The 49,104-nt window shown below is 36.4% G+C and carries 51 protein-coding genes (1 of these 51 only partly in view); 41 read left to right on the top strand and 10 right to left on the bottom strand.

Features of this window, described 5'->3' with window-relative positions; translation table 11 throughout:
• Positions 1-180: 180 nt before the first annotated feature.
• From rpmH to T479_RS22620, 11 genes are all read left to right on the top strand, one after another.
• Positions 181-315, top strand: a complete 135-nt coding sequence (rpmH, locus tag T479_RS22670; RefSeq protein ID WP_004233310.1) for a 50S ribosomal protein L34 — start codon at positions 181-183, stop codon at positions 313-315.
• A 94-nt stretch (positions 316-409) separates the two neighbouring features.
• Complete coding sequence (rnpA, locus tag T479_RS22665) at positions 410-754, top strand: ribonuclease P protein component (protein WP_024364629.1); 345 nt, start codon at positions 410-412, stop codon at positions 752-754.
• A gap of 239 nt (positions 755-993) precedes the next feature.
• Positions 994-1,764 carry a membrane protein insertase YidC gene (gene yidC, locus T479_RS22660; RefSeq protein ID WP_024364630.1) on the top strand — a complete coding sequence of 257 codons (771 nt, stop codon included), beginning with the start codon at positions 994-996 and terminating at the stop codon, positions 1,762-1,764.
• Positions 1,761-2,570 (top strand): RNA-binding cell elongation regulator Jag/EloR, encoded by an 810-nt coding sequence (jag, locus tag T479_RS22655; RefSeq protein WP_024364631.1) that lies wholly within the window; start codon positions 1,761-1,763, stop codon positions 2,568-2,570. The genes yidC and jag overlap by 4 nt, the downstream gene beginning before the upstream one ends.
• Positions 2,571-2,874: 304 nt before the next feature.
• A complete protein-coding gene (mnmE, locus tag T479_RS22650) occupies positions 2,875-4,260 on the top strand; it encodes a tRNA uridine-5-carboxymethylaminomethyl(34) synthesis GTPase MnmE (RefSeq protein WP_024364632.1) in 1,386 nt (461 codons plus the stop codon).
• Positions 4,261-4,287: 27 nt separating this feature from the next.
• Positions 4,288-6,183, top strand: coding sequence for a tRNA uridine-5-carboxymethylaminomethyl(34) synthesis enzyme MnmG (gene mnmG, locus T479_RS22645; protein WP_024364633.1), 1,896 nt, complete (start codon positions 4,288-4,290; stop codon positions 6,181-6,183).
• Between the two features lie 135 nt (positions 6,184-6,318).
• Positions 6,319-7,035: a 16S rRNA (guanine(527)-N(7))-methyltransferase RsmG gene (gene rsmG, locus T479_RS22640; protein ID WP_024364634.1), complete on the top strand. Its 717-nt coding sequence runs from the start codon at positions 6,319-6,321 to the stop codon at positions 7,033-7,035.
• Between the two features lie 180 nt (positions 7,036-7,215).
• A complete protein-coding gene (noc, locus tag T479_RS22635; protein ID WP_024364635.1) occupies positions 7,216-8,115 on the top strand; it encodes a nucleoid occlusion protein in 900 nt (299 codons plus the stop codon).
• A 231-nt stretch (positions 8,116-8,346) separates the two neighbouring features.
• Positions 8,347-9,108 (top strand): ParA family protein, encoded by a 762-nt coding sequence (locus tag T479_RS22630; protein WP_024364636.1) that lies wholly within the window; start codon positions 8,347-8,349, stop codon positions 9,106-9,108.
• Positions 9,101-9,955 (top strand): ParB/RepB/Spo0J family partition protein, encoded by an 855-nt coding sequence (locus T479_RS22625; RefSeq protein ID WP_024364637.1) that lies wholly within the window; start codon positions 9,101-9,103, stop codon positions 9,953-9,955. Before T479_RS22630 ends, T479_RS22625 begins: the two co-directional genes overlap by 8 nt.
• A gap of 71 nt (positions 9,956-10,026) precedes the next feature.
• Complete coding sequence (locus tag T479_RS22620; RefSeq protein ID WP_024364638.1) at positions 10,027-10,743, top strand: DUF554 domain-containing protein; 717 nt, start codon at positions 10,027-10,029, stop codon at positions 10,741-10,743.
• On the opposite strand, the gene yyaC is transcribed toward T479_RS22620, so the two are convergent.
• Positions 10,660-11,292, bottom strand: coding sequence for a spore protease YyaC (yyaC, locus tag T479_RS22615; protein WP_025220908.1), 633 nt, complete (start codon positions 11,290-11,292; stop codon positions 10,660-10,662). The two genes, T479_RS22620 and yyaC, sit on opposite strands and share 84 nt — an antisense overlap.
• A gap of 93 nt (positions 11,293-11,385) precedes the next feature.
• On the opposite strand from yyaC, the gene T479_RS22610 reads away from it, so the two are divergent.
• From T479_RS22610 to T479_RS22595, 4 genes are all read left to right on the top strand, one after another.
• Complete coding sequence (locus T479_RS22610; RefSeq protein ID WP_025220907.1) at positions 11,386-12,267, top strand: mechanosensitive ion channel family protein; 882 nt, start codon at positions 11,386-11,388, stop codon at positions 12,265-12,267.
• A gap of 1 nt (position 12,268) precedes the next feature.
• A complete protein-coding gene (locus T479_RS22605) occupies positions 12,269-12,469 on the top strand; it encodes a DUF951 domain-containing protein (RefSeq protein ID WP_024364640.1) in 201 nt (66 codons plus the stop codon).
• Between the two features lie 355 nt (positions 12,470-12,824).
• The gene (gene ychF, locus T479_RS22600) at positions 12,825-13,925 is read left to right on the top strand and encodes a redox-regulated ATPase YchF (protein WP_024364641.1); all 1,101 of its coding nucleotides are present in this window, start codon (positions 12,825-12,827) and stop codon (positions 13,923-13,925) included.
• 169 nt (positions 13,926-14,094) lie between these two features.
• Positions 14,095-15,135 carry an acyl-CoA dehydrogenase family protein gene (locus T479_RS22595; RefSeq protein WP_025220906.1) on the top strand — a complete coding sequence of 347 codons (1,041 nt, stop codon included), beginning with the start codon at positions 14,095-14,097 and terminating at the stop codon, positions 15,133-15,135.
• 26 nt (positions 15,136-15,161) lie between these two features.
• Here T479_RS22595 and T479_RS22590 read toward each other — a convergent pair whose 3' ends face one another.
• Entirely contained in the window at positions 15,162-15,725 is a 564-nt protein-coding gene (locus T479_RS22590) for a DUF3267 domain-containing protein (RefSeq protein ID WP_024364643.1), read from the bottom strand.
• A 173-nt stretch (positions 15,726-15,898) separates the two neighbouring features.
• On the opposite strand from T479_RS22590, the gene rpsF reads away from it, so the two are divergent.
• From rpsF to T479_RS22535, 11 genes are all read left to right on the top strand, one after another.
• On the top strand, positions 15,899-16,189 hold the full coding sequence (rpsF, locus tag T479_RS22585) for a 30S ribosomal protein S6 (protein WP_024364644.1): 291 nt from the start codon (positions 15,899-15,901) through the stop codon (positions 16,187-16,189).
• 36 nt (positions 16,190-16,225) lie between these two features.
• Positions 16,226-16,798, top strand: a complete 573-nt coding sequence (gene ssb / locus T479_RS22580; protein ID WP_024364645.1) for a single-stranded DNA-binding protein — start codon at positions 16,226-16,228, stop codon at positions 16,796-16,798.
• A 47-nt stretch (positions 16,799-16,845) separates the two neighbouring features.
• Positions 16,846-17,082: a 30S ribosomal protein S18 gene (rpsR, locus tag T479_RS22575; RefSeq protein ID WP_024364646.1), complete on the top strand. Its 237-nt coding sequence runs from the start codon at positions 16,846-16,848 to the stop codon at positions 17,080-17,082.
• Between the two features lie 318 nt (positions 17,083-17,400).
• Entirely contained in the window at positions 17,401-18,333 is a 933-nt protein-coding gene (locus tag T479_RS22570; RefSeq protein ID WP_137036921.1) for a hypothetical protein, read from the top strand.
• A complete protein-coding gene (locus T479_RS22565; RefSeq protein WP_025220904.1) occupies positions 18,330-19,616 on the top strand; it encodes a hypothetical protein in 1,287 nt (428 codons plus the stop codon). Before T479_RS22570 ends, T479_RS22565 begins: the two co-directional genes overlap by 4 nt.
• Complete coding sequence (locus tag T479_RS22560; RefSeq protein ID WP_081769939.1) at positions 19,609-20,274, top strand: ABC transporter ATP-binding protein; 666 nt, start codon at positions 19,609-19,611, stop codon at positions 20,272-20,274. The genes T479_RS22565 and T479_RS22560 overlap by 8 nt, the downstream gene beginning before the upstream one ends.
• Positions 20,275-20,560: 286 nt before the next feature.
• Positions 20,561-21,502, top strand: coding sequence for a YybS family protein (locus T479_RS22555; RefSeq protein ID WP_025220902.1), 942 nt, complete (start codon positions 20,561-20,563; stop codon positions 21,500-21,502).
• A gap of 14 nt (positions 21,503-21,516) precedes the next feature.
• On the top strand, positions 21,517-23,490 hold the full coding sequence (locus T479_RS22550) for a DHH family phosphoesterase (RefSeq protein WP_025220901.1): 1,974 nt from the start codon (positions 21,517-21,519) through the stop codon (positions 23,488-23,490).
• Positions 23,487-23,933 carry a 50S ribosomal protein L9 gene (gene rplI, locus T479_RS22545; RefSeq protein ID WP_025220900.1) on the top strand — a complete coding sequence of 149 codons (447 nt, stop codon included), beginning with the start codon at positions 23,487-23,489 and terminating at the stop codon, positions 23,931-23,933. The genes T479_RS22550 and rplI overlap by 4 nt, the downstream gene beginning before the upstream one ends.
• Positions 23,934-23,946: 13 nt before the next feature.
• The gene (dnaB, locus tag T479_RS22540) at positions 23,947-25,308 is read left to right on the top strand and encodes a replicative DNA helicase (protein ID WP_024364653.1); all 1,362 of its coding nucleotides are present in this window, start codon (positions 23,947-23,949) and stop codon (positions 25,306-25,308) included.
• Positions 25,309-25,497: 189 nt separating this feature from the next.
• A complete protein-coding gene (locus T479_RS22535; protein WP_024364654.1) occupies positions 25,498-26,787 on the top strand; it encodes an adenylosuccinate synthase in 1,290 nt (429 codons plus the stop codon).
• A 282-nt stretch (positions 26,788-27,069) separates the two neighbouring features.
• Here T479_RS22535 and T479_RS22530 read toward each other — a convergent pair whose 3' ends face one another.
• Positions 27,070-27,882, bottom strand: a complete 813-nt coding sequence (locus T479_RS22530; protein ID WP_167397278.1) for a YitT family protein — start codon at positions 27,880-27,882, stop codon at positions 27,070-27,072.
• A gap of 401 nt (positions 27,883-28,283) precedes the next feature.
• Here T479_RS22530 and T479_RS22525 point away from each other — a divergent pair, with 401 nt between their 5' ends.
• The 14 genes from T479_RS22525 (at position 28,284) to T479_RS22460 (ending at position 44,068) form a co-directional block, all read left to right on the top strand.
• Complete coding sequence (locus T479_RS22525; protein ID WP_025220899.1) at positions 28,284-29,750, top strand: M23 family metallopeptidase; 1,467 nt, start codon at positions 28,284-28,286, stop codon at positions 29,748-29,750.
• A 202-nt stretch (positions 29,751-29,952) separates the two neighbouring features.
• On the top strand, positions 29,953-30,666 hold the full coding sequence (gene yycF, locus T479_RS22520; protein ID WP_024364334.1) for a cell wall metabolism response regulator VicR: 714 nt from the start codon (positions 29,953-29,955) through the stop codon (positions 30,664-30,666).
• Between the two features lie 5 nt (positions 30,667-30,671).
• Positions 30,672-32,537 (top strand): cell wall metabolism sensor histidine kinase WalK, encoded by a 1,866-nt coding sequence (gene walK / locus T479_RS22515; RefSeq protein WP_024364333.1) that lies wholly within the window; start codon positions 30,672-30,674, stop codon positions 32,535-32,537.
• On the top strand, positions 32,534-33,850 hold the full coding sequence (locus T479_RS22510) for a YycH family regulatory protein (protein WP_025220898.1): 1,317 nt from the start codon (positions 32,534-32,536) through the stop codon (positions 33,848-33,850). Before walK ends, T479_RS22510 begins: the two co-directional genes overlap by 4 nt.
• A complete protein-coding gene (locus T479_RS22505) occupies positions 33,837-34,670 on the top strand; it encodes a two-component system regulatory protein YycI (protein ID WP_025220897.1) in 834 nt (277 codons plus the stop codon). The genes T479_RS22510 and T479_RS22505 overlap by 14 nt, the downstream gene beginning before the upstream one ends.
• Before the next feature lie 2 nt (positions 34,671-34,672).
• A complete protein-coding gene (locus T479_RS22500) occupies positions 34,673-35,461 on the top strand; it encodes an MBL fold metallo-hydrolase (protein ID WP_024364330.1) in 789 nt (262 codons plus the stop codon).
• A gap of 182 nt (positions 35,462-35,643) precedes the next feature.
• Complete coding sequence (locus T479_RS22495; RefSeq protein WP_025220896.1) at positions 35,644-36,939, top strand: S1C family serine protease; 1,296 nt, start codon at positions 35,644-35,646, stop codon at positions 36,937-36,939.
• A gap of 262 nt (positions 36,940-37,201) precedes the next feature.
• Positions 37,202-37,366, top strand: coding sequence for a CxxH/CxxC protein (locus T479_RS23430; protein WP_036205521.1), 165 nt, complete (start codon positions 37,202-37,204; stop codon positions 37,364-37,366).
• A 90-nt stretch (positions 37,367-37,456) separates the two neighbouring features.
• Positions 37,457-37,936, top strand: a complete 480-nt coding sequence (gene rlmH, locus T479_RS22485) for a 23S rRNA (pseudouridine(1915)-N(3))-methyltransferase RlmH (RefSeq protein ID WP_025220895.1) — start codon at positions 37,457-37,459, stop codon at positions 37,934-37,936.
• A gap of 396 nt (positions 37,937-38,332) precedes the next feature.
• Positions 38,333-39,280, top strand: coding sequence for an ATP-binding protein (locus T479_RS22480; RefSeq protein WP_025220894.1), 948 nt, complete (start codon positions 38,333-38,335; stop codon positions 39,278-39,280).
• A 12-nt stretch (positions 39,281-39,292) separates the two neighbouring features.
• Positions 39,293-40,165, top strand: coding sequence for a tetratricopeptide repeat protein (locus tag T479_RS22475; protein ID WP_025220893.1), 873 nt, complete (start codon positions 39,293-39,295; stop codon positions 40,163-40,165).
• A 991-nt stretch (positions 40,166-41,156) separates the two neighbouring features.
• Positions 41,157-41,897: a MerR family transcriptional regulator gene (locus T479_RS22470; RefSeq protein WP_025220892.1), complete on the top strand. Its 741-nt coding sequence runs from the start codon at positions 41,157-41,159 to the stop codon at positions 41,895-41,897.
• Positions 41,890-43,599 carry an ABC transporter ATP-binding protein gene (locus T479_RS22465; protein WP_038510056.1) on the top strand — a complete coding sequence of 570 codons (1,710 nt, stop codon included), beginning with the start codon at positions 41,890-41,892 and terminating at the stop codon, positions 43,597-43,599. The genes T479_RS22470 and T479_RS22465 overlap by 8 nt, the downstream gene beginning before the upstream one ends.
• A 259-nt stretch (positions 43,600-43,858) precedes the next feature.
• Positions 43,859-44,068, top strand: a complete 210-nt coding sequence (locus T479_RS22460; RefSeq protein WP_024364324.1) for a TM2 domain-containing protein — start codon at positions 43,859-43,861, stop codon at positions 44,066-44,068.
• Positions 44,069-44,219: 151 nt separating this feature from the next.
• On the opposite strand, the gene T479_RS22455 is transcribed toward T479_RS22460, so the two are convergent.
• From T479_RS22455 to T479_RS22425, 7 genes are all read right to left on the bottom strand, one after another.
• Positions 44,220-44,546 (bottom strand): zinc-ribbon domain-containing protein, encoded by a 327-nt coding sequence (locus T479_RS22455; protein ID WP_024364323.1) that lies wholly within the window; start codon positions 44,544-44,546, stop codon positions 44,220-44,222.
• An 18-nt stretch (positions 44,547-44,564) separates the two neighbouring features.
• A complete protein-coding gene (locus T479_RS22450; RefSeq protein WP_025220891.1) occupies positions 44,565-44,984 on the bottom strand; it encodes a zinc ribbon domain-containing protein in 420 nt (139 codons plus the stop codon).
• 15 nt (positions 44,985-44,999) lie between these two features.
• Positions 45,000-45,281 (bottom strand): zinc-ribbon domain-containing protein, encoded by a 282-nt coding sequence (locus T479_RS22445; protein WP_024364321.1) that lies wholly within the window; start codon positions 45,279-45,281, stop codon positions 45,000-45,002.
• 18 nt (positions 45,282-45,299) lie between these two features.
• The gene (locus T479_RS22440; protein ID WP_024364320.1) at positions 45,300-45,665 is read right to left on the bottom strand and encodes a DUF2085 domain-containing protein; all 366 of its coding nucleotides are present in this window, start codon (positions 45,663-45,665) and stop codon (positions 45,300-45,302) included.
• A 407-nt stretch (positions 45,666-46,072) separates the two neighbouring features.
• Positions 46,073-46,390 carry an MGMT family protein gene (locus T479_RS22435; protein ID WP_024364319.1) on the bottom strand — a complete coding sequence of 106 codons (318 nt, stop codon included), beginning with the start codon at positions 46,388-46,390 and terminating at the stop codon, positions 46,073-46,075.
• A 152-nt stretch (positions 46,391-46,542) separates the two neighbouring features.
• Positions 46,543-47,277 carry a glucose 1-dehydrogenase gene (locus tag T479_RS22430; RefSeq protein ID WP_024364318.1) on the bottom strand — a complete coding sequence of 245 codons (735 nt, stop codon included), beginning with the start codon at positions 47,275-47,277 and terminating at the stop codon, positions 46,543-46,545.
• 108 nt (positions 47,278-47,385) lie between these two features.
• Positions 47,386-48,018 (bottom strand): TetR/AcrR family transcriptional regulator, encoded by a 633-nt coding sequence (locus tag T479_RS22425; protein ID WP_025220890.1) that lies wholly within the window; start codon positions 48,016-48,018, stop codon positions 47,386-47,388.
• A gap of 471 nt (positions 48,019-48,489) precedes the next feature.
• Between T479_RS22425 and helD the strand changes: the two genes are divergently transcribed.
• Positions 48,490-49,104: the 5' portion of an RNA polymerase recycling motor HelD gene (helD, locus tag T479_RS22420; RefSeq protein ID WP_025220889.1), read on the top strand. The gene runs 1,710 nt beyond the window's last position; only the first 615 of its 2,325 coding nucleotides appear in the window; the start codon lies at positions 48,490-48,492; its stop codon lies off the right edge, out of view.

Raw genomic sequence — 49,104 nt, 5'->3', positions numbered from 1 at the left:
AGTCTGTGTAAAAAAAACAAGTATTCTGTGGATAATTTAAAAGAGAGAAAAGGGAAACATAGAATTGGCGATTTGAAAGAAATTTATAAAATACATTGACAAAATAGCTAATTACTTTATATAATATGCAGGTCTGTATGTTGAAAAATTCAACTATCATTCAGGAGGTGTCTATATACAATGAAACGTACTTACCAACCAAAGAAACGTAAGCACAGCAAAGTTCACGGTTTCCGCGCACGTATGAGCACGAAAAACGGTCGCAAAGTTCTTGCTGCTCGTCGTCGTAAAGGAAGAAAAGTTTTATCAGCATAAAATAAGTCCACTGAGCCACATCAGTGGTCTTTTTTTTCTTTATTTTTTGAAGCCGTTAAGGATCAAAAGAATAATTCAGTAGCAGGTGAAAGTAATGAAAAAACGCCAACGAGTGAAAAAGAATGAGGATTTTCAAAAGGTGTTTAAAAAGGGGAAATCTTTCGCGAATCGTCAGTTTGTCGTTTATTTTTTGCCGAAAGAGGGACAAACAGAATTTCGTGTAGGGTTATCTGTTAGTAAGAAGCTTGGGAATGCGGTAACACGCAACCAAATTAAACGTTATATTCGACAAAGTATTCATGAGTTAAAAGATGAATTAAAGACGAATATGGACTATGTTATTATCGCCAGACATCCGGCGGCCACTATGGATTTTCATGAAGTGAAACAAAGTTTGCAGCATGTACTACGAATTGCTAGAGTATTGAAGAAATCGTAAGACATTCAGCAACCAAAGTGGCGATAAAGTACACTTTTAAAAGGTTCTACAATAACTTATGTAAATGTAGATAGTCCCTTTACTGCATGAGCACATTTTAATTGGCATATTTAGTAGAGTGAAAGCTAATTTGCATGATAAAATAACTGATAACTTTATTCAGTTGAAAAAATAAAATTGAATAGAGACAATGCATATAGATTTTAGAAAAGTGAATAGTATTTGTAGGGGGAAGACGGTTGAAAAAACAACTTTGGGTAATTTTGTCGCTAGTATCAGTAGCATTACTACTATCTGGGTGTACAGAATTTAACGATCCAATATCCAAAGATAGCCAAGGCTTCTGGAATGAATTCATTGTTTGGCCGTTAGTATCAGCGATAAAATATTTTGCTGATTTACTTGGTACGTATGCATGGGGGATTATTGCAGTAACAATTATTATTCGTTTAGCAATTCTTCCATTGATGATTAAACAAACAAAGAGCTCGAAAAAAATGCAAGAAATTCAGCCAAAATTGAAGGAATTGCAGAAGAAGTATGCTTCTAAGGATGCACAAACACAGAAACAGTATCAGCAAGAAATGATGAAGCTGATGAGTGAGTCTGGTGTAAACCCAGTTGCTGGATGTTTACCAGTAATCATTCAAATGCCAATTTTAATTGGTTTTTATCACGCAATTAGTCGAATGAACGCTACAGCTGCTTTTGATTTAGGAAATTTCTTTATCTTCCCATTAGCAGATCCTGCGCCAGCTTTAGCAATTATCGCTGGTATTATGCAATTTTTCGTATTACGTACGGGCCCAGCAATGGACAACCCTCAGATGAAAATTATGATTTACATTATGCCATTCATGATTATCGGTTTTGGTATGGCATTACCAGCTGCATTATCACTTTATTGGGTAATCGGGAACATTATCTCGATTCTTCAAAACCTGTATATTTATAAACCTTGGCAAAACAACAAAACACAACCTGCTCAAAATGGAGGGGCTAAAAAGTGAAACAACTTACGCAAATAGGCGCAACAACACAAGAAGCGATCTCATTGGCGTTACAGAAACTTGGCAAAACCCGTGAACAAGTAGATGTTGAAGTTTTACAAGAAGGTAAAAAAGGATTTTTAGGTTTTGGAGCACGTTCTGCAGAAGTACGTGTGACTGTAAAAGAAATACAAGCTCGTCCAACTACAGAAATAGTAAAAGTAGCTGAGCAAGACGAAACGGCTAAAGAACAATTGAACGAACAAAAAGTAGTGGATGACGTTGCAAAATTAAGTTCACAAGTTTCGGAACAACCAATGGACATCGAAGCTGTTCAACAAGCCATTAAAGAGGAAGAAGATAACACTGTAAATCCAATTGAAGAAGCAAAAGCTTATATAGTAAGTATAGCGGAGCAATTGGGAATTCAAGATCTTGACATTGAAACGGCCCGTGAAGGTAAATATGTGCTGTTTCAATTGAAAAGTGAGAAGGCTGCATTACTTATAGGGAAACGCGGTCAAACGTTAAATTCTTTACAACAATTAACACAACTCGTTTTAAATAAAACCGCTAAACAATTCTTAATGGTGAAATTAGACGTAGAAAACTATCGTGAACGTCGACAACAAGCCTTAGAGCAACTGGCGGATCGTATGGCTGACAAGGCACTTCGGTTAAATCAACGTGTGGCATTTGAACCGATGCAATCATACGAAAGAAAAATTATTCATAATCAATTAGCGAATCGTCTGGATATAGAAACATATTCAGAAGGCACAGAACCAAACCGCTATTTAGTTATTGAACCAGTAAAGAACGCTTAGACTTTCTTTACGTAAAGGCATACAGACATATGCTAAAAAGACCGGTCATTTTATCGTTATGATAAAGTGACCGTTTTTTACTGTCTGAAAAACAGGAAGATTATGAAGCAATGTGACAAGTCGTAAAATGTCGGATATTGAACGTTTAAAGCGAAAATGATGAAGGGTAAGTAAATTTTTATTTATCCACAAATGGAAATGATCCTTACTTTAGATTTTATCGAAAATATGTTAGTCTAAGATGTTAGAAAGTGTTGATCGGTTTTATTTATCCACATGTGGATAACGTTAAGGAGGTAATAAAATGGAGTTCGATACAATTGCTGCGATATCCACACCGATGGGTGAAGGCGCTATTGCCATAGTTCGCTTAAGTGGTGATGAAGCAGTAGCTATTGCAGATAAGATTTTTAAATCGCCTGGTGGAAAAAGTTTAAAGAAGCAGGCTTCACATACAATTCATTATGGACACTTAGTCGATCCTAAAACAAATGAGGTAGTAGAAGAAGTAATGCTATCGTTAATGCGAGGACCAAAAACGTTCACGCGTGAGGATGTAATAGAGATCAACTGCCATGGAGGACTCGTTTCAGTTAATCGCGTATTAAAATTAGTATTAACAAATGGGGCAAGATTGGCAGAGCCAGGTGAATTTACAAAACGTGCGTTTTTAAATGGGCGTATTGATTTATCACAGGCCGAAGCAGTAATGGATTTAATTCGAGCGAAGACAGATCGTGCGATGAATGTCGCACTTGGTCAAATGGATGGGAAATTATCTCGCCTTATTGGAGATTTGCGCCAAGCATTGCTAGAGACTTTAGCGCAAGTAGAGGTTAATATAGATTATCCAGAGTATGATGATGTAGAAGAAATGACAGTGCCCGTATTACTTGAAAAATGTACATGGGTACGTAATGAAATCATTAAACTTTTACAAACATCCTCTCAGGGCAAAATTTTACGTGAAGGCTTATCGACGGTTATTTTAGGACGACCAAATGTAGGGAAATCTTCACTTTTAAATAGTTTAGTGCAAGAAAATAAAGCAATTGTGACAGATATTGCAGGTACAACTCGTGATATTATAGAAGAGTACGTAAATGTACGTGGGGTACCACTTCGTTTAGTCGATACAGCCGGCATTCGTGAAACAGAAGATATTGTGGAGCGAATTGGCGTTGAACGTTCTCGTGAGGCGTTACGTAGCGCAGACTTAATTTTATTCGTACTAAATTATGCGGATGAATTAACGATTGAGGATGAACGTCTATTCGAAACAATTGAGGCGATGGATTATATCGTCATTGTCAATAAAACCGATTTACCGCAAAAAATTGATTTAGCCCGTGTAAAAGCATTAGCAGGTAGTCATCGTATTGTGACAACTTCTCTTTTACAAGAAGAGGGAATAGCAGAGTTAGAGGAAGCAATAGCTGCATTATTCTTCGAGGGTCAAATTGAAGCGGGCGATTTAACATATGTATCGAATGCACGTCATATTGCATTACTCCACCAAGCGCAAGCGACGGTAGAGGACGCACTAGCTGCAGCGCAGGCTGGTGTACCTGTTGATATGGTGCAAATAGATGTAACAAGAACGTGGGAGATACTTGGTGAAATTATTGGAGATACGGTGCAAGAAAGCCTTATCAATCAACTATTTTCACAGTTCTGTTTAGGGAAATAATTCTACTAGAGAAGGGAAGATACGAGCATGCCAACACAATATGAGGCAGGCACGTTTGATGTGATTGTTATAGGGGCAGGACATGCAGGTTCAGAAGCGGCCTATGCTGCTGCTAAAATGGGTGCCAACACACTCATGCTAACAATCAACTTAGATATGATTGCATTTATGCCATGTAACCCATCAATCGGTGGCCCTGCAAAAGGGATTGTCGTTCGTGAAATTGACGCACTAGGTGGGTTAATGGGGAAAGTTATAGATAAAACGCATATTCAAATGCGTATGTTAAATACAGGGAAAGGTCCAGCTGTACGTGCACTACGCGCCCAAGCGGACAAAGTACTCTACCAACACGAAATGAAACGTGAGTTAGAAGAAAATGAAAATTTAACAATTCATCAAGCAATGGTAGAAGAGCTTATTATAGAAGATGGTGAAGTAAAAGGCGTTATTACACAAATTGGCGCAATTTATCGTGCCAAAGCAGTAGTTGTAACAACGGGTACATTCCTTCGTGGTGAAATTATTATCGGAGACATGAAATATTCAAGCGGTCCAAATAACCAACAACCATCCATTCGCTTAGCGGACAATTTAAAAGAATTAGGTTTTGACCTTGTACGCTTTAAAACAGGTACACCACCTCGTGTCAATAGCCGTACAATTGATTATTCAAAAACAGAAATACAACCAGGCGATGATGTACCACGCGCATTTAGCTTTGAAACAACTGAATTTATCATGGACCAACTGCCATGTTGGCTAACATATACAAGCCCTCAAACACATGAAATTATTGAGGCAAATTTACATCTTTCACCGATGTACTCCGGTATGATTAAAGGAACAGGCCCGCGCTATTGTCCTTCAATCGAAGATAAAGTCGTACGATTTAATGATAAGCCACGCCACCAAATTTTCTTAGAACCAGAAGGTCGCAATACAAGAGAAGTGTACGTCCAAGGTTTATCGACAAGCTTACCTGAACATGTGCAACATCGTTTGTTAAAATCCATTCCAGGATTAGAACAAGCTGAAATGATGCGTGCTGGTTACGCAATCGAATACGATGCTATCGTTCCAACACAATTATGGCCAACATTGGAAACAAAACGCATTAAAGGTTTATATACAGCCGGTCAAATTAACGGAACATCTGGTTATGAAGAAGCAGCTGCTCAAGGTTTGATGGCGGGGATGAACGCTGCTGCCAATGTTCTTGGTAAAGAAGAACTGATTTTAAGTCGTTCAGAAGCTTACATCGGTGTATTAATCGACGATTTAGTAACAAAAGGTACAAATGAGCCATATCGTCTCCTAACATCTCGTGCTGAATATCGTTTACTACTTCGCCATGACAATGCCGATTTACGTTTAGTTGAACGTGCATATAAAATGGGCATGATATCACAGCAACGTTATGAACAATTCATGGAGAAAAAAGCGTTAATTGAAAATGAAATTGCACGCCTTCGTGAAGTAATCATTAAACCAAATGAAACAACACAAGCTGCCATTCGCTCTGTAGGTGGTAGTGAACTGAAAGATGGTATACGTGGCGCCGATTTATTAAAACGTACGGAAATGCATTATGATTTAGTGTCTTCGTTAATACCAGCTGAAATTGAATTTTCTGATGAAGTAAAAGAACAAATCGAAATTCAGCTAAAATATGAAGGTTATATTGAAAAAGCATTGCAACAAGTTGAAAAGCTTCATAAAATGGAAAATAAAAAAATTCCAGAGAACATTGATTATGATGCCATTTCAGGTCTTGCAACAGAAGCACGACAAAAATTAAAACAAGTAATTCCGCTTTCCATTGCACAGGCGTCTCGAATTTCAGGGGTAAATCCTGCAGATATTTCGATTCTACTTGTTTACATTGAACAAGGGAAAATCGCACGTGTAAGTGGTGAATAATAGCGCAACAACAAAGTGAATAAGAGGCGGGCATACCATTGTGCCCGCTTCCTATTTTTAAGGCTATGTTATCCTTCAACGTTTTGTTATGTGCGACCAAACAAATATTGAGCCATTTTTTAAAGGAGACCTTACATGAACGAACAACAATTTATTGAGGCATTGAAGGACAAGGGGATAGAACTTTCTGACAAGCAACTAGCACAGTTCAAAAAGTATTTTGAACTGCTTGTCGAGTGGAATGAAAAGATGAACCTAACAGCAATCACAGATTTTGAAGGTGTCTATTTAAAACATTTCTATGATTCTATTAGTGCCTCATTTTATTTTGATTTTACACAGGTAACAACAGTTTGTGATGTAGGAGCTGGAGCTGGTTTCCCTAGTATTCCAATTAAAATCTGCTTCCCTCATTTACAAGTAACAATTGTAGATTCTTTAAATAAACGCATTACCTTTTTAAATCATTTAAGTGAAGAATTACAGTTAGATCATATGCATTTTGTCCATGCCCGTGCAGAAGAATTTGGTCAAAATATTAAATATCGTGAACAATTTGATGTTGTAACAGCCCGTGCAGTAGCTCGCTTGTCTGTACTATCAGAATTATGTGTACCACTAGCAAAACAGGGCGGTTACTTTGTTGCGTTAAAGGCTGCGGCAGGTCCAGAAGAATTAAAAGATGCAAAAAAAGCATTGGTCACTTTAGGTGTGACATTAAAAGAAGAATTTTCTTTTACTTTACCTGTTGAAGAAAGTGAACGTACTTTATATGTTTTTGATAAAATAAAAGGAACGCCAAAAAAATATCCGCGTAAGCCTGGTGTACCAAATAAAACACCTATTCAATAATTAGTGTTTCATGTGAAACTTCTCAAACTGGAAAAATATTTTCTCTAGTTTGAGCATACATACTAGTTATGGATGGTTCACGCAAATGACATCTATGAACTATATACATTTTAGGAAATATAATAAATAATAATAGAATGAGACAGAGCAAGATAGTTACTTAAAGGTGGTGCCACTTGGATGAAAAGTCCTTTTTCACGTTTTTTTGGAGGCGGAAATAAAGCAGAGCCTATTGTGGAAAATGAAGTAGAACAAGCAGAGGCGGTTCGTGCAACAGAAGAGGTCATTAAGCTTCCAATCGATCAAATCGTACCAAACCGTTTTCAGCCACGTACTATTTTTGATGACGAAAAAATTGAAGAATTATCTAGAACCATTCATACCCATGGTGTGATTCAACCAATTGTTGTACGTAGCACAGCAAACAATCAATATGAAATCATCGCCGGTGAGCGTCGTTACCGCGCAATGAAAAAGCTGCAATGGACAGAAGTTCCTGCGATTGTACGGAATTTAACGGATAAGGAAACAGCATCAATTGCATTAATTGAAAACCTTCAACGTGAAGAGTTAACGGCAATTGAAGAGGCAGTGGCCTACCAAAAATTATTAGAGCTTCATGAGCTAACACAAGAAGCTCTTGCCCAACGACTAGGAAAAGGACAATCCACGGTAGCCAATAAATTACGTCTATTAAAGCTTCCTGAAGAAGTGCAGCAAGCTATATTAAAGCGTCAAATTTCTGAAAGACATGCACGTGCACTAATTGCTATTAAAGATCAAACATTACAATTAGAAGTTTTGCATCAAGCGATTGAGCATGATTGGAATGTTCGCCAATTAGAAGAGCACATCCATGCATTATTACATCCAGAAGCGGTGGATCAAGAAGAAGCCATTCCTAAAAAAGTGAAGCCGAAAAGAAAAGCAATAAGTAAGGATGTCCGCATAGCCCTAAATACGATTAAACAATCACTATCAATGGTGACAAAAAGTGGTATAACGGTTAAGACAGAAGAAGAAGATACAGAAGAATACTATCAAATTACAGTAAAAATACCTAAAAAGAAGAAATCTTAATTTATTTAATTATATTAAAAAAGTAATTTGTGCGGTTTTATATGTGGAATACAGGGGAGGATCTTAGAAATAAATCTAAGATGCCTCCTTTTTTGTATATATTCTTAATATTTTATACAACTCTGTTGAGTTTTTTTGATAGAATGATAAGTAAGATAACGGTATTGAACAATGATTTTACAAATGGATTTGTCAAAGCAAACTTTGATAGATGAAAGCAGGTGCTTTTAAATGGGTAGAATTATAGCAATCGCCAATCAAAAGGGTGGCGTAGGTAAAACAACAACATCGGTCAATTTAAGCGCTTGTCTAGCATATTTAGGAAAAAAAGTGCTATTGATTGATACAGATCCACAGGGCAATACAACAAGTGGACTGGGCATTAATAAAGGGGAAATACAAAGTTGTATTTATGATGTACTAATCGATGACGAAAACGTTGAAAATGTCGTCCAACAAACAAATGTTGAAAATCTATATATCGTCCCTGCGACCATTTCTTTAGCGGGAGCAGAGATTGAACTAGTTTCAACGATTTCTCGTGAAGTACGCTTAAAGCATGCACTTCAAGACATTAAAGAAGACTATGACTATATTATTATTGATTGCCCACCCTCATTAGGGCTACTAACAATTAATGCGTTAACCGCGTCTGATGCACTGATAATTCCTGTGCAATGTGAATATTATGCATTAGAAGGGTTAAGTCAATTATTATCGACTGTGCGTTTAGTGCAAAAGCATTTGAATCAGCAGTTATATATTGATGGCGTATTATTAACAATGCTTGATGCAAGAACCAATTTAGGGTTACAAGTAATTGATGAAGTGAAAAAATATTTTCAAGATAAAGTATATAAAACGATTATTCCTCGTAATGTACGATTAAGTGAGGCTCCAAGTCATGGACAGCCTATTATTATTTATGATGCAAAATCAAGAGGTGCTGAAGTTTATTTAGAGATGGCGAGGGAAGTGATAAAAAATGGCTAAAGGTTTAGGAAAAGGTATTGGTGCTCTATTTCCAGGAGAATCGTTAGAACAAAGTGAAAAAGTAGAAGAACTACAACTAAAGCTAATAGTCGCAAATCCATTTCAGCCTCGTAAAATATTCGATGAAGAAACATTACAAGAATTAGCTGATTCAATTCAGGAACACGGTATTTTACAACCAATTGCTGTACGGAAAAAAGGACAAAAATATGAAATTGTAGCAGGAGAACGTCGTTATAGAGCGGCACAGTTAGCAGGCCTAGAATTACTGCCAGCGATTGTTAAAGAACTGACGGACTCACAAATGATGGAGCTTGCTATTTTAGAAAATTTACAACGTGAAGATTTAACAGTTATTGAAGAGGCAGAAGCATACCAAAGTCTAATGGAAAACTTACATCTAACACAGGAGGAGTTATCTAAACGCTTAGGTAAGAGTAGACCGCATATTGCGAATCACGTTCGTTTATTAGCTTTGCCAGAGGAAATTCGCGCGTTGATGAATGAAGGTATATTATCAATGGGACAAGGACGTGCCTTACTTGGATTAAAAAATAAAAGAAGAATCCCAGAAGTTGCACGCAAGATTATTAAACAAGGCTTGAATGTGCGTCAGGTAGAAATTTTGGTGCAAAGTTTAAATGAAGAAGTTTCACGTGAAACATCGCAACCGAAGAAGAAGGATATTTTTGTTGTAGCGAAAGAATCGCAATTACGGGATTATTTTGGTACAAACGTTCAAATTAAAAAGACAAATAACAAAGGTAAAATTGAAATTGAATTTTACTCAGAAGATGATTTGGAACGTATTTTGGAAATATTAAACATTCAAGAAGATGATTTATAGTCCACTAATGTAATTAGAGCGCCAATATACTAGGCGCTCTCTATTTTTCTAGAGAGAAGGAAGGCCTTTTTGTGGTAATTTTAGGAGCATTAATTAATGCACTGTTGATTATAGTCGGTGCATTGGTGGGGCGCATTTTTAAAAATATTCCTGAGTCGATGAAAGCTTCTGTATTATCGATTATTGGCTTATCCGTTGCACTTTTAGGAATCAAAATGGGCTTCGAGAGTAATAATTTTATTATATTAGTGGTAAGTTTAGTAGTAGGAACTGTGATTGGAGAATGGCTAGATTTAGATAAGCAAATGAATCGACTTGGTCAGTGGATTGAATCACTTTTTAGTAAAAGACGTACGAATGACAATCAAATTAATATTGCAGAAGGCTTTGTAACTGCATCATTAATATTTGTTGTTGGCTCCATGGCGATTATAGGCGCACTTGATAGCGGGCTACGACAGGATCATAATGTCCTAATAACAAAAGGTATTATTGATGGTTTTACATCGATTATTTTAGCTTCTACTTTAGGTATTGGCGTATTATTATCAGCCGTTCCAGTATTTGTATACCAAGCGGTAATTGCCATTTTTGCAGGCGTCATCAGTGTATATATCCCAGATGACGCCCTACAGATGTTCATTACAGAAATGACATCAGTAGGTGGTGTTATGATTTTAGCGATAGGGTTAAATATAGCAGGCCTAACAAAGATCAAGGCTGCTAACTTGTTGCCGGGTATTGTCGTTGTCGGCATCATGGTTGCCATCATCTATCCTTTTCAATGAGTAGCGATGTGCAGCAAGCAGTAAAGCTCTTGAAAGCTTTTCAGCCATAGCATAAGAGATATGCAGTCGCGTATTTTGTAACACGAGCATTTCCATAAAGCCTCCAATATTGACGATTCCTTTAACGGAAATGTCACCAATTGGGGGCAATTCTTTTTTTACTGCTTTCCCAGGCAATATTGGCCCGTTCTGCACTGCAATATGTCCAACGTTTTGTTCACTACCTAGACATGCATCAATCGCAATAATAAAAGGTTTCGTAGTATGATGGTGTAACTGCTGTATGGTTGAATCTAAGTTGAGGGCATGCAATGGATTTTCTAAAGTTCCTACAACTTCATAAGGGAAACTAACAGACTTTTTCAAAAAACTACCTGTTAATGGCCCTAATGTATCCCCAGTACAACGATCACTTCCGATACAACAAAAAATAAGACGTTCATGATGAAAAGGAATATACTCTAAAAATAATGTACTCAATTGCCAAACAGCATTTTTACTTTCGTGATGAAGAGAATAGGGCAGTACTAAATTTGGAATAGTATTCATAAAAAAACTCACTTTCATTTTTATTTGTAAGAAGTGCTCAATTTTTATGCAGTATACGCAAATTTTTAACAAGTTATTCAAGAGGTGGTAATAATGGAATTTAACACAAGAGTAATGCAGAAAAAATGGGATCAACTGACGTCGGAGGCCTTTTGGGATCAGGTTATCGATGCAACGATTGAAATTACATTAATCCTTATTGCATCGTGGTTAGCTGTTCGATTAGGTAAAAAATTTATTAAAAAAGTATTTTTACTACGTATGCGCTCACCATTAAATCATTCGGAGCGCCGACAACGAACAATTGCAAGATTATTACAAAGTGTTATTTCGTATGTTGTCTATTTTTCGGCAATTATAGCTATTCTTTCTTCACTGAACATTAAGGTAGCTGGCTTACTTGCGGGGGCTGGAATCGTCGGTTTAGCTATCGGGTTTGGTGCGCAAAGTTTAGTAAAGGACGTGATTACAGGGTTCTTTATTATTTTTGAAGACCAGTTCGGTGTAGGGGATTATATTAAAATAAACGCAGCGGAAGGAACGGTTGTAGAAATAGGATTACGTACAACAAAGATTAATGGTGCTACTGGGGAGCAATTTATTATTCCAAATGGTGCAATTGGCGAGGTTATTAACTACTCTATCAATAACTCGAAAATTTTTATAGATTTACAAATGACAACCGATGCAAATTTCGAAAAAGCAGAAGGGCTTATTAAAAAGTATTTAGAAACACTACCTGATATGCATAAAGAGCTTGTGGCAGTACCTACCTTTTTAGGTGTCCAAAATGTAAAGGGAACAGAAGTAACGATTCGCATTGCCGCTGAAACATTACCACAACAACAATATGGCGTAGCTCGAACAATTCGCCGTGATGTGACGCAATTATTTGAGGAACATGATATTCCTATGGCGTATCCTAAAATGATGTTATATGGTGGAAGTGGAAAAGATGATGGGAGAAGTGAATAATATGGAAGCAAAAAAATTTGATCTAAATGATATTGTCGAAATGAAAAAACAACATCCATGTGGTACAAATGAGTGGAAAATTATTCGAATGGGTGCAGATGTGCGCATTAAATGCGAAGGGTGTCAGCACAGTGTGATGATTCCGCGTCGAGAATTTGAGAAAAAAATGAAGAAAATCATAAAGCGTGCAAGTGAAGTCTAGCTTTTTGTGTATTAGACTTTTTATGGGCGAATCAATATAATAGATAGGGTTATAAAGAAAACTTTAACTTGCTTCAACAGAAGTTCCCTGCCCTTAGGTGGGGAATACCAACTATGCACTTAAATTCATGGGGGATTTCAATCCCGATTGCTTCAAGTGAATTGCCCCAGCGAATGGACAGATTTATAGAGAAACTTTTTGACAAGGAAGCTCGAAAGAAAAATCTGGACAAAATGACGTAGGGTGTAATTGCTTGTGTCGGTCTCCTTCATTACGGATTAGGCGTTAGAGTGTCATAATACTGTGGTTTAACAGAAACAAAATTGAACTGATTATAGAAAGGTTGTGTCCATTTATGGCATTAACAGCTGGAATCGTTGGTTTACCTAACGTTGGAAAATCAACATTATTTAACGCAATTACAAAAGCGGGCGCTTTGGCTGCCAACTATCCATTCGCAACAATCGATCCAAACGTAGGTATTGTTGAAGTACCTGATGCACGTTTAGACAAACTAACAGAGTTAGTAATACCAAAAAAGACTGTGCCAACAGCATTTGAATTTACTGATATTGCAGGTATCGTAAAAGGTGCTTCTAAAGGAGAAGGCTTAGGAAACAAATTCCTTGCACATATTCGTGAAGTAGATGCAATCTGCCAAGTAGTACGTTGCTTTGTAGATGAAAATATTACACACGTGTCAGGTGCGGTAGATCCAATTGATGACATTGAAGTAATTAATTTAGAGCTAGCACTTGCTGATTTAGAATCAGTGGATAAACGTTTACAACGCGTAAGCAAAATGGCAAAACAAAAAGATAAAGAAGCGATGGTGGAAGAACCGATTCTTCTAAAAATCAAAGCTGAATTAGAAAACGGACGACCTGCTCGTGCTGCTGAACTTTCAGAGGACGAACTAAAAGTGATTAAAGGTCTTCACCTATTAACGATTAAACCAATGCTTTATGTTGCCAATGTTTCAGAAGACGAAGTGGCAGATGCAGATAATAATGAATATGTTCAAAAGGTACGTGAATATGCATCAGCTGAAGGTGCACAAGTCATTACAATTTGTGCAAAAATTGAAGAAGAAATTTCTGAGCTTGACGATGAAGAAAAAGCGATGTTCTTAGAAGAACTAGGCATTAAAGAATCAGGTTTAGACCAACTAATCCGTACTTCATATGATTTATTAGGTCTTGCCACATACTTCACAGCTGGAGTCCAAGAAGTACGTGCATGGACATTCCGTAAAGGCATGAAAGCACCACAATGTGCTGGTATTATTCATACAGACTTTGAGCGTGGATTTATTCGTGCAGAAACAGTTGCTTTCGATGATTTAGTAGAAGCAGGCTCACAAGCTGCTGCGAAAGAAGCGGGGAAAGTACGTCTTGAAGGTAAAGAATATATTGTACAAGACGGCGATATCATGTTATTCCGCTTTAACGTGTAATTTAAAATTGCCATTATGAATGTAAGCAATTCTCATGAAATACAAACAGAATTTAGTTTATATTCATAAAAACATAATAGGCTATCTCCTAGCGAATCTTTTCATGTTTGGGATAGCCTATTTTTGGTTATATAGATATCAGAATTTTCAATTTCTAAAGGGGGATATTATGAACATAGTAGAAATAAAAAAGCGGGCTTTAGAAATCGAACAGTCAGGAAAGTTACCACAAGATATATTAGAAATTATTTATGAGCAACGATTGTTTAAATTATTTATTGCAAAAGAGTTAGGTGGTAAAGATTTAGACTTACTTGAAGGAATAAAAGTATTTCAGCGCATGTCTGCTATCGATGGAAACTTTGGCTGGCTTGTGACAATAGGAACAGGCGGTAATATGTTTGTGCCAACGTTTAAGCAAGAAATAGCTGAAGAGATTTTTTCACCAAGCGATGCAGTAATAGCAGGGAGCGGCTACCCTACAGGTACAGCCGTAAAAATGGACAGCGGTTATTCGGTAACAGGGCAGTGGAAGTATTGTAGTGGTGCTGACTATGCAACAACATTTACCATGAATTGCTTTATTAAAGAAGATGGTATGCTGACAGATAAAATCATTAGTTGCGCGGTGAACCGGGAGCAAGTAGAAATTATCAATGATTGGCAAGCAATGGGCCTAAAAGCAACAGCAAGCCATACAATTCGAGTACAAGATGTATGCATACCATTCGATCAAACATTCCAATTAGGTATTTGTAAAAATAATTATGATAATGCAGTCTATCGTTTTCCGTTCGGCACTTTTGCAGAGGCTTCTTTTTTAAGTGTTTGTCTGGGCATTACGGAGAATTTCTTAGAGGAGGCTGCAACTGTCATTGAACGAAAAAATAAAGAATCCCATCGCACAGAACGTATTGGCGCATTGCAGTTTCTTTATATGCAACAACTAAAGCGTTTTAGACAGATTGAAGAACATTTTTACGCTATGTTGACAATCTATTGGCAAAAACATAAACAGGGAATTGAACTGACAGAGCAAGAATACCAACAGTTTACGGAAATGAGCAAAGAAAGTGCAGCTGACTGTGTGGACATTGCTAATAGTATTATTCGCAGTCTCGGAATGGACGCTATTATTGAAACAGCAACGATTAACCGCATTTGGCGAAATTTATGTACAGCTGCACAACATGGATTTTTAACACCATAATAACTTATGCTCCTAGAAGATAGCCATTACTTATCCGTTTTCTGTGGAGGATAAACATACAGCTTTGGTAACTGAGGATCGTCCTCTACAAGAGCATGTTTAGGATATTTGCGTAATTCCTTATACATGGCGAAATCTCCGACTGCTCCGCCAATTAAAAAGGCACCTGCAAGTAGTAAGATGGTACTGTTAAAGTAAAAGCCAGCAATGGTTGGAACAATACCAGTTGTCCAAAATGGCAATAACAACGCCTTTTTCATTGCATAATTAGGGAGAGGTTTGTCGGTCGTTGCATAGGCTACCCCAAGCTCTAAGTTAATACCGTATTTTAGCGATTTAAAAGGCACGCCACCAAAGAGCATAAAGCCAATTAAATGAAAGGCTTCATGCAATATGATAAGCACGATATAAAGTACGACAAAAAGGATAAATCCACTTAGCATTTGCCAAACCGAAATTTGAAACTCCTTCATACATATGAATTGTATGGCAATAAATAAAATAGCGAGGCCACTAGTAATAACAACACTATCCATCATTAGTTTCTTAATATCTAATTCAATTACTTCGGGTTTTTGATCGGGTAACATAGAAGTCCTCCTTCATGAAATTAGTAATCTTCATTATATCGAATGAATTATTTGATTGCGACTTGAAAGACAGATGCCAATGTGTTACAATTCATTGATGTGAGTAATATTTATTACTTACTCCTTGCTCCCTGCAAACAGGAGAGCCTGAGTCCATAAGGAGGTGTAAACAGATGAGAAAATACGAATTAATGTACATCGTACGTCCAAACATTGAAGACGAAGCGAAGAAAGCTTTAGTTGAACGTTTCAACGAAATCTTAACTTCTAACGGTGCTGAAGTCATCGAAGCAAAAGAGTGGGGCAAACGCCGCTTAGCTTACGAGATCCAAGACTTCCGCGAAGGTTACTACCAAATCGTGAAAGTAAACGCTCCTTCAGAAGCAATCAACGAATACACACGTCTTGCTAACATCAGCGAAGATATCATTCGTCACATTGCAGTTCGTGAAGAAGCAAAATAATTTTAAACAAAATGCTGAAAAGGAGGTTGCATTCTGATGATAAATCGTGTCGTATTAGTTGGAAGACTAACAAAAGACCCTGAGCTGCGCTACACACCGAATGGTATTGCGTCTACTCGATTTACAGTAGCTGTGAATCGTACATTCTCAAACCAACAAGGTGAAAAAGAAGCAGATTTCATTAGCTGCGTTGCTTGGCGTAAACAGGCTGAAAACTTAGCGAACTTCATGAAAAAAGGAAGTTTGATTGGAGTAGAAGGTCGTATCCAAACAGGTAGCTATGAAGGACAAGATGGTAAGCGTGTATATACAACTGATGTTGTGGCAGATAGCGTACAGTTTTTAGAGCCTCGTAGTGGTGGAGGTGCTCCTGCATCGAACCAATACGGCGGACAATCTTACGCTAATAGCCAGCCGTCATATGGCGGTGGACAACCACAACAACAGTATGGTGGCGCGATGCCTCAGCAAGGTTCATTTGGCGGCGGTGCTTCTTATCAGCAAAATCAACCACCAATGAATCAGCCGAACTATACACGAGTAGACGAAGATCCATTTGCGAATAGCAAGGGACCGATTGAAGTATCAGAAGACGATCTTCCATTCTAATTCTTCGAGCTACAAAAACTATAAACTTATAAGGAGGAGACATCACTATGGCACCACGTCGCGGAGGCCGCAAACGCCGTAAAGTTTGCTATTTTACATCTAATAACATTACGCATATCGACTATAAAGATGTGGATTTATTAAAAAAATTCATCTCTGAACGCGGTAAAATTTTACCACGTCGCGTAACTGGCACTAGCGCTAAGTACCAACGTAAATTAACTTCAGCTATCAAAGTTTCTCGTATTATGGGATTACTTCCATTCGTATCTGAAGATAAATAAGATGATTGAGCACAACAAGGTTTAATGCCTTGTTGTGCTTTTTTATTTCCTTGAAAATCGATACAGAACAAACCCCCAAAAATGGAGGCAGATTTACATAGATGTCTAAATAAACATCACTATTAAAACTATCAATTTTTATTAAATTTAGAATATTGACAGATAATTATATTTTAAATTATTATAATATTGAAAATTTTAAAATTTATTTTGTAATTCAAGGGGTGTTAAATTTGAAAACTACAAAATGGATGCTGGTAGGTGCACTTTTAGATCTCTTTTGTCCCATCCTCTTTCTTACAATGAAGGTAAAACAAAGTGAAAAACTGTTTAGTATCTAGTAGGTTTTTGTTACTAACGTTGCTATTGTTTACTAGCGCCACTTCCTTGCTTTATATACTGGACTCTGTTAGCTATACCAATATGATTAACAACGGCTATATCAGTAAAAATGCTGTTGAATTCATTATTAAAACCGAAGAGCCTTCTCTAGACATTGACTTAGAAGAACCATATTTGTTAATGCAATATAAACTAGACAATCCACAATTAAAATATATTTATATTCATCCATCCGTAAAGTTGCCACCTATAAACTATCAAAAACAACCACGCTCAACAGACTATATAATTACAGGCAATGTTTTTCCTGAAGAGGTACTGTCAAGAAATATGAAAAGCCTCGTTATTGGACAATTTGACACACCATCCTCTTACTTAAATAGAGAGGCATGGTATATAGTCATGTCTCAACAAATCAACTTGAAAAATGGAACGAAGTTTATTCTCAATGTGGAAAGTGGCAATCCACATCAATTAATTGAAAAAATATTTCCTAATACGAGTTATCAGCTACTTGAAAACGAGGGTAGAGGAACTGCCATATTAACTTCCAATATTTTATTGAAAGGATTCTTAATCATTTCTTTACTATTTGTCATTATTGCACAAGCTGTTTCAGTCGTTTATGCCATTCAAAGTAAAAAATCTATTGTTCAAATATTGTATTTTGCTGGAGGGAAATGGCAACTTATATTTCTTAAAGTGTTTAAATTAGAATTCATTGCGCTCATTATGATCATGTTATTGGCATTTTTATCATTAATAGCGTTTAACCATTTCTATTCGATTTGGGGGAATCAGTGGTACTACGTATCTGTTTTCTATATATTAGTAACATTTATAGTGTATTTTTTAGCCTGTCTGCTCATGACAAAGTCCTTGATTAAAAAAGGAGTAAAATCGTTTTGAATACAGCTAGACTTCTACTGAAAAATAAAAAATGGTTTACGTTGTTTATAGGGTTACTTTCATTTCTATTTTCTGTCGTTTTATTTGTACTGTTAGTAAATATAAATATTTCAAAAATAGAAATACGTTCAGCAAGTAAATTTCATCACTACAATATCTATCAGATTACGGATGATTTAATCGGTAAAAGAGAAATTGAATTTTTTAAAGATGTAAAAAACTATGATATACTCAATGATTTTAATAACCGGGTATTTGAAAATAGTAAATTGATCTTTTATAATGCCGTATCGCAACCAATAGGCTTAAAACAATATCCCCCTGATAAGAAGTTCTCCACCAACTATGAATTTGGTTCCAATAATGATGTATACGAGTACGATGGGCAGTTTTATCAATCCACTAAATCGATTCAAATTACTAAATCCGTTTTTGATTATAATGTCGTTGAACTGGTGGAAGGACAGCCATTTGATGATTCTGCTTATGTCTACGTAGCAGGAAAAAATGAAATACCGGTCATTCTTGGCTCTGACTATCGTCAATACTATAAGTTAAATGACCAATTAGAGCTTCATTATTACTATGAAAAATTTGTCGGGCGAGTAGTCGGTTTTGCAAAGGAAAATTCATTTATTTTCACTAACCTTGAACCGCAGCAAGTGCTCAATCGCTACATCCTACTGCCTTCCATGTCGCTTTCTGAACAACCTTCTATGTTGTTACAAAAAACAGAGGTAGATGAAATATTCTTTCGCGCACTTCTATTAAGTAACATGGGTGGTTATTTAATGACCAACTTAAACGCGCTTGAGGTAAGAAAGGAAGTTGCAGACATAGGAAAAGTTACGAATTTCACTAATTATCAAATTATTGGTGCGAATTCGCTATCAGTGAATCTTTTATACAAAATGGTTGATGCCAATCAAACACTTATTTTTACAATATCGGGTGTTGTATTTATTTTCATATTGTGTGCTTTCTATTTGTTCGTTAAGAGTTTCATAAAAAGACAATTCGATACGTATTTAGTGTTCATTATGAGTGGGGTTACAAATAATAAAATTAAAAAAACTATACAATTCCAATTTTCAACCCTCAATGGTATGAGTATAGGACTGGCATTGTTGTGCACCGTTCTATTTATGCAAGACATTACGCTACTATCTATTTTATTAATTGCTGGGTTCTTGGTTTGGTTGTTATTCTATGTCGTAGTTTATATATTAGTGAATCAATTATTAGCAACGACGAATATCATTGAAAAGTTAAAGGGTGATTAAAATCATAAGCTTTATTTCTTTAGATAACATCGTAAAAGCGTATAATGACAAAATAATATTACATCACATTAATTTAGAAATTGTTAACAATCAATTCATTTCTATAAAAGGACCTAGTGGCGTTGGAAAAAGCACACTTTTAAATATATTGGCTGGACTTGAAAAAGCGGATAGTGGTAAATATATTTTGGATCGTATAGAAATGCATGCCCAAAATCTTAATGAGCTTTCGGAAATAAGAGGCAGTCGAATCGGATACATATCACAATACAATCCAATGATTCGCAACCTTACAGTTCGGGAAAATATCGTAGTACCTTTATTATTAGGCAACTATAATCAAAAGCAAATCACGGCATATCTCGATGAACTAAGTGCCTGTTTAAAAATTAATCATTTACTTGATAAGAAAATTGACAAGTTATCTGGTGGAGAAAGACAACGAGTAGGAGTCATCAGAGCACTGATTAAAAAGCCTATATTGTTGATAGCTGATGAGCCGACTGGGTCATTGGATGACGATACGACAATTTTAGTGTTTCACCTTTTTAAAAGGCTGTCTGAAAGTGGAACGACTATCGTTATGGCTACTCATAGTCATTTAAGTTCTCAATATGCTGATAAAGAATATAGGATGAGTTCGGCGGGGATTTTTTAAAACGCTCAAACCGTGGGTGATATGTAGCTATTATTCGGTGAATTTTGGTATTTTGAGTTCGGTATTGTACCGGACTCATTTTTTATTTTCTCCTTTATCTGTGGTGATTTTTTTGCCCCAAAATAGTAAAATTCCATACCATTATCCTATTTTGATAAGGAAACTTCACTTTTGTCATTATTTCATCAAAAAGCCTTTAGACGTTCTTAGCGTTTTTTGTTCAATAAGGTGAAAAAATGGTACAATAAAGTTTAGTAAGTTTGACTGATAAAAAGGAAGGTTTTCAATGCCGAATAATCAAACAAAGGCGCTTGTACAAGGCTCGATGATGGTTGCAATGTTTACAATCTTAATGATTGCTTCAGCATATGTACCAATTATTTCTTTAGTAGCCTTACTATTTACTCCATTACCAATTGCTTGGTATAGCGCAAATTACAAGCGTTCCTCATCAATACTCGTCGCAGTTGTAGGTTGTATATTAACTGTGCTAACGAGTGGACTGTTTATGCTACCATTCGCCTTTATTATGGCGTTACTTGGGGTAATCATAGGTAATGCAATTCAATTAAAGAAGAGCAAACTTTATTTATTCATGTCATCCGGTATCGCGGTACTTTTATCGTCAGCACTTGTCTATTTAGCCTATGTGCAATTAGCGGGAATTAACGTGATTGAAATGAGCTTGGACATTGCCCGAGATAGTTATGAGCAATCCAACGAGCTTGCTAAAAGTATGACAGGTCAAATCGCTATTCAACCTGAACAAATGGAGGCTATGCTTAACACAATTGAGCTAACAATACCTTCGACAGTAACAATCTTTGCATTTTTAATAGCATTTATTATCATTACATTGAATTTACCTATTTTAAAACGATTAGGTTTAGCAGTACCAAAATTTCCAGCATATGAAAATATGCGACTTCCACGCTCTATTTTATGGTACTACATGATTATTTTGTGTATTAATCTATTTATACGTCCAGAAGCGGGCTCTATGCTAGATATTATTGTATTAAATGTGTCTTATATTTTGTGGCTTTTATTAATTCTTCAAGGAATATCATTTATTCATTATTTCATTGCGACGAAAGGAATGCCGAGTGTTGTCAAATGGATAGCTACCATTTTAGCTATTCCACTATCATCATTCATTATCTTACTCGGTATTATAGATTTAGGTTTCGACGTGCGTTCACTTGTGAAAGGGAAGACTAAGGAATAAGGGGCTGATGAGTAATGGGGACTTTTAGAAAACGACCAATCCGCTATCCGCTTTTTGTTCTTTCCATTTTTGGCATTGTGACGTTCGCGCTTCTTTGTATTTGGAATATCGCGATTGGTATTGGCTATGGAGTAGGCTTTGCGTTGTTAATGGCCTACACATGGAAAATTGAAAAAGCTACTTTTGAAGAGACCGAAAAGCATATAGAATCCATTTCCTTCCGTATGAAAAAGGTTGGGGAAGAGGCATTACTTGAAATGCCGATTGGGATATTGCTCGTCAATGAGGAATACGAAATTGAGTGGTCAAACCCATATATGCAAAATGTATTAAACAATGAGGCATTAGTGGGTGAAGGAATTGTCAATATATCCGACGACATCTACGTACTGATGAAGACCGAGGAAACAAAAGAAGCAACGATTACGCTTCGTGATCGTAAATATCGTGTCTTTTACAAGGAAGAGGAGCGTCTACTATATTTCTTCGATATTACAGAGCAAATTGCAATTGAAAAACAATACTTTGCAGATCGTACAGTTATTGCTATTTTATTTGTCGATAACTATGATGAAATTACACAAGCAATGGATGACCAGCCGCGTAGCTTAACTAATACGATGGTAACGTCTATTGTCAATGACTGGGCAGCGGAGCACGGAATATTTGTCAAACGAATTTCATCGGATCGTTTTTTAGCAGTTTTAAATGAATCGATTTTAACAGAACTAGAAAAGAAAAAATTTGCTATTTTAGATACAATTCGTGAAAAGACAGCACAAAAAAACCTTTCACTAACACTAAGTATTGGTGTTGGTGCTGGCTCTTCTTCACTAGTGGAACTTGGTGAATTAGCCCAATCGAGTTTAGATCTTGTTTTAGGTCGTGGTGGGGATCAGGTAGCCATCAAACAACCTACAGGAAAGCTCAAGTTCTATGGAGGGAAAACCAACCCTGTTGAAAAACGTACACGTGTTAGGGCGCGGGTTATCTCACATGCCCTACGTGATTTAATACAAGACAGTGACCAAGTGTTTGTTATGGGACATAAAAATCCTGATATGGACTCTATTGGTGCATCTGTTGGGGTTCGCAAAATGGCTCAAATGAATGATGTAAAAGGCTATGTCGTCATTAATTTTGATGAACTGAACGGTAGTGTCACACGTTTAATGAATGAAATTGAAAGTAAATCCGATTTCTACGAGCACTTCTTAACGCCAGAAGAAGTGGCTACAAAAATGACTGAAAAATCCTTACTTATTATTGTAGATACACATAAGCCGAATTTAGTCATTGATCCATACTTATTAAAGCTTGCGGAAAAGGTAGTCGTAATCGACCATCATCGTCGTAGTGAAGACTTTATTGAAAATCCAACGCTTGTGTATATGGAGCCTTATGCTTCGTCTACAGCAGAGCTTGTTACTGAGTTATTAGAGTATCAGCCAAAGCGGGCAAAAATTAATATGCTAGAAGCGACAGCGCTATTAGCAGGGATTATTGTAGATACAAAGAGTTTTACACTTCGTACAGGTGCCCGCACGTTTGAGGCAGCTTCTTATTTACGAACAAATGGAGCCGATACAGTTTTAGTACAAAGACTTCTAAAAGAAGACATCCATACGTATATTGAACGTTCGAAAATTGTGCAAACTGTGAAATTCGTGAAGCCTGGCATCGCACTAGCCGTAGGTGAAGATTCAAAAATTTACGATTCCGTTTTAATCGCGCAAACGGCTGATATTTTACTAACGATGAAAGATGTAAACGCATCTTTTGTCATTGCGCATCGTGCTGATGGTAAAATTGGTATTAGTGCAAGGTCATTAGGAGAAGTAAATGTACAGCTTATCATGGAAAGGCTCGGCGGTGGCGGGCATTTAACAAATGCTGCTTGCCAAATAGAAGCACTTTCCATTAGTGAAGTAAAAAAATATTTAGAAGAGGCCATATATGAGGTACTCGAAGGGAGTTCTGAATTATGAAAGTAGTATTTTTAAAAGATGTTAAAGGTAAAGGAAAAAAAGGGGAAGTAAAAAATGTAGCAGATGGCTATGCACAAAACTTCCTAATTAAAAACGGTTATGCTGCAGAAGCAAATGCACAAGCAATGAGCCAATTACAAGGTCAAAAGAAACTAGAAGAAAAAAACGCAGCAGCAGAATTAGCTGAAGCACAAGCTTTAAAAGAAAAGCTAGAAGCATTAACAGTGGAGTTAAAAGCAAAATCAGGAGATGGTGGACGCTTATTCGGTTCAGTTTCGACAAAACAAATTGCAGAAACACTGCAAAAAGTACATGGCATTAAAATTGATAAACGCAAAATGACTTTACCTGATGGCATCCGTGCACTAGGCTTTACAAATGTACCTGTAAAACTACATCACGAAGTATCAGCGACATTAAAAGTACAAGTAACGGAAGAATAAGGGGCGACTATCCATGAACGAACCGATGATAGACCGCGTTCCACCGCATAACCGGGAAGCGGAGCAATCGGTTATCGGTGCAATTTTTCTAGAACCACAGGCACTAATCACAGCATCGGAAATACTGTTAGCTGATGATTTTTACCAAAACGCGCATAAGAAGATTTTTGAGACCATGTTGCGTTTAAGTGATCAAGGAAAAGCGATAGATGTTGTAACAGTTACTGAGGAATTATCAGCAAAAAAAGAGATTGAGGATGTTGGCGGGCTATCGTATTTACTAGAGCTCGCCAATGCTGTCCCTACGGCAGCAAACGTTGCTCACTATGCCAAAATCGTTGAGGAAAAAGCGTTATTACGTCGTTTAATCCGTGTAGCTACAAAAATAGTTGAAGATGGCTACACACGTGAGGACGAGGTAGAGGCATTACTCGGTGAAGCAGAGAAGAAAATGATGGAGGTCGCCAACCGCAAAAATGCTGGCGACTTTAAACATGTAAAAGATGTTTTAGTCGAGACATTCGATAATATCGAGCAGCTTCAATCACGTAAGGGCGATGTAACAGGTATTCCAACAGGCTTCCGTGATTTAGACCATATTACAGCAGGCTTCCAACGCAATGACTTGATTATTGTTGCGGCACGACCTTCTGTAGGGAAAACGGCTTTTGCATTAAATGTTGCACAAAGTGTAGCTGTACAAGCACGTGAAAATGTTGCCATCTTCTCATTAGAGATGGGTGCTGAGCAGCTTGTCATGCGTATGCTATGTGCCGAAGGAAATATTGATGCACAAGTTTTACGTACAGGTGCTTTAACTACCGAAGATTGGGGTAAACTAACGATGGCAATGGGAAGTTTATCGAATTCAGGTATTTTTATTGATGACACGCCAGGTGTCCGTATCAATGAAATTCGAGCAAAGTGTAGACGTTTAGCACAAGAGCATGGACTTGGAATGATTCTAATCGATTACTTACAGCTTATTCAGGGTAGTGGGAAGCCTGGAGAGAACCGTCAACAAGAAGTATCAGAAATCTCACGTTCATTAAAAGGATTAGCACGTGAGTTAAAGGTACCAGTAATTGCACTATCACAGCTTTCGCGTGGTGTGGAGCAACGTCAGGATAAGCGACCAATGATGAGTGACTTACGTGAATCAGGAAGTATTGAGCAAGATGCCGATATTGTTGCCTTCTTATATCGTGATGACTATTACGATAAAGAGTCCGAGAGTAAAAATATGATTGAAATTATTATTGCTAAACAGCGTAACGGTCCTACAGGAACAGTTACACTTGCTTTTAAAAAGGAATTCAATAAATTTATAAACGTGGATTGGTCACAAATGCCACCACCGCCACCACGTGATTAGTAATATTTATCTATTAATGAGATAATATTCATACCATTCCGTCATTAAACACGAACGTTAAATCATAGTAATTGATTTTATGTTCGTGTTTTTAACTATTTTTTTATTGACGAGTTGTTTCTAACATTGTTACAATAATTTACGGCTTGATTAATGAGATACAATACGTATCTAACGGAGGTGCTGATTATGACATCAGTTGTAGTTGTAGGAACACAGTGGGGAGACGAAGGTAAAGGTAAAATTACAGATTTCCTTTCACAAAAGGCAGATGCTATTGCCCGCTTTGCAGGTGGCGATAACGCTGGACATACCATTAAAATTAATGGTGAAACATATAAGTTGCATTTAATCCCATCAGGTATTTTCTACAAAGAAAAAACGTCTGTAATGGGAAATGGGATGGTTGTTAACCCAAAATCACTTGTAACAGAATTAAAAGGACTGCAGGAACGAGGCATCAATACAGAAAATCTTCGAATTTCAAATCGTGCCCATGTCATTTTACCATATCATATTAAACAAGATATCGCAGATGAAGAAAGCCGTGGCGATAACAAAATCGGTACAACTTGTAAAGGTATCGGACCTTGCTATCAAGATAAAGTAGCACGTATCGGTATCCGTATGGCTGATTTATTAGATAAAGAAGTATTTGAAGAAAAACTACGTCATAATTTAGCAATTAAAAATAAGTTGTTCGAGAAATTTTATGAAGTGGAAGGTGTAACATTCGAAGAAATCTTCGAAGAATATTACGGTTATGGACAAGAAATCGCAAAATATGTTACAGATACTTCAAAAATTTTAAATGATGTATTAGATGAAGGTGGCAGAGTATTATTTGAAGGGGCACAAGGTATTTTACTTGATGTCGATCAAGGGACTTATCCATTTGTTACTTCTTCAAACCCTGTTGCTGGTGGTGTAGCGATTGGTGCAGGTATTGGCCCATCAAAAGTTTCAAGTGTTATTGGAGTATGTAAAGCCTATACATCACGTGTAGGAGATGGCCCATTCCCAACTGAATTATTTGACGAAGTTGGCCAGCAAATTCGTGAAGTAGGTCGCGAATATGGTACAACGACTGGACGCCCTCGTCGTGTAGGCTGGTTTGATACAGTTGTCGTTCGCCATTCACGCCGTGTAAGTGGTATTACGCATTTAGCATTAAATTCAATTGATGTTTTATCAGGTTTAGACACTGTAAAAATCTGTACAGCTTATAAATATAAAGATGAAACAATTACAGAGTACCCAGCAAATCTTCATATTATTGAACAATGTGAACCTATTTATGAGGAGCTTCCAGGCTGGTCAGAAGATGTTACAGGCTGCCGCACATTAGAAGAGTTACCAGAGAATGCACGACGCTATGTAGAACGTGTAAGTGAATTAACGGGCATTCAAATTGCTACCTTCTCTGTCGGCCCTGGTCGTGAACAAACAAATGTATTAGTAGACATTTGGGAAGCATAATCAAGAGACGAGGATCAATTTTAAAAAGAGGGAAAACGGTATTCGTAAATCTCCACTGTTTAAAATGAATGGAACCTTATAGTTGTTGATAGCGAAGGCGGGCGACTCCTGCGGGAACGCACAGCACGTAAGATGCAACAAGCCGCGCGACAGCGAGGATTGCGGCTTACGGTGTGCCCGCGGAAAGCGTCCGCCGTAGCGGACAACAACGGACATAGTAAAAAGTGTTAGATTGATTTGAGTCAATCTAACACTTTTTCTCTTTTGTCCAAGCTGTACTTTTTAGTGAATATCCTTCTTCTTGAAGCGGCCACCTTTAACTTCTGCAATATTCCCTATTGCAAGGAATGCATGGTCGTCTATTTCCGCAACAATTGTTTTCAATTTTGATTCTTCCAAGCGTGTAATAACGGTAAAAATAACTTTTTTGTCGTTGCCTGTGTAGGCCCCCTCCCCGTGAAGAAAAGTAACCCCACGACCAAGTCGATCCATAATAGTTTGCCCAATTTCTTCAATTTCATCACTGATAATATAAACAGATTTTGACTCTTCCATCCCTTGTATAACAATATCAATCATTTTATAGGCTATATAATAGGCAATGATAGAGTACATAGCTTGCTCCCATGTGAAAACAAAACCTGCAATGGTAAAAATCAGTACATTGAAGAACATAATAATCTCTCCGACTGAGAATGGAGATTTTCTATTAAATAAAATGGCTAAAATTTCAGTTCCATCTAAAGAACCACCGTAACGTATAACGATACCGACACCAATACCTAAAATCATGCCACCAAAAACTGTCGCAAGTAAAGTGTCTGTTGTAAATGGTTCAAGATTATGTAAGAAGATTGTGGTTACGGAGAGCACTGTGATGCCAAGCCCTGTAGAAAGTGCAAATGTTTTACCAATCTGTTTATAGCCTAAAAAGATAAAAGGTAAGTTTAAAACGAAGATGAAAATACCTAGGGGTAAGCTTAATAAATGCGAGGTAATAATGGAAACACCAACGATTCCTCCGTCCATAATATGGTTGGGTACTAAAAATAGCTCTAGTCCTAATGCCATAATGATAGCACCTATGGCAACCATAACAATTCGGGCGGTTATTTTCCGAATTGTATTCTTTTTTTGCTGTCTTGCTTTAGCTATCTTAGTGGTCTGTGAATCACTCAAATCAATCGCTCCAATCAACTAGTATACGTCTCTTACTCTATTTTATCGAAATATTGAAAAAGTAAAAAGAAATATGTTTAAATACTCATCTAAAACAAAATAATAAGGATAATACTTCCTAATTTAAAAATAAAAGGAGTGAGAATAAGATTATCAAATATAAGATTTATGTAACAATTCGTAGAGAAATAATACATTTTCATTACAAAAGGGATAAAATATTCAAACGCCATTTTCTTTATGGTACATTATAGTGGTGCAAAATCTTTGTGGGTAATTAAACCTATGTTAGGCTAAAGTTGGAAGGGGCTTTATTGATGAGTTCGTCTTGTAATAAAAAAGAAGAAAGCAATCGATTCACCTACAATTTTTCTTCTTTTAAAAAAGTGTCAATTATTGCGGTACTAATGGCTAGTTTCACAATAAGCGCAGGCTTTACAAAAGAAAATAATCATAAAGAAACACTAAATAAAATATATCATGTATATGTAGAAAATGAATATATGGGTGCTGTATCTGATGACAAAGCTGTTCAAGAAATAATTGCATCGAAAGAACAGCAAGCAAGTAATCAGTATAAAGACTTATTAATCGATGCTAACTCGGTTGTGAAAATAATACCAGAGCAAGTGTTTAGTAATGAAACAAAGGATGCAGAAACATTGGCAAAATTAGAGCAATCATTAGTTGCACAATCACCTGCCTTTGCATTACTAGTAGATAATAAGCCAATCACCTTTTTAAAAGATGCGAAAGCCTATGAAGAAACAATTCGCTTATTAAAGCTACAATATGTTTCTCAACCAGCGTTAGATGATTTACTTGCTAACCAACAATCTATAAATGAATTACCAGCTTTACAGTCTGGTGAATCACGCCTGTTAAATATTGCGTTTAAACAAGGTGTTTCAGGTGTAACACAAAAAGTAAATCCTAATGCCATTGTATCGCCTGAAGAGGCAGTGAAATACTTAATGACAGGATCCCTTGAGCAAAAAGAATATAAAATTCAATCAGGGGATGTATTAGGAGCAGTCGCTAAAAAACATAATTTAACAACTGCTGAATTAATTGAATTAAATCCTGGTCTGACAGTAGATACCGTGTTACAAATAGGACAAGCACTAAAAGTTACGGTTGCAAAACCATTTGTAACTATTGAAGTAAAACAAGAAAAGACCGTTACAGATACAATTCCATTTAAAAAAATAATGAAAGAAGACCCTACAATGTACAAAGGGGAGTCCGTTATAAAACAACAAGGCGTTAACGGGAAAAAGGAAACCTCTTACTTAATCACGACTGAAAATGGCACACGTACCTCTAAAGTAGCTTTAGAAGAAAAAGTGTTACAACAACCAGTGGATCATATTGAAGTAGTAGGGACAAAAGTAATCTCGTCTCGTGGAACGGGTGAGTTTGTTTGGCCAACAGTCGGAGGCTATGTATCTAGTGTTATGGGACAACGTTGGGGTGATATCCATCGCGGAATCGACATTGCTCGTCCTAGTAACTACAATATACTAGCTTCAGATAATGGTGTAGTAGTAGCTGCTGGCGTTTCGGGTACCTATGGTAATCGCATTGTTATCAATCATAAAAACGGCTATACAACGCTTTATGGACACTTATCTTCTATAAAGGTTAGCGTTGGGCAGGTTGTTGAAAAAGGTTCTGTTATTGGAATTATGGGCTCTACAGGAAATTCAACAGGTACACATTTACACTTTGAAGTTGAGAAAAATGGTGAGCTGGTCAATCCTTTATCATATGTAGGTCAGTAATTGTAAAAGGCAGTCCAAATAGTGGGCTGCTTTTTTGTATAGTAAGCATAAAAAACTAAATTATTTCCCAAGAAATAATTGTCGAAATACGGAAACTGTTTGTGAATAATGCATGGAAGCAAAAAGCATGTTACAGTTAAGAGTAGTAACTTTACAAATACACATTGTTTAGAATAGATGAATAGCGAAAGGGAGAGAATGTATGAGTAAAACAATTTTAGTTGTTGACGATGAGAAACCAATCGCAGATATTTTACAGTTTAATTTAATTAAAGAAGGCTACAAAGTAATTTGTGCGTATGATGGAGATGAGGCATTAGAAAAGGTTGAGGAAGAGCAGCCAGATTTAATGCTGTTAGATATAATGTTACCAAAAAGAGATGGTATGGAAGTTTGTAGAGAAATTCGAAAAAAATACGATTTCCCTATTATTATGTTAACCGCTAAAGGCTCAGAGATTGATAAAGTATTAGGGTTAGAAATGGGTGCGGATGATTACGTAACGAAGCCCTTTAGTACTCGTGAGTTAATCGCGCGTGTGAAAGCGAATATGCGTCGCCTTCAAGTAGTAGCTCCTGCAGCAGAGGAAGAAGAGGAAACATCCAATGAGATTGTAGTAGGCTCTCTTGTTATTCAACCTGACGCTTATCAGGTGATGAAGCGCGATGAAGCAATTGAATTAACACATCGTGAGTTTGAATTGCTACATTATTTAGGAAAACATATTGGACAAGTGATGACGCGTGAGCATCTTTTACAAACTGTATGGGGTTACGATTATTTCGGAGACGTACGTACAGTCGATGTAACGATTCGTCGCCTTCGTGAAAAGATCGAGGATAATCCAAGTCATCCGGCATGGATTGTCACTAGACGTGGCGTAGGGTATTATTTACGAAATCCTGAACAGGAGTAAAGGAAATGCAGAAAGTAAGCTTCTTTAAATCAATTCATGTCAAGCTTGTACTAATTTATATTTTGTTGATTATGTTGGCGTTACAAATTATAGGCATCTATTTTGCAAAGCAACTAGAGGAAAATTTGAAAAGTAATTTTCAAGAGTCTATTTTTCAGCGTGTAGATTTGATGCAATATAGCATTCGTGAAGAAATTTTAAAAGAACGCGATGAAAGTATGCCTTCACTTGAGGAAAGTTTGAAATCCATTGTAAAAGAATTTTCCACAGGGTTGAAGGATGTTTCGACAGGCGATATTTTAGAAATTCGCGTAATTGATAGTAGACAGCGTATACTTGCAACTTCAGAAGTAGATAATCAAAATTTAATAGGACAACGTTCGAATACAGACCTTGTTCGTCGAGCTATATCAGCCGAAACACTATTTGATCTGATAAAATTGGACAATAAAACGAGAAATCGAGTATGGGTGTTGGCAACGCCAATTCGTGATGGCGCTGGACCTGATGATGAAATTATCGGGGTGCTATACATTGAAGCAAATATTGAATCTGTTTTTGAGCAAATGAGTGATATTAACCGTATTTTCCTAGGGGGTACCGCTGTATCATTAGTGGTTACTATTTTCTTAGGCATTTTAGTAGCGCGTACGATTACGCAACCGATTGCTGATATGCGTAAACAAGCACAAGCCATGGCGAAAGGGAACTTTTCTCGTAAAGTACGAGTCTATGGAACTGACGAGATTGGCCAACTGGCTACTACATTTAACCACTTAACCAATCGATTGCAAGAGTCTCAATCGACGACAGAGGCTGAACGACGGAAACTTCATTCGGTCCTTAGTAATATGACCGATGGTGTAATTGCAACAGACCGTAAAGGACGCATTATTCTTATTAATGATCCAGCCTTAGAGTTATTGCATATTTCGAGGGATATCACATTGGGACGTCCAATCGCTTCGGTGTTAGGCATCGACCAAGAATATAGCTTTGAGGATTTAATCCATATGAATGATGCCGTCAATTTGGATTTTAGCACATCAGAGGCACCGTATATTTTACGTGCCAATTTCTCGGTAATTCAAAAAGAAACAGGGTTTATTAATGGGTTAATTACTGTACTTCATGATATTACGGAACAGGAAAAGATTGAAATGGAGCGTAGAGAGTTTGTATCGAATGTCTCACACGAACTTCGTACACCATTAACAACGATGCGTAGTTACCTTGAGGCATTAATTGATGGGGCTTGGAAAGACGAAAATATAGCACCTACATTTTTAAATGTTACGCAAACAGAGACAGAGCGAATGATTCGTTTAGTGAATGATTTACTACAATTATCACGAATGGATAGTAGTAATTACAAATTGAACACAGATATTGTGTTATTTAATTCATTCTTTAATCGGATTATCGATCGCTTTGAAATGTCTAAATCAGAAAATGTAACATTTGAACGATTACTTCCAGAGACATCCTATTACGTTGAAATTGATACGGATAAGGTGACGCAAGTAATTGATAATGTGATCTCAAATGCAATAAAATATTCTCCAGATGGGGGTAGTGTACGTTTTGGTTTTACCGTCCAAGGAGATACACTGAAGGTCATGATTTCGGATGATGGCATGGGCATTCCAAAAGAAAATGTAGGGCGTATTTTTGATCGTTTTTATCGCGTGGATCGCGCCCGTGCACGCTCTATGGGTGGTACAGGTCTTGGGCTAGCGATTGCGCGAGAAATGATTGAAGCACATGGTGGGAAGATTTGGGCTGAAAGTGAAGAAGGATATGGGACAACCGTTTTCTTCACATTACCATTTGAATTAGATGATTTTGACGAGGCAGGTGAGTGGGAATGAAATATATAGAACCGGTAAAATCCATTGTTTTATTTCTACTCGTTATGCTAAGTGTTGTGCTAACCTTTATTATTTGGACATATACGCCTGATTACAAAGTAATTGAGCAAACAGAAGGTAAGGAAATTTTAATTGGAACACAAAAGAAAATAGAAGATGTTATTAAGCCGTATAAAACTCTTTATAGCAGTGATGAAGAATTAACAGGTACTGTATCAAACGGCGTCATGAAAGATATTATGAATATCTTTCATGGTTGGAACATCCTAGACCTAGTTCGAGTGAACAATAATATTTCACCAGAAAATGTTAATGAGATGATACGTGCTAATAACCGTATGACTGTATTTTTTGCTGGGGAAATTCCATTTTCAGAGCTAGGTACAATTTTTAACTTTGGTGAAAAAGAGTTACCAGAGACAACGTTTAATCGCATTATAATCGATTGGACAAATTACGCTAACAAAGAAGTACAAATGTATTTCATTAGTAGCTCTAACAAAACTCTGTTACGCTCACATGTAAGTATTACAAATGCCAATCAATTTGCAAAAGATATTATTGAACCATCTAAACTGCATAGTACGTATAAAGAAGTGGAACGAGATGGCTATACGTCGCTATACGTGCCAAATGATACAATTGAATCTGTAAAATATACGTATTATATGAATGAACTTTCACCTGAATTATTTAAAAATGTCTTATTTTCAGAGCCAAACGTTGTACAGCGTAATGTAGAAAGTGCGACATTTGAAAAATATACCGATGGCTTTTCTCTAATGACTGTGGATACAAGGTTTAAATCATTGACTTATGTATATCCAGCGGCAGAAAGTAGTGAACGCATAGAGCCATCGAAACTCTTCCGAGATAGTTTTGAATTTATCAATGAGCACGGAGGCTTTACAACAGATTACCGCTATGTATCAAGCAATCCAAGTAAAAATCAAATCGAGTACCAGCTGTATTTACAAGGGTTCCCCGTCTATAGTGATCAAGCAAGTACGCGAATCAAAACGGTATGGGGAGATACCCGCATTTTCCGCTACAATCGTCCATACTTCTCTTTAGACATATCGGAAAAAGAGATTAAAGAACTGCCATCTGGTACAGAAATCGTTGAAAAAATTCATAAACTTAATAATATTGTATTATCAGATATCGATGAAATTGCTGTTGGATATTATTTAACACAAGATGAAAATTTAAGATTATTTACATTAGAGCCAAGCTGGTTTGTTATTCGCAATGGTTCATGGGTTTTACTGACACCTGAGATGCTTGGGGGTGTAAAAAATGGATTGGAATAGAACAAAATCCATTTTTATAGTTGTCTTTTTAATATTAAATATATTCTTATATTCATTGTATGTTAATCGTTACAATGAGGCGCAAAGTGTTGAAGTAACAGGTGAGAAAACGATAGATGCTCGATTGAAAGAGGATAATATTACGTATGGTATACTGCCCAATAATGTGGAATCAGCTACCTTTATTAAGGGTAAAGTCCACACTTTTAAGGCTGCTGATTTTACTAATCCTAATCATCGCGTAAATAATTTAGATGCAAAATTAGAAGGAAAAGAGGCGCATGTCATTCTCGTAAATCCAGTAAAATTGCGAAATGTTAATGATGATGCCAGTTTCACAGAATTTGTGCAAGCAAATATTAAAGAAGGCAGTTCCTATGGATTATGGAAGGTTAATCGTGAAGAGCGTGTAGCCATCTTCTTTCAAAAAACAAATAACCGAATGCTCTATTACAATAAGAGTGGGCTGTTAAAAATACAATGGAATGCCAACGATGAAGTAACGATGTATGAACAAACGATGCTAGACAATATTGAGGAAGTGGAGCAACAACAAAGTGTGCTACCGCCGATTCAAGTGGTGCAAGCATTATACGCAAAAGGGCTTTTAAAGCCAGATTCACATGTTGACAAGATGCAGCTAGGCTATTCCACACTTGTCTATTTAACGCAAACACAAGTACTATTGCCAACATGGGAAGTACGAGTGAAATTAGAAGATGGTGAAATGGAAGAGTATTTTGTTGATGCTGTGGAAGGTAAGATTATTGAAATTCAAGAAGAAAAGCAAGAGGTTGAAGAAGAAGACTGGGGAGTTTAAAGATGCGATTTAGTGTTTTAGCAAGTGGTAGTACAGGCAATTCGATTTATGTAGAGAACGATAATCATGCATTTATTGTCGATGCTGGCTTAAGTGGCAAAAAGATGGAGCAGCTCTTCACAAAAATCGATCGCAATATGAAACAGCTAAGTGGCATTTTAGTTACACATGAGCACAGTGATCATATTAAAGGAATTGGTGTCTTGGCTCGGAAATACAATGTACCGGTATATGCAAATGCTAAAACGTGGCAAGCAATGGATGGACTCGTTGGAGATATTCCGCTAGAGCAACGTTTTGAGTTTGAAATGGAGACGGTGAAGCATTTTGGCTCTTTAGCTATAGAATCTTTTGCTGTTTCACATGATGCAGCAGATCCGATGTTTTATTCATTTCATGAAAATGGTCGTAAACTCGTGGTTATTACCGATACAGGCTATGTTAGTGATCGTATGAAGGGCATTATCCGTGGCGCAGATTCCTTCGTGTTTGAAAGTAATCATGATGTCAATATGCTACAAATGGGTCGCTATCCGTGGTCTATAAAACGTCGTATTTTGAGTGATGTAGGACACGTATCGAACGAAGATGCTGCTATTGCAATGAGCGAGGTAGTATTTGAAAAGCCAACGAATATTTATTTAGCCCATTTAAGTAAAGATAATAATATGAAAGAGCTTGCGCGTATGAGTGTGACACAAACGTTGCAATCTTGCGGGATTATCGCAGGTGAGTTTGTTCATTTAGTAGATACGGATGCAGAGGAGCCAACAAAGCTAGTAACGGTTTAAGAATAAATCAGGTTCAAGCGTTCGTATAAAAAAGAAAAGCTGTTCAATGACATTTTATAGTTAATGCATTGAACAGCTATTTTTTATGTCCATTTTATTTATTTTTCATGTAATTTTAATGTTTGAATCGTATGATAAAGGCAAGAATTAATAGATAGAAGTTGTACGAAAGGATGAGGAACATGAGTTATTTAAATGATGATGACAAAAACAGTGATTTTCTAAATAATGATGAAATCCAAAAATCCCCTCTACAGGAGAGATTGGAACGTGAGGAAAAAGAAATGCAAGCGAAGCGTTCTAAAAAGAAAGACGGCGGAGGAAAAGGTGGCTATTTCTTTAGTGGTCTAATAGGGGTTATTATCGGTGCATTACTCGTGTGGCTAATGCTTCCTGGGCTTGTCAATCAGATGCCGGGGACAACAACAAGTAGTTCTGGTAAAAATGAGCCAACCATCAATCAGGTTGCAACAGAAGTAACAACTGATGTTACAGGTGCTGTAGAAAAAGCATCAGGTGCTGTTGTAGGTATTACCAATATTCAAGAAGTGGCAAGTGGCGGTTTTTGGAATCAGCAAACAACCCAAGATAAAGAAACAGGAAGCGGCTCAGGTGTTATTTATAAAGTAGAAGGTGATACAGCCTTTATCGTCACAAATAATCACGTTATTGAAGGCGCAAAACAGTTAGAAGTAACAATGCAAGACGGCTCAAAAGAAGAGGCACAATTAGTCGGTAGCGATGTTTGGACAGACTTAGCTGTTATTTCAATCAGTGCAAAAGATGTTAAAACAGTGGCGACATTTGGTAACTCAGATGTACTAAAACAAGGTGAAACAGTGATTGCAATCGGGAATCCACTAGGTTTAGAATTTTATGGCTCTGTAACAACAGGTGTTGTTTCAGGTAAAGACCGTTCAGTACCAGTCGATTTAAATGGCGACAAAGTTGCGGATTGGCAACAAGAAGTGTTACAAACAGATGCTGCTATTAACCCTGGTAATAGTGGTGGTGCACTAGTGAACTTAGCTGGTGAATTAATCGGCATCAACTCCATGAAAATTTCCGAATCGTCAGTGGAAGGTCTGGGCTTCTCAATTCCAATCAACTCAGCGATTCCAATTATTCAGGAATTAGAGAAAAATGGAGAAATGAAACGTCCAACGATGGGGATTTCATTAGTCGATTTAACAGACGTACCAGCGTACTACCAACAACAAACATTAAAATTACCTAAAGAAATTACAACAGGTGTTGTCATTACAGATGTTATCGCTAACTCACCAGCTTCAAAAGCAGGCGTGAAACAATATGATGTAATTGTTGAAATGGACGGTAAAAAAATCGAAACTTCGATTGATTTACGTAAGCATTTGTACAACGACAAAAAAATTGGTGATACATTAACAATGAAAGTATACCGCGAAGGTAAGTTAGTGGAATTAACACTAACATTAACAAATAGCGATTCATTGTAATAAGCTAATCGGTGGTAGATGTAAAATCTACTACCGATTTTTAATTTAAAAAATTAATCCGCAAGATGTATTTTACTAAGAGAATTTACAAATATAGATGTGGATAACTAGAAATTTGTGCATAATTACTTTACACAGCAAGTAGCGAGAGAAAGCCTTTCTTTCCTACTTGCTATTCCTTTGTTACAATAGGTTGTGGATAACATAGACCGAATTGTGAATAAGTTTGTGGAAATTTCGGAAAATAAGGAGACATGAAAAAATGGAAAAATTCAGTTGCGAAAAGCATATAGATCACGCTTTAGACATGTTTGTTGCGGAGCAAAAAGTATTCCCAATTATGGATAAAGTAGAAAAGGAAAAAAAGTTATCCACAAAATGTAGTTACTGCGAACAGCCAGCAGAATATATTGTATCAAGTAAATAACTTTACACAATATATAGAAAGTACTTGTGGATATGTTGATAACTTTTGTGGATAATTTGTTTGTAAATGAAATGTAAAGGTGGATAACGTGTGAATATAACAATTGTATCAGTCGGAAAACTAAAAGAAAAGTACTTAAAAATGGGGATCGACGAATACGTAAAACGCCTTGGTGGCTATGCCAAAATGGAGTTAACGGAAGTGCCTGATGAAAAAGCACCGGAGCAATTAAGCGAGGCAGAAATGGAAATTGTGAAGAAAAAAGAAGGCGAACGGATCCTTGCAAAACTAAGCCCAGATACATACGTGATCGCCCTTGCCATTAACGGCAAAATGAAAACATCTGAAGAAATGGCAACCGATATCGAGTCCTTGATGACGTATGGAAAAAGTAAAATTGCCTTCGTCATAGGCGGTTCACTCGGCCTACACGACGACGTCCTCAAACGTGCCGACGAAAAACAATCATTTGGCAAGATGACATTACCACATCAGCTAATGAAGCTAGTCTTGATTGAGCAAATTTACCGAAGCTTTCGCATTATTAAGGGTGAGCCTTATCATAAGTAGGTGTGGTTTTTGAATGAACCACATAGAATTGTTGATTTCTCAGCGTTCAAATGTACTGATGTATTTTTACGTTCTATTCCATTCTAAAACTTCAATTATTTGATTCCCTTGATGTTTTTGCGAATCTGGCTTTAAGACTTTGGAGCATCGTTTCTTTTTCAGCAGGTACATCGCTCTCTTTTTTATACAATGTAAAATTCTTTGTGGACTCCAGTGCAAGGGCAATAATACTATAAACGTGGTGCCAGTCACTCTAGCATATTTGTTGGAGCGACTGGCACCTTTTGTAACGTGTCTTTGGACCTGTAGACGTTTTTTACATTATATTCTAAAATTAACCCGTAAAATTATTCCAATATTTATAGAATAAAGTGAATTTAAGGGAAGGAGATTGTTATGACAATTGATCATGAAGGAAAACGAAAACAGTTAAAAGTAATCCAATTTGATAAAGATCGAAATACGCTTATTGAAAAGACTGAGCCGAGTGAAACTTTTGCTGACGTTGGTGGTTTGGAGGAAGTTAAGAAAAAGATTCAAATGAATTTTATTCTCCCTCTTAAAAATCCGGAGTTTTTTAAAGCATATGGGAAAGAAGCGGGTGGAAGTTTACTGCTTTATGGACCACCAGGTTGTGGGAAAACATTTTTAGCAAAAGCGATTGCTGGTGAAATTAACGCTAGTTTTATACATATGGAATTACAGGCAATTTTATCGATGTATATAGGAGAAAGTGAACATAATCTACACGATGTATTTGAAGCTGCGCGGGAAAACAAACCATGTGTCTTATTTATTGATGAATTGGATGCAATTGGTGGAAATCGTCAAAACATGAGACAGCATCATGAGCGAATGCTTGTCAATCAATTACTTCTTGAGTTAGATGGATTAGATGCTCATAACAATGGCATTTATGTCATTGGTGCAACGAATACACCGTGGTATTTGGATTCCGCATTAAGGAGACCAGGTCGTTTCAATCAATTACTTTTTATTTCCCCTCCTGCTGTAGAGGAAAGGGAGGTCATTCTGAAACTAAAGTTGAAAGACAAGCCACAGAACGCACTTAATCATAAAAAAATTGCTAGTAAAACAGCTCATTTCTCGGGGGCAGATCTTGAACAACTTGTTGGGGATGCCATCGAGTCCGCATTACAACGTTCATTGGAAATGGGCGAATTACAACCGTTAACGAATAATGATTTAAGCGAAGCATTGAGCCGCCGTAAGCCAACAACTTTGGAATGGTTTTCAACAGCTAAAAATTATGCCACCTTTAGTGATGTGAATAAAGACTATCAACAAGTCCTGGAATATTTAAAAGAGAATAAGATTAGATAGGGTGTGGAATGCGTGAATGAAGAGGCGCAATATGCACAATTCATCCGGATTGAACAATTATATGAATGGGAACGTTTGCAAGAAGCCATTAAAGAGACGGAAAACTATATTCAACAATACCCCGAAGATGCGGATGGCTATGCCGTACTTAGTAAGGTTTATTTAAAACAAGGGGACCACAAAAAGGCCTTACATTGGTCACTAGAATCATTAAAGAAAGACCCAGAAAATGAAATTGCATGGGAATTTAGGGTAAGGACACTTTACACGGCTGGTAAATATAAAGAGACAATGACTGCAATTCAAGAGGCTTTAACGCTGTTTCCTGATGACGCCTTTTATTATTTTTTAAAAGGGAATATTTACAATAAAAATGGGGAGTACGAGGAGGCGAAAGAAAGTTTTCTTATAGCGTTAAAGTTGGAACCATCCAATGCGTTGTATCTTGCGAGCTATAGTTATGTTGAAAGTATTTTGGGGAACCAAGAAATTGCTCTCCAAGCAGAAAAACAAGCGTTACAACTAGATTCAGAGAGTTCGACGGTCTTTTTGTATGTAGCTTGGGCTGCTGACCAGAGAGGAGATTACGCGCAGGCATTGTCTTATTTGGAAAATGCAGTTCGATTAGAACCTAACAATCAGCAATTAAGAGTAGAGTACTTGGAAATTTTGCAAAAGCAATTTAAGGTGTACCAATGGCTCTTAGTGCCTTCTAGAATGTTAAATAAAGTAAAGCCGGCAATGGTATTTCTTATTTGGCTTGTGGCCTGGATGTTATTCAAGCCTCTTGTAGTTGTTTTTATTATTTTATATGTTGCTGCTCATTGGATAACAAAAATGATTGTCAATGTAAAAGTGTTCGGTCGGTTATTTGTAAAGGTGTAAATAATACCAAGCAGTCACTGTTTGATAATCCGTTTTGAAATAATAAGGGGAGACGATATTATTAGCAACTAATGCTATATTGAATTTTCATTTCACCATAGTGTTATATTGCAACAAATTGAGTCTTTATTTGGCTATATTAAAAAATGAAAGAGACACTATTCAAATTGAAAATTTTTATAATGCTGCAGCGTTAATGGACTTTTTTACAGAAGATGGGGTGTCCTATTTTTGGTGGCTGCGTAGAAATTTGTGAAACGATTGAAAGACTATATTTCAATCCAATTGGATTACCATATGGGGGAATGAGCCTTTGCAGGAAGCAATCAAGTCATTTGGGGTAAAAATTATAAATGTGCACGGGTAATTATGTTTTAGTCTTAAATATCAATACTGAAAGCTTTCGATGAGCATTACGAGAAAAAAATAGGAAAGAGATACAAGGATCAGTAAAGCGTAAGGAGTATATAAATAGTCTATTAACAAAGGAACTTTCACCAAATATCTGTTTATCGCCATTTTAATAATGGAAATTCTCCTTTATTTTTTAAATACTATAAAGAGTACTTCGGAACGCTACATACAGTTGTCTATTCACCAAAAGATTTAAGCCTCATAATTGGTGTAGGAGAGAATAGTGAACCAATTATGTTTTCCCTAAGAAAATATTTGGATGGAACTTTAAGTCTTCCTAGAGTTATGAAAGGAAGAATTAATCAAGCTTTATAAAATTGACTAACCTCTTTTGGTTTTGGAGTAGCATAATTGGTGATCAAATGTAAACGAAATAAAAACCGCACTTAAAGTAGGTAAGGTTCACCGTACCTACTTTAAGTGCGGTTGATAATCCCACAACAATAATCATCGCAAAAATATATAGATTGTCATTCACTAAAGAACACGAAACCGGTGTTCTTTTTTATTTATTGAGGAAAGTAGTTGCATCTGACGTAACGGTAGATTTTATACTGGAGGAAAGGGAGCTGAAAATATGTATTCAATTGGGCAATTTGCAAAGAAGACAGGGCTAACGGTACGGGCTTTACGATTTTATAGTGAAAAGGGATTGATAGAACCATGCTATATTTCAGAATCGGGGCATCGTTATTACAATGACGGTAACATAGAGACCCTTCAAAAAATCGTCACATTAAAATATTTAGATTATTCTTTGGAGGAGATAGATGATATTTTACAGAACGGGGAACAGCAGTTAATCGAATCATTAATGTTTCAAAAACGCCAATTAGAGAAAAAGCGAAATCAAATTGATCGGGTAATTACGAGCTTGGAACAGGCGATTAACATAGGAAAACAAAAGGAAGCCATTGATACATCCATTTTTTTAACGATGATATTTAACTTACTCAAAGAGGATGAGCAACGAGACTATTGGCGAGGTAAGTTACCTGATGAGTTAATCGAGCGAATATACGACTTTTCCGGAATAACCATGATTGAATTTAATCGAAAATACATGGCTTTAGCTAATCAATTGAAGCAGGCATATATCCAACCGATTCAAGATGATTCTTTAAAAGCACTAATGGAGCAGCTATTATCATTAATTCCACAAGATATGGTAGAGGATTTAGTCGAAGTATTAAAGGAATATGAAGATATTGAGCTTAATGATTGGTTATTCCCTACACCTTTTACAAAGGAAGAGGAAGAATGGTTTATTTCGCAGGCTGAACGACTAGGAGTGTATAGGGGGGAAGCTGATGAATAATTCAGTACGAGGCATTTGGCAGCTTGTGAATAGCAATCGATTATCAAAGAAACTGACGATAGGCACTCTTTTACTGAGTATTGTTGAAACACTTATTGGATTGACTGTGCCATTATTTACGATGAGAATGATTAATGATTTTTCAACGATTGGTTTCTCATGGCAGTCCATTTTATTAGTAGGTGTATTTCTTATTTTCCAGGCTGTACTTAGTGGTGTAACGTTTTATATGATGCGTAAGCTTGGGGAAAGAATTGTGGCTAATTTGCGTATGAAGGTATGGGCGCATGTTTTACGGTTACGTATTCCTTACTTTGATGCACATGAATCTGGGGAAACCATGAGCAGAATTACGCAAGATACGAATGTTATTAAGGAACTTATTACAGATCATTTAATTAGTTTTATTTCGGGCTTATTTGCCATCGTGGGTGCGGTAATAATATTAATCATCATTGATTGGAAAATGACATTATTGATGCTAATATCAGTGCCGGTAGCCATTTTATTGACCTTGCCTCTGGGACAACGTATTCATAAAATCGCGAGGGCAAATCAAGATGAGCTTGCTAGTTTTACAGGACAGTTGGGGCGTGTATTAACGAATATACGACTCGTGAAAACGTCGCAAACAGAAAATTATGAGCAGCTAAATGGAGAAGAAAAAATCCAACATTTGTATCAATTTGGATTAAAAGAATCAAAAATTTTAGCCGTGTTATCACCCATTATGACGTTTATTATGATGGTGGTACTCATTTTATTATTCGGCTATGGCGGCGCAAAAGTAGCAACAGGTGCGATTACTGCAGGTGAACTTGTAGCGATCATTATTTACCTTGTTCAAATCATTATTCCATTTACACAAATGGCAACATTTTTCACTTCGCTTCAAAAGGCAATGGGTGCAACAGAACGATTACAAGAAATTTTAAATGAACCAATTGAAGGACATGGAAAAAATGCTATTGCGTCTTCCAATGAGTCAATTACTTTTGAAAATGTTGTGTTTCAATACAATGATAATCCAATTTTAAAAGGTATTTCTTTTACGATTCCAACTGGTAAAACAACCGCATTGGTTAGTGCCAGTGGCGGAGGGAAAACGACAATGTTTTCATTAATAGAACAATTTTATCATGTTACAGAGGGTACTATTCGATTTGGAGAACAGCCAATTGAACAAATCCATTTAAAGGAGTGGCGTAGCTTATTTGGATATGTTTCGCAAGAAGCTCCACTTATGAATGGCACAATTCGTGATAATGTAACATATGGAAAAAGTGATGTTTTAGAAACAGATATTATAGAGGCATTAAAAAATGCCTACGCATGGGATTTTGTTCAACAGTTTGAAAGAGGATTAGATACAGAAGTAGGCGAAGGGGGAATGAAATTATCAGGGGGACAAAGACAACGGATAGCAATCGCACGTGCTTTATTCCGAAATCCAGCAATCCTATTATTAGATGAAGCAACATCTAACCTTGATAATGACTCAGAGCGAGCGGTACAAAAGGCAATAGAGTATGTTATGAAGGGACGTACAACCGTTATTATTGCACACCGTTTATCTACAATTGTACATGCCGATCAAATTTTAGTGTTTGAGGATGGCCTTATTACGGGTTCAGGAAAACATGAGGAACTTCAAGAACATCATACGTATTATAAACAGCTAATTAAACTAATGACACAGTAAAAGATTGCTCTTAGTTAGACATATTCAAAGAAAAATGAATATGTCTTTTTTTATGTTATAAGGCGTTAATAGGTATATTAAGTAAAAAATACCTGTCTGACTGGAACTTATATAGCATATTCTAGTTACTGAATAACTAGAATATGATTATAAAAATGCGGAAAAAGGTATAAGAAAAAAATGTTAAAAAAACCTTAATATGTAATATAATTATTTGGTGGGAACTTATAGTATTTATAAAATTATCGGAGGTATTTTCATGTCAGACAAAAGTTTTGTAGCAACAATATTACTTTGCTTCTTTTTAGGTAGTTTAGGTGTTCACCGTTTTTATGTAGGCAAAATAGGTACAGGGATACTAATGTTTATTACATTAGGCGGTTTAGGTATTTGGACACTAGTAGATTTAATTATAATTATCGTTGGTAAATTTACTGATAAAGACGGCAACCTTGTTAAATCAAATTAAACATAAGAAGTACAATAGTGAATAAAAAACAATGAGTTTGTACATACATTTTACGCTTGTTGCTTTTATTTATAGCAATACATTAAAAGAAGGGAGACTTTTCAATGTCTACCCTTCTTAATTGTTTCATACAGTTAGTGTTCTATTGTAATTAATAGTAATAATAGCTATCATTCATCATTTCAGTTGCAAAGCCTATTACAAATGAAATAATCGCTACAATAATTGAAATAGCTAGACCAATTACCGCGAATATTAAAGCTGATTTTGCTGCTTTTGGCTGTGTATCTTTCCATGCAAAATAGATAATAAAACCAAGTAGAGGGAAACAGCATAAGCTGAGGACATTAATCCAAATATTTGGTGCATCTTCTTTTGCTACAGTCTTTTGTTTGTGAAATGTTAATACGTTAACACCGCAATGTATACAAATTTCGGCATTGTCATCAATGCTAGAACCACAATTAGGACAAAACATTGTAAAACCCCCTACATATTAAAAAAATTCCCATTTGCCAACTTGCTTCCCTTGTCGTTTTTTATTTGCAATCAGGACAGCATCGATCACGTTAATAGGTGTAATAATAAAAGAAGATAATCCTAAGGTTATCAATGTTAATATAAAAGAAACGACTAACATAACTAACCCTTTAAAAATTTGTCCCATTATTATTTGTCCTAATCCAACGAGGAAAAAGCTTAAAATCCCTATAATCGCTGGATGATAAGATTCTGCAGCTTGCGTTTTTTTAATTTCTTTTAGCATAGAGCCGCAAGCAATACACATGGCTTGATTACAATCTACCTTAGAGCCACATGAGTGACAGAAGTTTTTAGTGATGTAAGGTCGTACACCACATTTCGTGCAAATTTCCGTTAACGCAGCAATAGGTTCACTACAGTGAGTACAATACATAACTATGCTCTCGTGCTATTGACTTGCTAGTCCAATAATGAACATGACGATATAGAATAATACGATAACTCCTATGCTAATGAAGAAGAATATTAATGCGGATTTAGCCGCAACTGGTTTTTCATTTTTCCAAATAAAATACATAATTAATCCAACAAGTGGTACACAGCAAAGTGTAATGATGTTAATACCCCAGTTTGGTTTGTCATCCCCAACTGCATTTTTTACTCGGACACCACAGTGAATACAAATTTCGGCGTGCTCTGAAATTTGTTCGCCACAGTTTCTACAAAACATAATAGTACCTCCAATAATTCATTGTAAATTCCTTCCAACATTTTGACCCAATAAAAAAAATTGGTAACCCATAATGTAGAAAATATATATAATACCGATACCACCCGATAATCCAGTAAGGAACCGTCTATTATTAGTACTTGTCCATTTACCAAATAATTGTCCAAAACCATCAATAGCCATTGGTAAAATTAGTAATATGATAATCCGCAAATCTATTAAACCTAAAAGTATCACTAACATGATGGATAAGAGATATCCTACAGCCATCCCAGTACATCTTGCACATAAAGGGAACTTTTTACCTTTAAAATGGAATGAGCGGTCTGGTCTTTGATGGCAAAAGAAAAAAACTTGCAATAAAAAATTAATATTTTTTGCCATATTTGTAAGCTCCTTTATTATTCTAGCGTATAGTATATAACAAAAATGGAAACTAGTGAATACAATACATAATTTTAGTTTTATTGTAATGTAAGGTAAAATTATACATAGTAACTTTTTGCGAAAATATAGATGTTTGAATGAAGTTTTTAGCTAATCTGAAGTGTAATATGCCATTTGATTTAGAGCTGTAAATTGAGGGAGACATGTTAAAAGGTTGTTATTTAAAATATATGGTTGAAATGAAGTGTTTTTTGTACATAAAAATGGTAATTTACCATGGGGTTTTAATAAGTAAGGAATGGCAACAGTTGCTTTTAGGTAATTCAAATACCCCTTCACAAGGAGACAAGGGATTTACCATTTGAACTAGTAGATGGATGATTGGACCGATTCATAAAGTTAGTTCAGAAATCAAAATCCATAGGACCGATTTTATATTGATAGTCCTCTAGGTTGAGTGTAAGAGAATCTGTGAAAATTATCCCTTCGCTTTCTAATAATGCCTTTTGATGGGCTGCATTTTTAAAGGTAATTTCTCCTTTGATGTTTACAATACGATGCCAAGGAAGATTATATTTTTCACTCATTGTATGTAATATTCTTACCACCTGTCTGGCTCCTCTAGGACTGCCCGCACATGCTGCAACTTGGCTATAAGTCATAACTTTACCGCTTGGTATATTTTTTAAGACAGCTATTACATTTTTAGTAAATGGTTGCATATTATTCAGCCCCTATAGTAAAAGATATTAATACTAATTATGCCTTAACTATAGCATCTCCTCAATAATACTAAACGTTGGCATTACAATTAACAAAAAAAGTGTTAGATTGACGCAGTCAATCTAACACTTTTTCAGTTGTGGATTACTTATTATTGTGCAGTTAATCCGCCATCGATAATGAATTCTGAGCCTGTTGAATAGCTAGATTCATCAGAAGCTAAAAATAGCACCATATTCGATACTTCTTCTGGTTGTGCTACACGTTTTAATGGAATGTGTTTAGAGAATTCTTCTACTGCTGCTTTTGTATCTTCTTGTACAACCATTGGCGTTGCGATTACGCCTGGGTGCACTGAGTTTACGCGAATGCCCATTGGAGCTAGATTGATTGCGGCTGCTTTTGTCATACCACGTACTGCAAATTTTGTATCTGTATATCCTACAGCACCAGCAACTAAACCGTTCATTGAAGAAATATTGACGATTGAACCGCCACCAGCTTTCATCATTGAAGCTGCCACAGCTTTCATACCTAAAAATACAGATACTTGGTTAATATCCACAATGCGTCGATATTCTTCTAATGTCATATCAAGCATATTTTTCGCCATCGTAATGCCGGCGTTGTTAACTAATACGTTTACTGGACCAAATGCTTCTTCCGCTTTTGCAATGACTGTAGCCCAATCTTCTTCAGAAGTAACATTTTGTTTAACGAAAATTGCATTTTCACCTAATTCAGTAGCGAATGCATGGCCTTTTTCTTCATTTAAATCTGTTAAAATAACTTTTGCACCTTGCTCTACGAATAATTTAGCATGTGCAGCACCCATACCTTGTGCAGCGCCTGTAATGATTGCTACTTTACCTGATAAACGACTCATATAAAAAGCCCCCTAAACCTCATTTTAAAAATGTGATAGTTGACTATCACTTTATACTTCCTAGTTAACAACTTTCTAGTTGGAATGTCAATTCAAACGACTACCCAATTAGTGTGGTCGAATATAGGTTAAAAATACATCCTTTATCATCGTGAGCTGCTTGTCCGCTGAAAGGAATGTAGAGAGGTTCGTATCATGGGTTGTTAGGCTTGATTTAAATGTAAATAAACTGAAATTCTGCACCATCGTTATAATAAAAACATCTAAATCAATGTCCGTTCTTAATGAGCCATCTTTCTTGCCTTGCTCAGCTAATGCTAATAAGATAGTAGCTAATTTGCTTCGTGCAAATAAGTATTCCGCATATTGCTCCGTTGATTCAGCAGCCATTTTTTCATATAAATCAAAGGACTCAAAAAACTTTACTAAACGTAGCTGTGGGTCCTTTGTGCCGCTTATATAATAATCTAAAATTTGCTCGGTTTTTTCAAAAGCCGGAATCGTCTGCTCGACAATTTGTCCTATATCTGTCGCCATTTCATTTGTAATAGAATTGGAAGCTGCGATAACTAAATACTCTTTTTTAGGGAAGTACCGAAATATTGTTGCAATCCCAACCCCAGCGGCATCTGCCACGTCTTGCATCTGTATGTTTTGAACGCCTTGCTCTAAAAATAAATCCTTGGCAATTTGGATAATATTTTGGCGACGTTGTAGTTTTTGTTGTTCTCGTTTACTCATTTTCGTCACTCCAACTATTCTTCTTACATTAATTGTAGCATGTTTACTTGCTATCACTTATGTTCGCATTGCAGGAAACCATTAACTAGTATGCAATAGCAGCTAATTCTACTTATTTCTTTATGTTTGTAATAGCGCTCATAGCATTTATTGTAGTGTGGTTAGTACCCAAAAATAAAAAATAAGTAATTAATGCATGAGTTGCCAAAATAGAAAGTACCGTTCTAAATTTTTAGAGAGGTGCTTTTTCTAAATAAAAAACACCTCTAAGTGGCATCTTAGAAGTGTTTGGGATATCAATTTATAATAATAGAAAAAATGCTCAATCCATTGATAAAAATGTGAGCATGTGTTAGATTTATATAGATAGGCACTTTAGTATTTAAAAGTGTATAATATCTCTACTTTAATTATAGAGCATTGTTTTTCATAAGTCAACCCATATACTTTAATTTTTAAGGAGTGAATGCGATGAAGTCGGAGTTTCAGCAAGAGCAACAACGTTTGGACATTGTTATGGAGACTATTTCAGAGCAACTGAGTAAGTTGGAGAAAGAAACTTTACAGCGTAAGAATGAAGTAGTAAATATTCGCAAACATTTTTGGGACGAAATTAAGGTCAATATGGATACCTTTGATGATTACCTTGAGACGATTATCGGCTTAAGACAAGAAACGCAAGCACTGTCTGTCAGTCAAAGCACACACAAACATGCTTCTAAAAGATTGTCTACACTGCGTCGGATGCAGAAAGTGCCTTACTTCGGTCGAATTGATTTTTTAGAAGAAGGTATGTCGGTGAAAGAACAAGTCTATATTGGTATTTCATCGCTTATGGATAAAAGCGGGGAGGATTTCCTTATTTACGATTGGAGATCACCTATTTCGAGTGTTTACTATGATTACATGCCAGGCCCTGCCCAGTACACGACACCGGAAGGCATTATTTACGGGGAATTAGAGAAAAAGTGGCAATACCTAATTCGTGAAGGGGTACTTCAATCCATGTTTGATACAAGTTTGACAATTGGGGATGAAATTTTACAGCAAGTGCTAGGGCAAGGTACAAACAAGCATATGCAAAGT

The sequence above is a fragment of the Lysinibacillus sphaericus genome, from assembly GCF_000600105.1.
Taxonomy (GTDB): Bacteria; Bacillota; Bacilli; order Bacillales_A; family Planococcaceae; genus Lysinibacillus; species Lysinibacillus sphaericus.
The sequence above is the reverse complement of the archived record's forward strand: the minus strand, read 5'-3'. Positions and strand labels throughout refer to the sequence as shown.

Coding starts and splice junctions, on each gene's coding strand:
- noc (WP_024364635.1), top strand. CDS start 7,216: ATGAAAAGTCCTTTTTCACGTTTTTTTGGAGGCGGAAATAAAGCAGAG.
- T479_RS22435 (WP_024364319.1), bottom strand. CDS start 46,390: ATGCAACCATTTACTAAAAATGTAATAGCTGTCTTAAAAAATATACCA.
- T479_RS22440 (WP_024364320.1), bottom strand. CDS start 45,665: ATGGCAAAAAATATTAATTTTTTATTGCAAGTTTTTTTCTTTTGCCAT.
- T479_RS22535 (WP_024364654.1), top strand. CDS start 25,498: ATGACATCAGTTGTAGTTGTAGGAACACAGTGGGGAGACGAAGGTAAA.
- T479_RS22465 (WP_038510056.1), top strand. CDS start 41,890: ATGAATAATTCAGTACGAGGCATTTGGCAGCTTGTGAATAGCAATCGA.
- yyaC (WP_025220908.1), bottom strand. CDS start 11,292: ATGAATACTATTCCAAATTTAGTACTGCCCTATTCTCTTCATCACGAA.
- ssb (WP_024364645.1), top strand. CDS start 16,226: ATGATAAATCGTGTCGTATTAGTTGGAAGACTAACAAAAGACCCTGAG.
- dnaB (WP_024364653.1), top strand. CDS start 23,947: ATGAACGAACCGATGATAGACCGCGTTCCACCGCATAACCGGGAAGCG.
- rplI (WP_025220900.1), top strand. CDS start 23,487: ATGAAAGTAGTATTTTTAAAAGATGTTAAAGGTAAAGGAAAAAAAGGG.
- mnmG (WP_024364633.1), top strand. CDS start 4,288: ATGCCAACACAATATGAGGCAGGCACGTTTGATGTGATTGTTATAGGG.
- T479_RS23430 (WP_036205521.1), top strand. CDS start 37,202: ATGGAAAAATTCAGTTGCGAAAAGCATATAGATCACGCTTTAGACATG.
- T479_RS22450 (WP_025220891.1), bottom strand. CDS start 44,984: ATGTATTGTACTCACTGTAGTGAACCTATTGCTGCGTTAACGGAAATT.
- T479_RS22595 (WP_025220906.1), top strand. CDS start 14,095: ATGAACATAGTAGAAATAAAAAAGCGGGCTTTAGAAATCGAACAGTCA.
- walK (WP_024364333.1), top strand. CDS start 30,672: ATGCAGAAAGTAAGCTTCTTTAAATCAATTCATGTCAAGCTTGTACTA.
- T479_RS22550 (WP_025220901.1), top strand. CDS start 21,517: ATGGGGACTTTTAGAAAACGACCAATCCGCTATCCGCTTTTTGTTCTT.
- T479_RS22500 (WP_024364330.1), top strand. CDS start 34,673: ATGCGATTTAGTGTTTTAGCAAGTGGTAGTACAGGCAATTCGATTTAT.
- mnmE (WP_024364632.1), top strand. CDS start 2,875: ATGGAGTTCGATACAATTGCTGCGATATCCACACCGATGGGTGAAGGC.
- rpmH (WP_004233310.1), top strand. CDS start 181: ATGAAACGTACTTACCAACCAAAGAAACGTAAGCACAGCAAAGTTCAC.
- T479_RS22525 (WP_025220899.1), top strand. CDS start 28,284: ATGAGTTCGTCTTGTAATAAAAAAGAAGAAAGCAATCGATTCACCTAC.
- T479_RS22510 (WP_025220898.1), top strand. CDS start 32,534: ATGAAATATATAGAACCGGTAAAATCCATTGTTTTATTTCTACTCGTT.
- rpsF (WP_024364644.1), top strand. CDS start 15,899: ATGAGAAAATACGAATTAATGTACATCGTACGTCCAAACATTGAAGAC.
- T479_RS22605 (WP_024364640.1), top strand. CDS start 12,269: ATGGAAGCAAAAAAATTTGATCTAAATGATATTGTCGAAATGAAAAAA.
- T479_RS22470 (WP_025220892.1), top strand. CDS start 41,157: ATGTATTCAATTGGGCAATTTGCAAAGAAGACAGGGCTAACGGTACGG.
- T479_RS22425 (WP_025220890.1), bottom strand. CDS start 48,018: ATGAGTAAACGAGAACAACAAAAACTACAACGTCGCCAAAATATTATC.
- T479_RS22445 (WP_024364321.1), bottom strand. CDS start 45,281: ATGTTTTGTAGAAACTGTGGCGAACAAATTTCAGAGCACGCCGAAATT.
- T479_RS22455 (WP_024364323.1), bottom strand. CDS start 44,546: ATGTTTTGTCCTAATTGTGGTTCTAGCATTGATGACAATGCCGAAATT.
- rsmG (WP_024364634.1), top strand. CDS start 6,319: ATGAACGAACAACAATTTATTGAGGCATTGAAGGACAAGGGGATAGAA.
- T479_RS22480 (WP_025220894.1), top strand. CDS start 38,333: ATGACAATTGATCATGAAGGAAAACGAAAACAGTTAAAAGTAATCCAA.
- T479_RS22430 (WP_024364318.1), bottom strand. CDS start 47,277: ATGAGTCGTTTATCAGGTAAAGTAGCAATCATTACAGGCGCTGCACAA.
- rpsR (WP_024364646.1), top strand. CDS start 16,846: ATGGCACCACGTCGCGGAGGCCGCAAACGCCGTAAAGTTTGCTATTTT.
- T479_RS22625 (WP_024364637.1), top strand. CDS start 9,101: ATGGCTAAAGGTTTAGGAAAAGGTATTGGTGCTCTATTTCCAGGAGAA.
- yycF (WP_024364334.1), top strand. CDS start 29,953: ATGAGTAAAACAATTTTAGTTGTTGACGATGAGAAACCAATCGCAGAT.
- ychF (WP_024364641.1), top strand. CDS start 12,825: ATGGCATTAACAGCTGGAATCGTTGGTTTACCTAACGTTGGAAAATCA.
- T479_RS22530 (WP_167397278.1), bottom strand. CDS start 27,882: ATGGTTGCCATAGGTGCTATCATTATGGCATTAGGACTAGAGCTATTT.
- T479_RS22610 (WP_025220907.1), top strand. CDS start 11,386: ATGGAATTTAACACAAGAGTAATGCAGAAAAAATGGGATCAACTGACG.
- T479_RS22505 (WP_025220897.1), top strand. CDS start 33,837: ATGGATTGGAATAGAACAAAATCCATTTTTATAGTTGTCTTTTTAATA.
- T479_RS22555 (WP_025220902.1), top strand. CDS start 20,561: ATGCCGAATAATCAAACAAAGGCGCTTGTACAAGGCTCGATGATGGTT.
- T479_RS22495 (WP_025220896.1), top strand. CDS start 35,644: ATGAGTTATTTAAATGATGATGACAAAAACAGTGATTTTCTAAATAAT.
- T479_RS22630 (WP_024364636.1), top strand. CDS start 8,347: ATGGGTAGAATTATAGCAATCGCCAATCAAAAGGGTGGCGTAGGTAAA.
- T479_RS22460 (WP_024364324.1), top strand. CDS start 43,859: ATGTCAGACAAAAGTTTTGTAGCAACAATATTACTTTGCTTCTTTTTA.
- rnpA (WP_024364629.1), top strand. CDS start 410: ATGAAAAAACGCCAACGAGTGAAAAAGAATGAGGATTTTCAAAAGGTG.
- T479_RS22590 (WP_024364643.1), bottom strand. CDS start 15,725: ATGTTACCCGATCAAAAACCCGAAGTAATTGAATTAGATATTAAGAAA.